53 protein-coding genes and 1 other annotated feature (1 of these 54 only partly in view) are annotated in these 57671 nt (G+C 39.8%); of the genes, 33 read left to right on the top strand and 20 right to left on the bottom strand.

The genetic code is table 11. The features are described 5' to 3' along the window. Positions 1-15: 15 nt before the first annotated feature. The 5 genes from G3R48_RS03875 (at position 16) to G3R48_RS03855 (ending at position 8650) form a co-directional block, all read left to right on the top strand. Positions 16-1494 (top strand): tryptophan halogenase family protein, encoded by a 1479-nt coding sequence (locus tag G3R48_RS03875; protein WP_153663264.1) that lies wholly within the window; start codon positions 16-18, stop codon positions 1492-1494. A gap of 12 nt (positions 1495-1506) precedes the next feature. After that, positions 1507-3684 carry an alpha-amylase family protein gene (locus G3R48_RS03870; RefSeq protein ID WP_153663263.1) on the top strand — a complete coding sequence of 726 codons (2178 nt, stop codon included), beginning with the start codon at positions 1507-1509 and terminating at the stop codon, positions 3682-3684. Between the two features lie 368 nt (positions 3685-4052). Further along, the gene (locus tag G3R48_RS03865) at positions 4053-5606 is read left to right on the top strand and encodes an MFS transporter (RefSeq protein WP_153663262.1); all 1554 of its coding nucleotides are present in this window, start codon (positions 4053-4055) and stop codon (positions 5604-5606) included. A 45-nt stretch (positions 5607-5651) separates the two neighbouring features. Next, positions 5652-8126 carry a glycoside hydrolase family 15 protein gene (locus G3R48_RS03860; RefSeq protein ID WP_153663261.1) on the top strand — a complete coding sequence of 825 codons (2475 nt, stop codon included), beginning with the start codon at positions 5652-5654 and terminating at the stop codon, positions 8124-8126. A gap of 152 nt (positions 8127-8278) precedes the next feature. After that, on the top strand, positions 8279-8650 hold the full coding sequence (locus G3R48_RS03855) for a DUF805 domain-containing protein (RefSeq protein WP_153663260.1): 372 nt from the start codon (positions 8279-8281) through the stop codon (positions 8648-8650). 179 nt (positions 8651-8829) lie between these two features. Here the strand turns inward: G3R48_RS03855 and G3R48_RS03850 are convergent, their stop codons facing one another. The 3 genes from G3R48_RS03850 to G3R48_RS03840 all read right to left on the bottom strand — a co-directional run bounded on the left by G3R48_RS03850 (position 8830) and on the right by G3R48_RS03840 (position 11843). Beyond that, on the bottom strand, positions 8830-9765 hold the full coding sequence (locus G3R48_RS03850) for a DUF808 domain-containing protein (protein WP_153663259.1): 936 nt from the start codon (positions 9763-9765) through the stop codon (positions 8830-8832). Positions 9766-10049: 284 nt separating this feature from the next. Further along, on the bottom strand, positions 10050-11075 hold the full coding sequence (locus G3R48_RS03845; protein WP_153663258.1) for a LacI family DNA-binding transcriptional regulator: 1026 nt from the start codon (positions 11073-11075) through the stop codon (positions 10050-10052). Between the two features lie 72 nt (positions 11076-11147). Beyond that, on the bottom strand, positions 11148-11843 hold the full coding sequence (locus G3R48_RS03840) for a DUF3334 family protein (protein ID WP_153663257.1): 696 nt from the start codon (positions 11841-11843) through the stop codon (positions 11148-11150). A 276-nt stretch (positions 11844-12119) separates the two neighbouring features. Here G3R48_RS03840 and G3R48_RS03835 point away from each other — a divergent pair, with 276 nt between their 5' ends. The 13 genes from G3R48_RS03835 to G3R48_RS03775 all read left to right on the top strand — a co-directional run bounded on the left by G3R48_RS03835 (position 12120) and on the right by G3R48_RS03775 (position 24315). After that, a complete protein-coding gene (locus G3R48_RS03835) occupies positions 12120-13733 on the top strand; it encodes a methyl-accepting chemotaxis protein (protein ID WP_153663256.1) in 1614 nt (537 codons plus the stop codon). 141 nt (positions 13734-13874) lie between these two features. Continuing rightward, the gene (locus G3R48_RS03830) at positions 13875-14132 is read left to right on the top strand and encodes an HPr family phosphocarrier protein (RefSeq protein WP_153663255.1); all 258 of its coding nucleotides are present in this window, start codon (positions 13875-13877) and stop codon (positions 14130-14132) included. 46 nt (positions 14133-14178) lie between these two features. Further along, positions 14179-15909 (top strand): phosphoenolpyruvate--protein phosphotransferase, encoded by a 1731-nt coding sequence (gene ptsP / locus G3R48_RS03825; RefSeq protein ID WP_153663890.1) that lies wholly within the window; start codon positions 14179-14181, stop codon positions 15907-15909. Positions 15910-15987: 78 nt separating this feature from the next. Continuing rightward, positions 15988-16497, top strand: coding sequence for a PTS glucose transporter subunit IIA (crr, locus tag G3R48_RS03820; RefSeq protein ID WP_153663254.1), 510 nt, complete (start codon positions 15988-15990; stop codon positions 16495-16497). Positions 16498-16819: 322 nt separating this feature from the next. Next, positions 16820-17164, top strand: a complete 345-nt coding sequence (locus G3R48_RS03815; RefSeq protein WP_153663252.1) for an ArsC family reductase — start codon at positions 16820-16822, stop codon at positions 17162-17164. Beyond that, complete coding sequence (gene dapE / locus G3R48_RS03810) at positions 17161-18300, top strand: succinyl-diaminopimelate desuccinylase (RefSeq protein WP_153663250.1); 1140 nt, start codon at positions 17161-17163, stop codon at positions 18298-18300. Before G3R48_RS03815 ends, dapE begins: the two co-directional genes overlap by 4 nt. Next, positions 18291-18992 carry a M15 family metallopeptidase gene (locus tag G3R48_RS03805; RefSeq protein WP_323741260.1) on the top strand — a complete coding sequence of 234 codons (702 nt, stop codon included), beginning with the start codon at positions 18291-18293 and terminating at the stop codon, positions 18990-18992. The genes dapE and G3R48_RS03805 overlap by 10 nt, the downstream gene beginning before the upstream one ends. Before the next feature lie 118 nt (positions 18993-19110). After that, a complete protein-coding gene (locus G3R48_RS03800; protein WP_153663248.1) occupies positions 19111-19938 on the top strand; it encodes an alpha/beta fold hydrolase in 828 nt (275 codons plus the stop codon). Between the two features lie 144 nt (positions 19939-20082). Then, complete coding sequence (gene can, locus G3R48_RS03795) at positions 20083-20694, top strand: carbonate dehydratase (protein ID WP_153663246.1); 612 nt, start codon at positions 20083-20085, stop codon at positions 20692-20694. A 174-nt stretch (positions 20695-20868) separates the two neighbouring features. Beyond that, positions 20869-22053, top strand: coding sequence for an 8-amino-3,8-dideoxy-alpha-D-manno-octulosonate transaminase KdnA (kdnA, locus tag G3R48_RS03790; RefSeq protein WP_153663244.1), 1185 nt, complete (start codon positions 20869-20871; stop codon positions 22051-22053). Between the two features lie 80 nt (positions 22054-22133). Continuing rightward, positions 22134-23204: a 3-deoxy-alpha-D-manno-octulosonate 8-oxidase KdnB gene (gene kdnB, locus G3R48_RS03785; RefSeq protein WP_153663242.1), complete on the top strand. Its 1071-nt coding sequence runs from the start codon at positions 22134-22136 to the stop codon at positions 23202-23204. 105 nt (positions 23205-23309) lie between these two features. Beyond that, the gene (kdsB, locus tag G3R48_RS03780; protein ID WP_153663240.1) at positions 23310-24047 is read left to right on the top strand and encodes an 8-amino-3,8-dideoxy-manno-octulosonate cytidylyltransferase KdsB; all 738 of its coding nucleotides are present in this window, start codon (positions 23310-23312) and stop codon (positions 24045-24047) included. A gap of 49 nt (positions 24048-24096) precedes the next feature. Further along, on the top strand, positions 24097-24315 hold the full coding sequence (locus tag G3R48_RS03775) for a DUF2897 family protein (protein ID WP_153663238.1): 219 nt from the start codon (positions 24097-24099) through the stop codon (positions 24313-24315). 162 nt (positions 24316-24477) lie between these two features. Here G3R48_RS03775 and G3R48_RS03770 read toward each other — a convergent pair whose 3' ends face one another. Beyond that, a complete protein-coding gene (locus tag G3R48_RS03770) occupies positions 24478-25557 on the bottom strand; it encodes an AI-2E family transporter (RefSeq protein ID WP_153663236.1) in 1080 nt (359 codons plus the stop codon). 31 nt (positions 25558-25588) lie between these two features. Continuing rightward, the gene (locus G3R48_RS03765; RefSeq protein WP_153663234.1) at positions 25589-25804 is read right to left on the bottom strand and encodes a sulfurtransferase TusA family protein; all 216 of its coding nucleotides are present in this window, start codon (positions 25802-25804) and stop codon (positions 25589-25591) included. Between the two features lie 168 nt (positions 25805-25972). On the opposite strand from G3R48_RS03765, the gene bepA reads away from it, so the two are divergent. From bepA to G3R48_RS03750, 3 genes are all read left to right on the top strand, one after another. Further along, entirely contained in the window at positions 25973-27400 is a 1428-nt protein-coding gene (gene bepA, locus G3R48_RS03760; RefSeq protein WP_323741261.1) for a beta-barrel assembly-enhancing protease, read from the top strand. A gap of 97 nt (positions 27401-27497) precedes the next feature. Then, positions 27498-27848 carry an arsenate reductase (glutaredoxin) gene (gene arsC, locus G3R48_RS03755; RefSeq protein ID WP_153663232.1) on the top strand — a complete coding sequence of 117 codons (351 nt, stop codon included), beginning with the start codon at positions 27498-27500 and terminating at the stop codon, positions 27846-27848. A 50-nt stretch (positions 27849-27898) separates the two neighbouring features. Further along, positions 27899-28273: a DUF2069 domain-containing protein gene (locus G3R48_RS03750; RefSeq protein WP_153663883.1), complete on the top strand. Its 375-nt coding sequence runs from the start codon at positions 27899-27901 to the stop codon at positions 28271-28273. Positions 28274-28349: 76 nt separating this feature from the next. On the opposite strand, the gene hda is transcribed toward G3R48_RS03750, so the two are convergent. Both hda and G3R48_RS03740 read right to left on the bottom strand, forming a co-directional pair. Next, positions 28350-29060: a DnaA inactivator Hda gene (gene hda, locus G3R48_RS03745; RefSeq protein ID WP_212593204.1), complete on the bottom strand. Its 711-nt coding sequence runs from the start codon at positions 29058-29060 to the stop codon at positions 28350-28352. A 67-nt stretch (positions 29061-29127) separates the two neighbouring features. Further along, the gene (locus tag G3R48_RS03740) at positions 29128-30228 is read right to left on the bottom strand and encodes a DUF2066 domain-containing protein (RefSeq protein WP_153663228.1); all 1101 of its coding nucleotides are present in this window, start codon (positions 30226-30228) and stop codon (positions 29128-29130) included. Between the two features lie 148 nt (positions 30229-30376). On the opposite strand from G3R48_RS03740, the gene G3R48_RS03735 reads away from it, so the two are divergent. Beyond that, positions 30377-31600: a uracil-xanthine permease family protein gene (locus G3R48_RS03735; protein WP_153663226.1), complete on the top strand. Its 1224-nt coding sequence runs from the start codon at positions 30377-30379 to the stop codon at positions 31598-31600. 186 nt (positions 31601-31786) lie between these two features. Here the strand turns inward: G3R48_RS03735 and grxD are convergent, their stop codons facing one another. Continuing rightward, entirely contained in the window at positions 31787-32128 is a 342-nt protein-coding gene (grxD, locus tag G3R48_RS03730) for a Grx4 family monothiol glutaredoxin (RefSeq protein WP_153663224.1), read from the bottom strand. Positions 32129-32371: 243 nt separating this feature from the next. Here grxD and sodB point away from each other — a divergent pair, with 243 nt between their 5' ends. From sodB to G3R48_RS03710, 4 genes are all read left to right on the top strand, one after another. Beyond that, the gene (gene sodB / locus G3R48_RS03725; RefSeq protein ID WP_153663222.1) at positions 32372-32956 is read left to right on the top strand and encodes a superoxide dismutase [Fe]; all 585 of its coding nucleotides are present in this window, start codon (positions 32372-32374) and stop codon (positions 32954-32956) included. 290 nt (positions 32957-33246) lie between these two features. Beyond that, on the top strand, positions 33247-35181 hold the full coding sequence (locus G3R48_RS03720; RefSeq protein ID WP_153663221.1) for a PrkA family serine protein kinase: 1935 nt from the start codon (positions 33247-33249) through the stop codon (positions 35179-35181). Between the two features lie 43 nt (positions 35182-35224). Next, positions 35225-36493, top strand: coding sequence for a YeaH/YhbH family protein (locus tag G3R48_RS03715; RefSeq protein ID WP_153663219.1), 1269 nt, complete (start codon positions 35225-35227; stop codon positions 36491-36493). Positions 36494-36502: 9 nt separating this feature from the next. Beyond that, on the top strand, positions 36503-38059 hold the full coding sequence (locus tag G3R48_RS03710) for a SpoVR family protein (protein WP_153663217.1): 1557 nt from the start codon (positions 36503-36505) through the stop codon (positions 38057-38059). Between the two features lie 61 nt (positions 38060-38120). Here the strand turns inward: G3R48_RS03710 and fadR are convergent, their stop codons facing one another. Further along, positions 38121-38840: a fatty acid metabolism transcriptional regulator FadR gene (gene fadR, locus G3R48_RS03705; RefSeq protein ID WP_153663215.1), complete on the bottom strand. Its 720-nt coding sequence runs from the start codon at positions 38838-38840 to the stop codon at positions 38121-38123. Positions 38841-39330: 490 nt separating this feature from the next. Between fadR and nhaB the strand changes: the two genes are divergently transcribed. After that, positions 39331-40917, top strand: coding sequence for a sodium/proton antiporter NhaB (gene nhaB, locus G3R48_RS03700; protein ID WP_153663213.1), 1587 nt, complete (start codon positions 39331-39333; stop codon positions 40915-40917). 81 nt (positions 40918-40998) lie between these two features. Further along, the gene (gene dsbB, locus G3R48_RS03695; protein WP_153663211.1) at positions 40999-41547 is read left to right on the top strand and encodes a disulfide bond formation protein DsbB; all 549 of its coding nucleotides are present in this window, start codon (positions 40999-41001) and stop codon (positions 41545-41547) included. A 94-nt stretch (positions 41548-41641) separates the two neighbouring features. Here the strand turns inward: dsbB and G3R48_RS03690 are convergent, their stop codons facing one another. Beyond that, entirely contained in the window at positions 41642-42082 is a 441-nt protein-coding gene (locus tag G3R48_RS03690; protein ID WP_153663209.1) for a YcgN family cysteine cluster protein, read from the bottom strand. Between the two features lie 11 nt (positions 42083-42093). Further along, a complete protein-coding gene (locus tag G3R48_RS03685) occupies positions 42094-42411 on the bottom strand; it encodes a YcgL domain-containing protein (RefSeq protein ID WP_153663208.1) in 318 nt (105 codons plus the stop codon). Between the two features lie 119 nt (positions 42412-42530). On the opposite strand from G3R48_RS03685, the gene minC reads away from it, so the two are divergent. The 4 genes from minC to G3R48_RS03665 all read left to right on the top strand — a co-directional run bounded on the left by minC (position 42531) and on the right by G3R48_RS03665 (position 45551). Continuing rightward, entirely contained in the window at positions 42531-43196 is a 666-nt protein-coding gene (gene minC, locus G3R48_RS03680; protein ID WP_153663207.1) for a septum site-determining protein MinC, read from the top strand. 22 nt (positions 43197-43218) lie between these two features. Further along, positions 43219-44028 (top strand): septum site-determining protein MinD, encoded by an 810-nt coding sequence (gene minD / locus G3R48_RS03675; protein WP_153663206.1) that lies wholly within the window; start codon positions 43219-43221, stop codon positions 44026-44028. 2 nt (positions 44029-44030) lie between these two features. Next, positions 44031-44291, top strand: a complete 261-nt coding sequence (minE, locus tag G3R48_RS03670; RefSeq protein ID WP_153663205.1) for a cell division topological specificity factor MinE — start codon at positions 44031-44033, stop codon at positions 44289-44291. Between the two features lie 414 nt (positions 44292-44705). Next, complete coding sequence (locus G3R48_RS03665) at positions 44706-45551, top strand: enoyl-CoA hydratase/isomerase family protein (protein WP_153663881.1); 846 nt, start codon at positions 44706-44708, stop codon at positions 45549-45551. A gap of 234 nt (positions 45552-45785) precedes the next feature. Here the strand turns inward: G3R48_RS03665 and rnd are convergent, their stop codons facing one another. The 9 genes from rnd to G3R48_RS03620 all read right to left on the bottom strand — a co-directional run bounded on the left by rnd (position 45786) and on the right by G3R48_RS03620 (position 56175). Next, entirely contained in the window at positions 45786-46901 is a 1116-nt protein-coding gene (rnd, locus tag G3R48_RS03660) for a ribonuclease D (RefSeq protein ID WP_212593203.1), read from the bottom strand. Between the two features lie 45 nt (positions 46902-46946). Further along, on the bottom strand, positions 46947-48620 hold the full coding sequence (fadD, locus tag G3R48_RS03655) for a long-chain-fatty-acid--CoA ligase FadD (RefSeq protein WP_212593202.1): 1674 nt from the start codon (positions 48618-48620) through the stop codon (positions 46947-46949). A 193-nt stretch (positions 48621-48813) separates the two neighbouring features. Beyond that, a complete protein-coding gene (locus G3R48_RS03650) occupies positions 48814-49704 on the bottom strand; it encodes an alpha/beta hydrolase (protein ID WP_153663879.1) in 891 nt (296 codons plus the stop codon). Between the two features lie 19 nt (positions 49705-49723). Further along, entirely contained in the window at positions 49724-50572 is an 849-nt protein-coding gene (locus G3R48_RS03645; protein WP_153663204.1) for a class I SAM-dependent methyltransferase, read from the bottom strand. Positions 50573-50575: 3 nt separating this feature from the next. Beyond that, positions 50576-51259 carry a M50 family metallopeptidase gene (locus tag G3R48_RS03640; protein WP_153663201.1) on the bottom strand — a complete coding sequence of 228 codons (684 nt, stop codon included), beginning with the start codon at positions 51257-51259 and terminating at the stop codon, positions 50576-50578. Then, positions 51252-51629 (bottom strand): hypothetical protein, encoded by a 378-nt coding sequence (locus G3R48_RS03635; protein ID WP_153663199.1) that lies wholly within the window; start codon positions 51627-51629, stop codon positions 51252-51254. The genes G3R48_RS03640 and G3R48_RS03635 overlap by 8 nt, the downstream gene beginning before the upstream one ends. A 70-nt stretch (positions 51630-51699) precedes the next feature. Beyond that, a complete protein-coding gene (gene tsaB, locus G3R48_RS03630) occupies positions 51700-52389 on the bottom strand; it encodes a tRNA (adenosine(37)-N6)-threonylcarbamoyltransferase complex dimerization subunit type 1 TsaB (RefSeq protein WP_228497368.1) in 690 nt (229 codons plus the stop codon). A 108-nt stretch (positions 52390-52497) separates the two neighbouring features. Next, positions 52498-54447, bottom strand: coding sequence for a DNA repair helicase YoaA (gene yoaA, locus G3R48_RS03625; protein WP_485114633.1), 1950 nt, complete (start codon positions 54445-54447; stop codon positions 52498-52500). 177 nt (positions 54448-54624) lie between these two features. Then, positions 54625-56175 carry a methyl-accepting chemotaxis protein gene (locus G3R48_RS03620; protein WP_194823864.1) on the bottom strand — a complete coding sequence of 517 codons (1551 nt, stop codon included), beginning with the start codon at positions 56173-56175 and terminating at the stop codon, positions 54625-54627. 518 nt (positions 56176-56693) lie between these two features. Then, positions 56694-56809 (top strand) — a sequence feature (His leader region). A gap of 47 nt (positions 56810-56856) precedes the next feature. Here G3R48_RS03620 and hisG point away from each other — a divergent pair. Then, positions 56857-57671: the 5' portion of an ATP phosphoribosyltransferase gene (gene hisG / locus G3R48_RS03615; RefSeq protein WP_153663193.1), read on the top strand. It continues 85 nt past the right edge of the window; the window shows 815 of its 900 coding nt (coding positions 1-815); its start codon is at positions 56857-56859; its stop codon lies beyond the right edge, outside the window.

Here is a 57671-nt window from a genome sequence, read left to right as displayed (position 1 = left end):
AGTAAAAGGATGATAATGAATAACAACATCAATAATATCGTTATCGTAGGCGGTGGCACCTCAGGTTGGATGACGGCGGCACTGCTTAGTAAAATGTATTCTCAGACTCTCAACATTAGCTTAATTGAATCTGCCGATATCAGCACTATTGGTGTAGGCGAAGCAACTATTCCTCCCCTTAAAATATTTAATGATGTACTAGGTGTGGATGAAAAATCGTTTATAGCCCAAACCCATGCCAGCATTAAACTTGGAATCGAATTTAGCCATTGGGGCAAAGAGTCACAGTGCTACATGCACGCCTTTGGTACGTTAGGTAAAAACATAGGTTACACTTCCTTTCATCATTATTGGTTAGCAAGTAAACCTGAAACAGCCTCATCGTTATGGGACTTTTCATTCAATTACCAAGCCGCTAGTGCAGGCAAATTTGCTAATGTCACCCGCATTCATAACGAACAACTTGCAGGCTTAACCCATGCTTATCACTTTGATGCAGGGCGATATGCACAATTGTTGCAGCAACTGTGTAGCAATGCAGGCATTACCCACATTCAAGACACTGTTAATGATGTTGTTTTAGATGAACAAGGTAATATCGCACGCTTACATTTAAACGCGAGCCCACCGATTGAAGGTGATTTATTTATTGATTTTTCCGGCCAAACTGGGCTGCTAATTGATAAAGCATTGGGGGTGGAATTTGACAGTTATCAAAAGTGGTTAAAATGCGACCGCGCCTGGGCAGTGGCCAGTGAAGCAAGTCACCCCATTATTCCTTTTACTCGCGCCATCGCACATGAATTTGGTTGGCAGTGGCGCATACCTTTGCAGCACCGCACAGGTAATGGCTTGGTTTATTCATCGCAGTTTATTGACGATGACAGCGCAAAACAGCGGTTATTATCTAATTTAGATACCAAAGCGATCACTCAACCGAGATTGCTCAAATTTACGCCCGGCAGACGAGTAAAGCAGTGGCATAAAAATTGTGTCGCCATTGGGTTATCCAGCGGTTTTTTAGAACCGCTTGAATCAACCAGTTTACATTTAGTGCAAACTGCCATTATTCGGCTGACCAAATTATTGCCTCATCGCCGAATTACTCCTGCGCTAGTTGATGAATATAACCGACAATCTCAACGTGAATTTGAACAAATTCGTGACTTTATCATTTTGCATTACGCCCTCAATCAACGACAAAGCGGCGATTTATGGCAGCAATGCAGGCAAATGTCGTTGCCGGAATCGTTAAGACAAAAAATCGATCTCTTCGCGCAATCAGGCAACCTGTTTCGCCAACAAGATGAACTGTTTACCGAAGAAGCTTGGCTGCAAGTCATGATAGGTCAAGGGCTGATGCCAAGCGATCATAACCCGTTAGCTAACAATATGACGGCGATACAACGTGATGAGTTTTTAAGTAACTTAAAAGCTATTTACCAACATTATTGTGCTCAATTACCGCCTCATGAGCAATTTTTACAACGTTAATAAGGACACATCATGCGTCAGGTCAATATTTTCTCTGCAACGGCAACTTTCCCCCAACACCGACCTAGCAATGGTCTACTCGCGGTGAGTTTCATCCTTGCTTTAGGTGCCAGTGTCTCCCCCGCTTTTGCTGTTATTGACACGCCAAAAGCAAATACTGTCAGTCCCATTACCAGCATTGATAAATCCGCCATGGCACACAAGGCCTTGGTGTATCAGGTATTTACCCGACTCTACGGCAACACCAACACCAATAACATGGCTTGGGGCAATATAGCGCAAAATGGCGTGGGCAAATTTAGCGATTTTAGCGTCACTGCCCTACAAGACATTCAATCACTTGGGGTCACTCATATCTGGTATACCGGCGTACCACATCATGCGCTGATTAATGACTATAGTGCCTATGGGATTAGCAATGATGATCCTGATGTCGTAAAAGGCCGCGCTGGCTCCCCTTATGCGGTCAAAGACTATTACAACGTTAATCCAGACTTAGCAGATAATCCCGCTGAGCGCCTAGCCGAATTTGAAGCACTTATTGCCCGTACCCACCAGCAAGGAATGAAAGTCATCATTGATATTGTGCCTAATCATGTAGCGCGCCGTTATCAATCACTTTCTGCGCCACAAGGCGTCAGCGACTTTGGCGCAGCAGATGACACTTCTGTTGAATACGCTAAAAATAACAACTTTTATTATATTCAAGGCAGTCAGTTTAGCGTGCCTCAGCTACCCGCTAATCAAGCTGTATTGGGTGGTCAACCCCATCCATTAGCAGACGGGAAATTTGTTGAAACACCCGCAAAATGGACTGGTAATGGTTCACGATTAGCACAGCCTCATGCCAATGACTGGTATGAAACCGTAAAAATTAATTACGGAGTTAAGCCTGATGGTAGCGCTGATTTCCCACAGCTGCCAGCAAGTTATGCCACTAAAACCGCCGCCGAACATTTTGCTTTTTGGCAGCAACAATCAACTGAGTCGATTCCTGACTCTTGGGTAAAGTTCAAGCAAATCACCCAATATTGGCTTGATAAAGGCGTTGATGGGTTTCGTTATGACATGGCTGAAATGGTGCCGGTTGCATTTTGGAGCTATTTAAATAGTCACATTAAACACACTAACCCAAAAGCATTTTTATTAGCTGAAGTTTATAACCCTGATTTATATCGTGATTATATTCATCTTGGCAAAATGGATTACTTGTACGACAAAGTGGATTTATATGACACCTTAAAAGATATCATGCACGACAAGCGTTCTAGCGCTGAGATAGCCTTGGTGCAAAGTAAAGTACAAGATATTGAAGCTCACATGCTGCACTTTTTAGAAAACCACGACGAACAACGTATTGCCAGTGCCGACTTTGCAGAAAATCCATTTAATGCTCTCCCTGCAATGGTGCTGTCAACCACATTAAGTCGTGCGCCAACCTTACTTTATTTTGGCCAAGATGTAGGAGAAGCTGGCGCAGAACATGCTGGATTTGGCCAACCGACTCGTACCAGTATTTTTGACTATATTGGCGTGCCAGCGCATCAGCGCTGGATGAATAACGGTAAGTTTGATGGTGGTCAATCGACACAGAGCGAAAAGCAACTTAGGCACTATTATCAAACCCTGTTAAATTTAAGCCACAGTGCAGCGGCTTTATCGGGTCATTATGTTGAACTAGATAGCTTACAGCGCAGCTTAAACACCAAAGGTTATAACGACAAAGCATTTGTATTTAGCCGCTTTAATCCGCAACAACAATTGGTTATCGCCACTAATTTTTCATACACAGAACCAGCCCGCTACACCGTCACGATACCTCACTCGCTCATTGCCAAGTGGCCGCATATGACAACGCGCCCGTTAACATTAACCAATCTACTTGCATCAACCATAAAGCCACATTTGGGGCAAGCAAACCATGAGGCTTTGCCTTTGCAACAGGCCAGTGAAATGCAAATCAAGCAAGCGTCGTTAACGTCTAAAAATAACACCAGCCAATCTAACTGGACAATTGAATTTGAACCGACACAACAAGGCGTTGTCGGTAAAATAAAGCTGCAATTAGCGCCATTAGAGTCAGTGATATTAGCGTTACCTTCAACCGATGGCATGCAAACAACAATGCAGCTAAAAACAGCATCTGAGCTGATAAGCACTCCTGTTCAGCAAGTGGATAATGCCAGATAAAGCCATTGAGGGTATTCATGGTTAAATACACACTCACTTACTGTTATGATTTTGCTAATAAAACGTTGCTGGGAATTTATGAATACGTATGTACACAGTTGCACCTATTTGGGTGGCAACGCTAGTATAAATCTTGCTGATTCACTGTGTGCTCACACAGCGAAAAGGGCTAGGTCGTTTCTGACGTTAAGTCAGTTTTAAAGTGCCTTATGTTTTTGTTTGTTGGGTATTGCCACCTAATAAATAATCTAAATAGGTCTTTGGCGAATACTTGTCTTAGGGAGATGTGTATTCGCCATTTTTTTATCTAGCAGTGACGCTAGTTACCGCCTAACACTGTTAATTAGGCATCATTTTAAAGGATTACTATGTCTGCTAATAACAATAATAAATCACTGTCTAGCACTCATACTCCCACTGAACAACCTCCATTACACTTTTGGCAGATATTCAATATGTGTTTTGGTTTTTTAGGGATTCAGTTTGGCTTTGCACTGCAAAATGCCAATGTCAGCCGCATCTTCCAAACCTTAGGCGCGCAGATAGAAGATATTCCGATTTTATGGATAGCTGCGCCATTAACGGGATTAATCGTACAACCGATTATTGGTTATTTAAGTGACAACACTTGGAACCGTCTTGGCCGCCGCAGACCATATTTTTTAATTGGTGCAATCTGTACTACCCTCGCCTTATTTGTCATGCCCCATTCGCCTACATTATGGATTGCCGCCGGCATGCTGTGGATTATGGATGCTTCAATCAATATCGCCATGGAGCCATTTAGAGCCTTTGTTGGCGATAATCTACCTAAGAGCCAGCGCACTCAAGGCTATGCGATGCAGAGCTTTTTCATCGGTATTGGCGCGGTTGTCGCCTCGGCTTTACCGTATATTTTGACCAACATGTTTGATGTCGCAAATACTGCCGATGCTGGCGAAATTGCTGACTCGGTTCGTTACTCATTTTATTTTGGTGCAGTGGTATTATTTTTAGCGGTGTTTTGGACCATTATTTCATCTAAAGAATACTCACCTGAAGAGTTAGCTTCATTTCACTCGGCTCAAAGCCAGTCAGGGCTAACGCAAGAGGCAAACCTGCGCAGCTCAGCGCAATATCGTAAAGGGGCTATCAGCTGGATAACTGTTGGCACAGTATTTACCGCTTTCATTGCTGTACAAGATTTAGACCCACAACTGTATATTTTAAGTTTAGGTATTTTAGCCTTTGGACCACTGCAATTATTTTGCGCTATCAAGCTCAATACCAGTCAGGGCGATAATCAGTCAATGGGCATGACATTTAACGTGGTAAACGATTTATTCCATATGCCCAGAGCAATGAAGCAATTAGCCATTGTGCAATTTTTCGCTTGGTTTGCTTTGTTTTCTATGTGGATTTACACCACATCGGCAGTAACTTCACACCACTATGACAGCAACGATGTGCTCAGCCAAGCCTACAATGATGGCGCTGATTGGGTTGGCATATTGTTCGCTTCTTACAATGGTTTTGCCGCCATTGCCGCGATGATTATTCCACTATTAGCTAAAACCGTAGGGATTAAATTTACTCATACCATCAATATGTTTTTAGGCGGTATAGGTTTAATCAGTTTCTATTTTATCACTGACCCAACTCACTTATGGATCCCAATGATTGGTGTGGGTTTTGCCTGGGCATCGATCTTATCCGTCCCCTACGCCATGCTTTCAGGCGTTATTCCGGCGCATAAAATGGGCGTTTACATGGGCATATTTAACTTCTTTATTGTTATTCCACAATTGCTTGCTGCCAGCATATTAGGGTTACTGTTACGCGTTTTCTTTGACAGCCAGCCCATTTATGCAGTCGTACTTGGCGGTATTTTTATGATGGTTTCAGGCATTGCAGTCCATTTTGTACAAAACGAAAAAAAATAATAATTCAAGTAATACACCACTATTTCAGTAAATTCGGGGAGCATTATGTTGCACACAAACGTCTTAAATAAGCCTAAAAAGTTGGCATCAACAATCGCAATCGTCCTGTTAGGGTTAAACCTAAGTGCTTGCAGCAATGACCCAGAAAATCTAACATCAGCACTTACACGTGCACAACCCGCAACTGCCGCTGTCGCATCAGCACCCGGTGCACCGGGAATCGAGCCTACATGGGCTTTTTCAGGTAAAACCGGCATCGGCACATCGTATGTACCTTATGTTAACGGCCAGTATGTTGCCTCTGAACATCAAGCGGTTAGCAAAGTCTGGTTCAGCGTCGCGCAAGGTATTCTTACCGAAACCATGTATGGCTTGATTCACAACGCGCAATTAAAAGAATTACAATTTATTATCACTGGGAAAGATTTTGTCGACACTGAGAAAAAAGACACCATCACCACGATTGAGTATTTACATCAAGATGATCAAGGCAGACCACTGTCATTAGCCTATAAAATTATTAACCGCGACACAGAGGGTAAGTACCAAATAGAGAAGCACATTTTTACCGACCCTAACCGCCATTCATTAATGATGAAAGTCATCTTTACCGCTTACGAAGAAGGAATTACCCCGCACCTTTATGCTAATCCACACATTGATAATAGCGGCGCGAACGATATTGCTTTTGTTGAAGGAAACGCGTTAATTGCTCATACAGCTGAGCAAGATTCATCCTTTATGACCATTACTTCAGACACACAATTTGTGAAAGCACAAGCAGGCTTTGTTGGCCGCTCTGACGGCTTAGTTGATTTACAAGATAACGGTCAACTTGATAATTTATACCAAACCACCAGCCTTGATAGAAAAACCGTCGGCAACGTTGCGTTAACGGCGCAGCTGCCTTCATTAACCGTTAATCAACCGCTAACCATTAATGTCGCTATCGGCTTTGGTGACAATCAGCAACAAAGTATGGCCGCGGCAACTCAATCATTACTAACCGGTTATGATGCCGTGCTTAGTGCCTATTTAGGTAATGATAAACAGTTAGGTTGGCAAGATTATTTAGCCAGTTTAACACCGCTTAATGATATGGCGGTGAACACTGCTGATAACGGCCAATTACTGTATGCCAGTGCATTGGTGTTAAAAGCACAAGAAGATAAAACCCATGCGGGAGCATTAATCGCTTCACTGTCAAACCCTTGGGGCGACACCGTTTCTGCGAAGGTGGGCAGTACAGGTTATAAGGCGGTATGGCCAAGAGATTTTTATCAGTGTGCAATGGCATTTTTAGCCATGGGTGATACCCAAACTCCTAAAGTGGCCTTTGAATATCTAAAAAAAGTGCAAGTTAGCCAGCAAACACCAGATTACCAAGGTACTAACGGCTGGTTTTTACAAAAAACCCATGTTGACGGTCAAATTGAATGGGTCGGTGTCCAACTCGATCAAACAGCAATGCCGATTATGCTTGGTTGGAAACTTTGGCAAGCCGGGGTATTTACCGATGCAGAAATCAGCACCTGGTATCATCAAATGCTGAAACCTGCGGCAGATTTCTTGGTTAACGGTGGTAAGGTTAAACTTGATTGGAATGACGTCACTATTACCCCGCCCCATACTCAGCAAGAACGCTGGGAAGAACAAGCCGGCTATTCTCCATCTACCATAGCTTCTGTAATCGCAGGATTAGTAGCAGCAAGTGATTTAGCAAAACTTGCTGGCGATGACCAACAACAATATTTAGCCATTGCTACAAAACTAAAACAGCAGTTAGCAGCAACGACGATCACCACCCAAGGAGGCCTTAATAGCGCCATTGATAACCAAGCTTATTATTTACGTATTAGCCCTAACGGTAACCCTAATACCAATACTCCTTTGCTTGATAACAATGGTAAACCAGGGATTGATCAACGCCAGATCCTCGACGCAGGCTTTTTAGAGCTCGTCCGTTACGGGGTCACACCGGCAACAGACTCAGTCATAAAAAATAGTGTCAAACTCATTGATAATACTGACCTTGAACATAATTTACGGGTTAAATATGAGTTTGTAGCCAAAGATGGCAGCACCGTGCCAGGGTATAGACGTTATGGCAATGACGGTTACGGTGAAGATACGCAAACAGGCAACAGTTACGCTGAAAATGGCAGTAATACAATTGATCAACGTGGTCGTGTTTGGCCATTTTTTACAGGCGAACGAGGCCATTATGAACTGGCATTGGCTAAAGCAACCAACCAACTTAACCAACAAAGCAAACAACAATTAATTTCGACCTATGTACAAGGAATGGAAACCTTTGCTAACGCCGGTTTAATGCTCCCTGAGCAAGCTTGGGATGGTGTTGGTCACCCAACGCGCTACCAGTATAAATTAGGCGACGGCACTAATTCAGCAACACCACTGGCATGGACTCATGCTGAGTATGTGAAATTAGTTCGCTCAATGACTGATGAACAAGTTTGGGATTTTTATCCCATTGTTGCAGATAAACTTAAAGATTAACGGCATGTAACGGCTGATCAATTACTGACAACAGCTTAGAATAATATCCGTTAATGTTTTATCAACAGTTAGACTGTTTAAAAAGCGATTATTGTTTAAGTTGTAAAAAGTTGATACAAATAGGTTTTACATAACATCAAGGAATTCATTCGATGGACTGGTATATAAAAGTTCTCAAGCAATATTTTGATTTTAGTGGCCGTGCTCGCCGTAAAGAGTTTTGGATGTTTTTATTAATCAGTACGATTATTTCTATAATATTAAGCTTGATTGATAAAGGAGTTGGTACATTTAATGACGCGACCGGTTATGGCATCATTAGCGGTATTTACTCGTTATTAGTGTTGATACCATCGATTGCGGTGAGTGTTAGACGCCTGCATGATACCAATCATTCTGGCTGGTGGTGTTTATTGGTATTAATTCCACTTCTGGGATTATTTATTTTAGCCATTGTATTTTGCTTTGACAGTAAAGAAGATAACGAATACGGGCCAAATCCAAAGTTATTAGCTCAATCGTAGGCTCAAAGCATATTTAACAGCGACTGATTAAATTAGCATAAAAAAGGTATCGATATCGATACCTTTTTTATTGCCTTACATTGCATTAGCTCAAATCACTGGCAGCTTAAGCATCCATCTTACTTTTGTATTTAGTTGTTAAACTGTTAGCAGTTACCTAAGAATGATGCATAAACAATTTATGCACTGGCCGTTATTTTCTTAACACTATTTATGACAGCTAATACCGCAAATCCGATTAACACGCCACAGCAGCCATTAAGTATAAATGGCATTCCCCACGCGATCTCTGGGCCGACAAATTCAATGGTCACCACTGATGATTCAATATCACTAAAAATCAGACTAAAGTAATCAAAACCATGGGTAATAATACCGCCGCCAACGGTAAACATTGCAATAGTGCCTGCCACGGTAAGCGTCTTCATCAAATTTGGCGCCGCGGTTATCAACATTAACCCCAGCTTTCGAATACGTAGCTTTATCTGCCCTTGCCCTTTTAGCTTTGACAGGTACAAACCGACATCATCAATTTTCACAATACAAGCCACCAAACCATACACGCCCGCAGTCATGGTGATAGCGATGACAGTTAATGTCAGTAATTGATCTATTAATGATGCTTTAGCGACAACTCCTAATCCAATAGCGATGATCTCCGCCGATAACACAAAGTCAGTACGAATGGCGCCTTTGATTTTTTCTTGCTCACAAAAGGGTTTCCTATCCTTTAGCAGATTTGCAGGTTGTTGATGATTATCTGCACCTTGGTTAACACGTAATTGATACCAATGAAGCAGCTTTTCACTGCCCTCAAAGCACAGAAACAGTCCACCACACATCAATAAAGGCGTAATAAGCCACGGCGCAACAGCACTAATGATGAGTGCGATGGGCACCAATATCGCTTTGTTTTTTAACGAACCTAAAGCGACTGCCCACACAACAGGTAATTCACGTGCAGCAGCAACGCCTGAAACTTGTTGGGCATTTAACGCAAGGTCATCACCTAAAACACCGACGGTTTTTCTTGCTGCAACTTTACTCATCGCCGCAACATCATCTAGCACAGCGGTTATATCATCTAACAGCATTAATAAACTGGCACCTGCCATAATAAAATCCTAAATCACCTAATTTAAAACGAAAATTCATTATCTTTATCTGAATCTCTGAACATGAGCCCAGCATTTTCGGGGCCCCACTTTAGACGCGCACTTTTGCTAACTCTCACTTAGTTAAAACAACGCACTCGCTGATTGCATAAGTTGACCATTAAGATGGTGTTAGCATTTGAAGTCGTCACTTTGTAAAATACAAATTGACCACCAGTAACGAAAAAAGCACAAATAATGGCATTTGTGCTTTTAAACAAGGCTTAGATTGTTGATTTTTTAACTTACTCTACACGGCAAGATTGCCTAACCACAATAGTAGTGGGAATAAGCAGCGGTTTTACTTCTTGTCCGCGAATAAGCTTTAATAAACTCTCAACAATTTTTTCACCCGCGAGTTTGGTGTTTTGCTTTACCGTTGTAAGTGCTGGATGGGCATAACTGGCAACAGGAATATCATCATAACCAATCACGCCAATGTCGTCTGGCACTTTAATGCCACGCTTATTTAACGCATTAATAGCACCAATAGCGATTAAGTCGCTGGCAGCAAAAATAGCATCAAACGACTGACCACTATCTAGCAGGGCATTGGCCGCTTCAAAACCTGATTTCTCAGTGCTAATTGCCGCAAATTGTTTTTTGTTGCTTAGCGTTAACCCGGCTTTGTTAAGTTCATCGATATGGCCTAAATAGCGATCGCGAAATTCAGGACTATGGCTAGAGCTATCACCCAAAAAAGCAATATCTTGATAGCCACAATTAATTAAATGTTCTGTGGCAATCTGACCGCCTTGGTGATTGTCACAACCAATAGATAACACTGCTTTATCGTTATGCTCAGCCCCCCAAATAACAAAGTGGGTATTTTGCGCTAACAATTTATCGAGTTTATGGGCGTAATCAACATAATCACCATACCCAAGCAGGATTATCCCGTCCGCTTTATTACTGTCTTCGTAATCGGCATGCCAGTCACTGGACAATTGTTGGAAAGACACGAGTAAATCATAACCTTGCTGAGCAGTTGCCCGCGTAATAGACCCAAGCATTGATAAGAAAAAGGGATTTATCATTGACTCGTCATTGGTTGGGTCTTCACAAATGAGCAGCGCTAAAGTATGACTATGTTGGGCACGTAAATTACTGGCGTTTTTATCCACCTTATAATTTAACTCTTTCGCGATAACTTGTATTTTTTCACGCGTTTCTTGGCTCACTAACGGGCTATTTCGCAATGCTCTTGACACCGTAGACTGGGAAACACCAGCCCGATAGGCAATATCTATCGATGTTGCTTTAGAAGCCATATCATCTTCAACCTTATTATTATTAAAATTTTAGTTAAATCATGCTATTCAAAGTAAACGTTGGTGATGAAATTATAAACCTAACTCGCTCAGTAAGTCGTCAGCATCATCTGTTGTAGCCGCTTTTACTGCCGCTGGTTTCGTGCTTTTTTGTTCAGATAAATTACTGTGAGCTTCAAATAATGAATCGGGATCGAACTCTTCATCTTGTTCAAATTCTGAAGACAAAATGAATTCGGTTCTGTCCATGGCAAATTCTAAATAGAAAATATGATTATTTTGCGTTTTAAACGATACCCGTCGCGCGACACCGTCATCAAGATTGGTATCAACCGATATCGTTAACTCTTTATTAATGGTTAACATTTTCGGTTGTGACTGACTAATAGAGGTTTGCAACTCTTTAGATATTTTGCTGATAAAGTCACCCAGAATTTGGTTCATGAGTTCGCCCATCACATTACTGACATCCTCAGAAGTGTGTGAGAAAGCTAATTCAGATTCAGGCATTCCCATGTTCAGCATGTATTTACGATAGATTTCGATGGCAGCTTCTGCTGAGAAGTTGATAACAACTAAACCAGAAAACCCACCATCAAAAATAGAAAAACAGCCTAAATCAGGCTTTAAACGGGTGCGAGAAATGCTTTGAACCATACCCGCATGGGAAATATGTGTACCACTGGTACTTGATAAAACGCCTGCAACTGAATGGCATAACTTTAATAAAATATCATCATTGTTCACTACATTTGATGGGGTAACCATATTGTTTCACCTTCTATGTTCAATCTATTTATCTTGCGGGGAAAACGATTAAAAATCAAAACAAAAACAACTTGCTAGACCATTAATTAACCAAACAAGTGCATTTGCAAATTAACTGTTTGATTTAGCGATTCAGATTGTATTTGTAATGTTACTTTTTGCAGGTTTATGCACTAAATCTTAGCTTACCTAAGCTCAATGTGAAGTGAGTCATATATTCATGTTCATTTATCATGTTTAATGCCACTTTATATATAAAAAGTAGTAGAGGTTTTAATGACCCGTTTTTTACGCCAATTCAGTATTTTACAACGATTAATCATCATGCTTATGCTAGCAGCACTTGGCACGCTCTGTTTTGCGAGTTTTTCTGTGAACGAACAGTACAATTCGCTAGTAAAACAAGAGTACAGGCAATTAAACACACAATTTGAAAACATAGATGCTGCTTGGAAGACACATTTAAAGACAACGAATGCCCCAAATGGCACCTTAAAACAATTTGCCGCGTTTACTGACAAACTCGTCAACCAATTCCCTTTAACGGTCATTGTCGTTAATCAAAATAATACGGTGTTATTAGATTCTTCCGATCCTAAAAATCACAATCGTTCAGTTTCTAGCCTTAATGGCAATTTTACCGGCCAACCCTACCAACAAATCGTCAATGCAGCCGCAACGGGTAAAACCGTCCAATTACAATTACAAGCTGCCAATAGCCAGCAAACCAGCTATTTCGCTTTCGCGAAAAAGAACCATTTAGGTCTAACGGTTATCATCCAATCACCCGTTGCGGTCGTCAATGACCATTTACTCCCTATTATTGGACGTTTTTTAGTTATCATGTTAATGATTTCTATTCCTATTTTCTTATTCTTCATCGTCTTAAATATCTCAATTACTGCCCCATTGAATGCAGCCACTAAAGCGATGCGTGATATAGCTAAAGGTGAAGGCGATCTTACCCAGCGGCTTAATACTTGTGGTAAGGATGAAGTGGCGCAAATGTCCGTTGAGTTTAATGACTTTGTTGCCAAATTATCTGATGTGGTCTCTACGCTGCAGCCATTAGGGCAAAACTTACAAGAAGATGCACGCGCATTATTAAAAAGATCAGATGAAACCCGCATCTCAGCCACTAGTGTGAATAACGAAATTCAAAGTGTCGCCACCGCCATGACTGAAATGGTAAGCACCGCACAAGAAATGGCATCCAATACCCTGCATGCATCTGAAACAGCCAATAGTGTCAAGCTGACCACGCAGCAAAGTCAGCAGCAAATGGTCAACACTGCAAAACAAAGTGAATTATTAGTCAATGAGTTACAACAAGCGGCGCAAGTCACCCAAACATTAAGTCTTTCGTCCAATGAAATTGGTCGTATCCTTGATGTCATTATGGGCATTGCTGAACAAACTAATTTACTTGCATTAAATGCAGCTATTGAAGCAGCAAGAGCAGGTACACATGGGCGCGGGTTTGCTGTCGTTGCCGATGAAGTGCGTGCCCTTGCAACACGTACCCAACAATCGACTGATGAAATTAATAAAATTATTACTCAAATTCAGTATGGTATAGAACAAGTGATGTCCAGTAATAGCACCACTCAAAATCAATCAGTGCAATTACAAAAACAAACGGTTGAATCAAGTGATGCCATGGAAAGCATTTTATCTTTGATTGACCAAATTAGTGCCATGAACGGCCAATTAGCAGCAGCGACTGAGCAACAAACAATTGTGTCTGAAGAGATAAACGTGAATATCACTACGATTACCGATTTAACTCAAGCACAGGTTCATGTAAATGACTCAAACCATGACGCAGCTCAATCGCTGCAAACCATGAGTGATGACATCAGTAAAAACCTCAGTCAATTTAAAGTCTAGCCAACAATATAATAAGAAATATTCTCTGGATGTCGTCTATGTTCATCACGCTAAAAATTGTTTAGTGTGGTGAACATTCCCCCTATTAGCCGTGCCTTTTTTACGTTATATTATTTCCTCTAATTAACTGAGTAGTCTTTGATGTACCAAAAAACAGTAACCATTACCGCCCCTCATGGCATGCACACTCGTCCTGCCGCGGTGCTTGTTAAACAAGCTAAATTGTTTAATTGCGATGTCATTGTTGAATGTAACGGCAAACAAGCCAGTGCCAAAAGTTTGTTTAAATTACAAACGCTAGGCCTTTATCATGGCGTGACTGTTACCGTTAGTGCTTGTGGGGAACAAGCGCAATTGGCAGTGGATGAAATTGGCTCACTTCTGGCTACATTAAGTTAAAAAATATTGTTCTGTTGTTTTAACAGTTAACACTGAAGGGTAAATGATGTCAGTTGATGGGATAGTAGTTTCTTCAGGAATCGCGTTTGGTCAGGCTTTGACTATTCGTTCTAATTCTCATCCGCTAGATTTATCATTGATTCGTCTTGATGCCATAGAAGCAGAAAAAGATAAGTTACTGCGGGGCATAAATAACCTTATTGCGTATTTACTGCGCTGCCAACATCATCTCAATGAAAACGGTGACCATTACCAATTAATTGATGCTGATATCGCTTTATTAGAAGACAGTGAATTACACCAATTATTATATCGTCATATCACGCAATACCGCGTGTCAGCAAGCGTGGCTGTTAATCGAATTTTCCGCCAACAAGCGTTTGAAATTTCTGAAATAGACAACCCTTATATCGCCAATAGAAGTCACGATATTTTATGTTTATCAACCCGTCTTAATAATGCCCTTAATGGCCACTTGCAATGGGATTTATCTGCTTTAGAGCACGACACCATCTTATTGGCGGATGACCTCACTCCAGCGGAGTTTGCCATTTTACCACTTGAACATATTAAAGGGATTGTACTGGAGTCAGGAGGCTTGACGAGTCACACGGCTATTTTAGCTAGAAGTGCAGGCATTCCAGCTTTGCTCAATTGCCCATTTACAATCAATGAAGATGACATTGCAGATGGTACAGAGCTGATTATCGATGCCTTAAATGGCACATTATATATCGCGCCAAATGCCAAGTTGCAATCACACTTTCAATTACTTGCACAACAAGAGCAAACACGGCATCTCAAACTTAAACAATTTAAAGATGATAAATGCCAAACTCAAGACGGTCATGGGGTTAAGTTGTTAGCTAATATCGGCACGTTAAGTGATATATCTCGAATGAATGATGTCGGCGCGCAAGGTGTTGGATTATTTCGAACTGAATTCATTTTAATGCACGCCAATAGCGTACCCAGTGAACAGCAACAATACAAAATGTATTGCGAAGCCTTATTTGGGCTAAACGGCCTTCCTTTGACAATTCGCACCTTCGATATTGGGGCTGATAAAGACATTCCTTGGTTAAATCAACAGCATGAAGACAACCCTGCACTTGGATTGCGCGGCATTAGGTTCTCGCTCGCAAATCCACACATTTTTATTTCACAAGTAAAAGCCATCTTACGAGCCGCTTGTCACGGCACCGTAAAACTTATGTTTCCAATGGTGAGTCAAATAGAAGAACTTGAAGCGCTGCTGGTTTTAATAGAACAAGCAAAAAGCCAACTACTTGAGCAACAAAAAGCCATTGGTAATGTGAGCATTGGTATTGTGCTTGAAACCCCAGCAGCCATTCTTAACTTGCCAAGTATGTTGCCACTGGTCAACTTTGTTAGTATTGGTAGTAATGACTTAGCACAATACACGCTTGCAGCAGACCGAACTAATCCAACATTAGCTAACAATTATCCCGCAGTGTCACCCGCCATTTTACAGCTGATTAGCATGGCAGTTATGCATTGCAAACAAGCTGACAAAGAAATCAGTTTATGTGGAGAAATAGGTAGCAACCCAGAAGTATTACCGTTATTGGTTGGTTTAGGTATTGATAATATCAGTATTAACCCTGCTAATTTGTTAGCCGTTAAAGCCAATTTAGTCACAGGACACTATAAAGACTTTGTAGACCACGCGCAGCATGTGTCACAATTGTCACGAATAGAAGAAATATCTCAGGCAGTAAAGGCATACAAGCATCACGCTTTCGATGTACACTAATTGATATTCATTTTTAGCCTATGACATTTTTCAGCTAATTCGTATTCATAAATATAATAAAACCGAGGCCAAGTGAACATGGGATTTTTAAGCCGTATTCGTCGTTTGATGTCTGGACAGAAACCAACTTCTGGCGGCATTGATATTATTGCCCCAGTGTCAGGACAAATGGTAGAAATTGAGACGGTACCTGATGTTGTTTTTGCGGAAAAAATTGTGGGCGACGGTATTGCCATTGACCCAACGGGCAAACAAATATTAGCCCCAATTGATGGCACCATAGGTAAGATATTTGAAACTAATCACGCCTTTAGTATTGAATCACCGCAAGGATTAGAGCTATTTGTTCACTTTGGTGTAGGTACGGTTGAGTTAAGAGGTAACGGTTTTACTCGTCTTGCAGAAGAAGGTCAGCATGTTAAAGCAGGTGACCCCATTTTAGAATTTGATCTTGAATTTCTGCGTGGTCAAGTTGACAGCTTATTAACCCCTGTCGTACTGGCCAATATGGAAGACATTGGCCGTTTAGACAAAAAACACGGTCAGATTACCGCGGGTAAAGATATTATCTTTACCATTCATATGTAACTCCCTTCCCTCTGTACCGATTTTTCGTGGCATATTCAATAGATAGAATATGCCACTAATTGCTTCACTTCTTTCATTTTTCCTCTTGTCGCTATTGTGGGCAAATGCAACAATACAGCGAAACGTTTATTTAGCTTAAGGCCGATACCCTATGCTATCAATGCGGGTTTATAAAGTGGGTTCATTTTCAACAATAACAAAACAATGCGCCACTGCGTTATTTAGTCCGTAAATCAGATAACTAACAATCTTATTGCTTACCTTTTCAGTTCATCACACATCAACTGATGCATTCAGCTGTTGTTTTACAGGGAGTCCCATTTTGATTTTATTTGGCATTAAAAACTGCGATACAGTAAGAAAAGCCCGTAAATGGTTAGAAAACAATAACTACGACATTACTTTTCATGACTTTCGTGAAGATGGCATCGATGAAGCCCAAATTCAAAAGTGGGTAGAATTAATTGGTTGGGAAGCCTTATTAAACAAACGCAGTACCAGCTTTCGCGCCTTAAGTGATGACAGTAAAGCCAATATAAATCAACAAACGGCCATCACACTGATGGCACAACAACCGACATTAATCAAACGCCCAGTGCTAAGTCATAATGGCCATATCATCACAGGTTTTAAAGCCGAAACTTATCAAGCGTGGTTAAACAAATGAAACTTGACACTGACGTTCTAGCCTTAGCCAAAGATTTCATTTCTCGTCCATCAATCACCCCACGAGATGAAGGTTGCCAAGCTCTTATGGCCCAACGTCTGAGCAACTGCGGCTTTGAAATAGAGTCGATGGTATTTGATGACACTACAAATATGTGGGCAAGACGTGGCAAAGGCGATCCCGTATTCTGTTTTGCCGGCCACACAGATGTAGTCCCGACCGGAGATATCAGCCATTGGCATACCCCTCCTTTTGTCCCAACGGTCATTGATGGTTATTTACATGGTCGCGGCGCAGCAGACATGAAAGGGTCACTCGCGGCAATGGTCGTTGCAACTGAACGTTTTGTTGCCAAACATCCGGATCATCAAGGCTCCATAGCGTTTTTAATCACCAGTGATGAAGAAGGTCCATTTATTAATGGCACCACTCGTGTCATTGATACATTAGAAGCACGAAACGAAAAAATCACTTGGTCGTTAGTCGGTGAGCCATCATCAACCTTAAAACTGGGTGATATTGTAAAAAATGGTCGCCGGGGCAGTTTAACCGGAAATTTAGTTGTTAGGGGCGTTCAAGGCCATGTAGCCTACCCGCACCTAGCTGACAATCCCATCCATAAAGCAGCACCAGCACTAACTGAATTAGCTAATATGCACTGGGATAATGGCAATGCCTTTTTTCCACCAACCAGTTTTCAAATAGCCAATATAAATGGCGGTACTGGGACCTCAAACGTTATCCCGGGTGATTTAAAAGTCATGTTTAACTTTCGTTATTCAACCGAGGTCACAGCCCAAGCCTTAATTGAACGTGTCGAGGCAATCTTAGATTCGCACCAATTAGATTATGCTATTGACTGGGTATTTAACGGACTTCCCTTTTTAACCGGTGGCGGACCATTATTAGAAGCCACCAAGCAAGCCATTGAAGAAGTGACCGGTTATGCCACAGATCCGCAAACAACTGGCGGCACATCAGATGGCCGGTTTATCGCACCAACAGGGGCTCAAGTCATTGAGCTTGGTCCGGTAAATGCCACCATTCATAAAGTTAATGAATCTGTTAAAGTTGATGACCTTGAGCTTTTAACTTTATGTTATGAAAGTATTTTGGAAAAATTATTGTGCAAATAGCCGAGCTTGGTAGTCATCATTTAGACCATTTATATGGGCTCAATGAACAACATCTGGTTGAATACCAGGATAGGCAATTAGAAGTCCGCACTGCCGAGGCATTTTTGCAGCTGCAACAATGTGCTTTACAAGCAGGGTTTGATTTACAAATATGTTCTGCTTACCGGGGCTTTGAGCGTCAGTGCGCAATATGGAATGCCAAAGCACAAGGCCGTAGACCGTTGCTTGATGCTCAATCAAAGCCTATTGATTTTGCTTTGTTATCGCCAGAACAAATTATGCAAAGTATTTTGATTTGGTCGGCTTTCCCTGGCAGCTCACGCCATCATTGGGGCACCGATATAGACGTATTTGATGCCAACAATATAAACCAGCAACAATTAAAGCTTGTCACTGATGAATACCTAATTGGTGGTCCTTGTTATGAAATGCATCGCTGGCTAATGGCTCACGCCCATGAATTTGGATTTTATTTTCCTTTTCAAGCCGGCTTAAGTGGCGTCAGTCCTGAACCTTGGCATCTTAGTTATTATCCTGTCGCGCAGGACTATCTGGAGCGATTTGATCACTTAAGACTTAAAAGCATTATTAACTGTGCCTCAGTTGACTTAAAACCCCAATTATTAGCCGTATTACCGCAATTAATTGACCAATATGTGTCTTTTGTAGCGCCGATACCTAAAACATCATAAAATTCAACTTAAACAACACACGTTAATACATGCCATAGCCTAAAAATATCAACGATTACGCCTAGGATATTGATGGTCACCGCGTGTTAAATATTAAACCTATTTCAAAGAGTCAGTCATGCAAACCTTTCAAACCTCTCATGCAAATCATGTGATCCCTTTTACAGATACTGGCAGTGGCCCAGCTCTGATTTTTTGCCATGGGCTTCTTAATGACCAAGGTGTATGGGAAAAACAAATCAGTGCGTTAGCCAGTCAATATCGTTGTATCAGTGTCGACTTATGGGGCCATGGTCAAAATCGTACCATTCCCAATACACACACTAAGCTAAGCCACACTGCGACCGATATACTGGCGTTATGTGATTGGCTTAACCTTGATAAGGTCAATGTAATTGGATTAGGGACAGGCGCGGCAATTGGTGTTGAAATGACATTAATGGCACCCAAACAGATAAATTCACTGACAATGATTAACAGCTTTGTCGGTTTTGAACCTCAAGTCAACTGCGCTAAATATCAACAATGGATAGATAGCGCCAAAGACACCACTGACTATCAAACGTTAATCGCACAAATTGCCCCACTATTTATTTCAAAACAAACGCAACAGCCCATTGATATTGACTTTGCTATCAAACAATTATCAATACCAACGGATCAGCAACACGCACAAGCATTACTTGAATTTTGTCGCCAAGGTATTTATCAACGTGATCTGTTAGAAGATGCTGAGCTGCTTACGCTGCCGACATTGATCATGGTGGGATTAGAAAACCAATTACGCACAGTCCTTGAAAGCTATTTAATGCATGACACCATCAGTGCAAGCTTATTTAAGCACATTCCCGATGCCGGACAATTAGCCACATTAGAAAACGACACATTTGTTAATAAAAGTTTAAGTGAGTTCCTATATAATGTCTGCCCGAGGCATAATGATTAAATTCGATTAGTCACCATGGCTTTACTTATTGCGAAAAAATACATTTTAACTTCAATTACCTAGTTCAACTATGAACTAGGTAACACGTACCCAACAATAAGTCTCAATAATTAAACAGAGACAACAACATAACACTAGGTGCATATGAAATTATTAAAACCGCTATTTGATAATAACCGTCGCTGGGCAAACCGTATCAGTGAAGAAGACCCTACATTCTTCGAACAGCTTGCAAAGCAACAGTCGCCAGAATATTTATGGATTGGCTGTTCTGATAGCCGCGTACCATCAAATCAAATTATTGATTTAATGCCTGGTGAAGTGTTTGTTCATCGTAATATTGCCAATATGGTTATCCATACTGATCTTAACTGTTTATCGGTATTGCAATATGCAGTGGATGTATTAAAAGTGAAGCACATAATGGTGGTAGGCCACTACGGCTGCGGTGGTGTGAAAGCATCAATGACCAACGAGCGATTTGGTTTAATTGATAATTGGTTAGGCCACTTAAAAGACATTTATCGCCTACACAAAAATGATTTAGATGCACTTGAAGACAAGGCACGTTTTGATAGCTTATGTGAGCTCAATGTGATTGAGCAAGTTGCGAACGTTACCTCAACCAGTATTGTTCAAGAAGCATGGGCAAGAGGTCAAGAATTATCAGTACACGGCTGGATATATTCAATTGAAAATGGCTTACTAACTGATTTAGATGTGACCACCGAAAGTCAACACGTAACCAATTGTTAACTTGGCGTTTAAATAATTAGCACGTGTTTATTTAAAGGCCTGCAAATAAGCAGGTCTTATTGTTTTAAAGCAAATATTTATCAAAATTAAGTCGCAGTTAGCCCATTAAGCTAGTTATAATTGCCCCGTTTATTAAACGCGAACTACGTTAAAATTTTTTAGGAGATAATTTCCATGCCAGGCTTTGAATTATTTGGTCCAGAAGAAAAGCAAGAAGTTGCTGACGTGATGGAAAACGGCTTTACTTTTCGTTATAACTTCGACCATATGCGCAACGATCGCTGGAAAACTCGCGAAATGGAACAACTGCTTTGCGAAAAAATGAACGCAAAACATGCGCATCTTGTTTCAAGCGGAACCGCCGCGCTACAAACTGCAATGGCTGCAGCAGGTATTGGCGCAGGTGACGAAGTTATCGTCCCTCCGTTTACTTTCGTTGCATCTGTTGAAGCTGTATTTATGGCAGGCGCTATTCCTATTTTTGCTGAAATTGACGAAACACTTTGTTTGTCTCCAGAAGGAATTGAAGCTGCTATAACACCACGCACTAAAGCCATTAACTTGGTTCATATGTGTGGCTCGATGGCTAAAATGGACGAAATTAAAGCTGTATGTAAAAAGCACAACTTAATCATTTTAGAAGATGCATGCCAAGCCATTGGTGCGACTTACAAAGGTCAAGCACTTGGTACCATTGGTGACGTAGGTTGCTACTCTTTTGACTCGGTTAAGACCATCACTTGTGGTGAAGGTGGCGCGATCATTACTAATAACAGTGACATTTATGAAAATGCTCATATGTTCTCAGATCACGGTCACGACCATGTTGGCAACGACCGCGGCGCTGAAGGTCACCCAAACATGGGGCTTAACTTTCGCATTTCAGAAATGAATTCAGCGATGGGATTAGCCCAGCTACGTAAACTTGATAAAATTATCGATATTCAACGTACGAATAAGAAAACCATCAAAGATGCAATGGCCGATATTACTGAAGTGTCTTTCAGAGAAATCCCCGATGAAGCCGGAGACTCTGCAGGTTTCTTAACCTTCTTCATGCCGACTGAAGCTCGCACTATTGAGATAAATAAAAAATTGGCTGAAAACGGCGTTGATGGTTGTTTCTATTGGTATATTAATAACTGGCATTACCTTAAAAACTGGAAACACATCCAAGAGCTTAAATCTCCTGCCGCGTTGCCAATTACCTTAATTGAAGATCGTCCAGATTACACCAAAGTGCAAACACCTCAGTCAGATGCCATTATGAGCCGCACAATTTCGATGCTAATTAAATTGTCATGGACTGAAGAAGAGATTGCGCAGCGTATTGCCAATATTAAGCGCGCATTCGCGTAACCAACCTAACTGACTATCCAGTATTCATGGCTGGATAGCCTTTACTTTTTACAGTAAAAATCTCAACGGAGAATGTTGTAATGAGTTTTAAAAACTTTAAATGTGTACCAAAAATGATTTTCGGACGCGGTTCTTTTGCCGAACTTGACGGTGTACTTGCACAAGAACGCCAGACAGAAAGTGATTTTGTTGTATTCCTAGTTGATGATGTTCATCAAAACAAACCACTGAGTGAACGTGTACCGAATAAACCACATGACTTAGTGATTTTTGTCAATGTTGATGAAGAACCAACAACGAAACAAGTTGATGATTTGACTGAACAAGTACAAGCATTCAATACAAATGTACCGGTCAGTGTTGTTGGTCTTGGTGGTGGTTCAACATTAGATTTAGCCAAAGCAGTTTCTTTAATGTTAACCAATGAAGGCGGCAGCGCTAAATACCAAGGCTGGGACTTAATTAACAATCCAGCAATTCATCATATTGGTATTCCAACCGTATCGGGTACAGGTGCTGAAGCATCGCGTACAGCAGTACTATGTGGCCCAGTGCGTAAGCTTGGTTTAAATTCTGATTACACGGTATTTAATCAAATTATTATGGACTCAGAGTTAATTGCTGGTGTGCCTACCGAGCAGTGGTTCTACACCGGAATGGATTGCTTTATTCATTGTGTAGAATCGCTAGAAGGGACCTATTTAAACGAATTTGCTAAAGCGTTCGCTGAAAAATCAATGGATCTTTGTCGTCAAGTCTTTCTTGATGATCACGCAGAAAAAGATGACAAGTTGATGATGGCCTCTTATATGGGCGGCATGAGCATCGCTTATAGCCAAGTTGGTGCATGTCATGCTGTTTCTTATGGCTTAGGATACGTACTGGGTTATCACCACGGTATTGGTAACTGCCTCGCCTTTAACGTGCTTGAAGAATTCTATCCTGAAGGCGTTGCTGAATTCCGTAAAATGATGGAAATTCACAACATCACCTTGCCACAGAATATCTGTAAAGATTTACCAGATGAAACCATTGCTAAAATGGTCGCTGTCACCAAGAGCATGGGCCCACTTTGGGACAATGTTTATGGCGAAGGCTGGGAAGAAAAAGTCACCGACGAAATGCTCACTAAGCTTTTCCGTCGTATATAATAGTAAAAGTTACCAATAAGTAACTTAACGCAAGTAACTGTTTTTACTTGCATATTAAGGGCTCTAATTGAGCCCTTTTATTTCGACATCTTGTAAAGGTTAATAATGAAAGTCATTCTATTGATTCCAGCTCGTTATGGTTCAAGTCGTTTTCCGGGAAAACCACTAGCACCGATCAACGGCAAACCCATGATCCAACATGTATTTGAACGTGCCTCATTAGCAAAAGGTCTAGACAGTATTTATGTTGCAACGGATGATGATCGCATTAAAGATGCGGTAGAGTCTTTTGGTGGAAAAGTGGTAATGACCGACCCTAATGCCGCCTCTGGTACGGATCGAATTAATGATGCAATTGACCAACTTGGTTTAGATGATGATGACCTAGTCATTAATTTACAAGGCGATCAACCTCTGATCGACCCTATTTCAATTGAACAAATTGTGACCCTATTTCATCGCCACCCAGGTGAATTTGAAATGGCAACATTAGGCTTTGAACTTGTCGATATAAAAGAAAGAGATGACCCATTGCACGTGAAAATGGTTTTTGACAATGACTTTAACGCCTTGTATTTCTCACGTTCTTGTATTCCATTTGGCCGCGATACCAATGATTACCCTGTGTATAAACATTTAGGTGTTTATGCTTACACTCGCAGATTTGTTAACGCCTTTGCCAAACTGCCTTTAGGTAAACTTGAAGATTTAGAGAAATTAGAACAACTGCGCGCACTAGAGCATGGTTATAAAATCAAAGTTGCTATCAGTGCCTTTGACTCACCAGAAGTTGATACACCTGAAGATATTCGCAAATGCGAATTACGCTTAGCGGTTGATTAATATCATTTAATTTCACCATGACACAGTTTTTATGTAAATTGAGGTATTGATGGAACTTGAAGGTATAGAGTTGTGGTTAATCATTATTTTGCTGATTGCTATCGTCATCAGTAATGTATCAATATTTAGCCGCTCAAATAAATTTAAATTACCTCAATTTGGTGAGCCAAAAAATCAAGATAAGCAACAAAAGAAGCCTCAACCAGATAAGCCATTGCCTGCTGAAAATGAACAAACAACGTCTGAAATAAGCAATAAAAACAAATAATAGGTCAGTATAAATAACCGAAAATAAACGGCTGATATGTTATTGATTCATAATAAAATGAATTGCTCTAAAACTCACAAGATCTAAAAAGGTGGCATTGAGCCACCTTTTTTATTTAAACCATCAAACAATAACGATTTAACCCTGCGATGATTTACACCATCATCCGCTGGTGACGCTTGTTTCTTGTCCTTGATTCACAGGCCAAGCATTGATTACTGCTTTAACAAGTGATGCAAGTGGAATAGCAAAGAATACTCCCCACACGCCCCATAACCCACCAAATACCAACACCGCAGCGATAATAATAACCGGATGCAAATCAACCGCATCAGAAAATAAAATAGGCACTAATAAGTTACCATCTAACGCTTGAATAATACCGTAGCCAAGTAATAAATAACCAAACTCAGGGCTAACACCCCATTGAAAAAAGGCCACTAATGCAATCGGCAAGGTAACTAACGTTGCGCCAACATAAGGGATTAATACCGATAACCCAGTTAATACCCCAAGTAGTGCTGAATACCGCAACCCCATCACCGCAAAGAAGATATAACTGACCACACCGATAATGACAATTTCTATCACCTTACCGCGAATGTAGTTAAAAATTTGTTGTTCCATTTCAGACCAAACACTTGAAGCTAAAGCACGATTTGACGGAAAGAAGCGTTTGCTGCCTTGAACCAGTATTTGTTTATCTTTTAGAAAGAAAAACACTAATAACGGCACCAAAATCGCGTACACCATTAACACTAATAGAGAAGCTGAAAACCCTAAAAGCTGCTTACCAAAATCGAATATATGCTGTGTGTCAAGCAATCGTTTTAGTTGAACAAATAACTGGTCAAGCTGCTCCGCACTCACAAATTGTGGATATTGGGCACTAAATTCTTGCAGTGCGAGCATGCCTTTATCAAGCATGTTGGGTAAGTCAGTTAATAAGCTAACGCCCTGCTTCCAAATGCTGGGCACCAACACTAATAAAATAATGAACATTGCGCTAAAAAAGACTAACAACACAATCGATGCACCTGCGGTTCGGTTTAAGCCAATGCGCGTCATTTGCTGTACAGGCCATTCTAATAAAAAGGCCAGAACCAGAGCGATCAACAATGGTGCCAGCAATGAGGCACCAAAATACAGCGTTAATCCCAAACCAACCAGGATAAGCAGCAAAGTGATCGCTTGTGGATCACTGAATCGAGTTTTGTACCAATTTCCTAAATACGAAAGCATTTAAACGCCTTATTTTAAAATTAAAATAATTTTACTTAGATATAATCAATGCCAATTGTGTCGCGGTATTTTCAGTAACAACTACCGTAAACCCCATATTTTTAACGAATACGGGAACATCTTGGCGTGATCCAGAGTCTGATAGATAAACAACGACATTATCGCCAATTTTCATTTTTTTGAGCAATAGCTTTACCTGAACCAAAGGATATGGACAACGGTAAGGAGTTAAATCAATAATTTTCATAATGATCTTGCTTTAAACAAACTAAGGCTATTATCCTAGCTTGCAAAACAAACCACAAGATAAGAACGTATTCTGTGATTGTGTTTTGTGTATTAACTTGTATTTCATGATGAATGAAGGTATCCATTGCAAACATTACCTTGTAGGGCTTTTTTAAAAAAATTATTAATCAGTGCATTGACTATTTTTAGCTTAGCTAATGTCGCTAGCAGTTTTGCTAACAATGATCTTCCCGATCTTGGCACTGCCGCAGTAAACACCTTTAGTTTAGAAAAAGAAATAAGCTATGGTGATGCTTATATGCGAGTGATTCGTTCCTCTGCCCCAATGTTAAATGACCCTGTTTTAAATCAATACCTTTCTGAGCTAGGTAACAAACTGGTCGCCCACGCCACCGGAGTAAAAACATCATTTTATTTCTTTTTATTGCAAAATGATGAAATTAACGCATTTGCTTTTTTCGGAGGTCATGTTGGCGTACATACCGGATTATTTTTAAATGCCGATACTGAAAGTGAACTTGCATCAGTACTTGCGCACGAAATTACCCACGTTACCCAACGCCACCTTGCACGAACCATTGAAGCACAAGAAAAAACCTCAACAGCAACCATCGCTGGCATGCTTGGCGCTATTCTATTAACGATTGCCGCGCCACAAGCAGGTATGGCTGCATTAGCGACAACACAAGCATTAGCTACACAAGCAAAAATTAATTACACGCGCCAACATGAGAAAGAAGCCGATCGCATCGGCATGCGTATTTTGGTTGATGCAGGATTTGACCCCAACGGGGCAGCAGATTTCTTCTCCACACTCGCAGCTCGCTATCGCTTTACCACTAAATTGCCACAAATGTTATTAACCCATCCCCTGCCAGAGTCACGTATCAGTGAAGCACGCAACCGCGCTGCGCAATACCCTAAACATTATGTGCCTGATAATTTAAATTATCATCTTGCTAAAGCCAGAATTGAAGTCCGCTTTTCTAGCATGAGTGACAACGCTGCGTTGTCTTTATTTGAAGAACAACTTAAAAGAAAAACTTACAAATTTAAAGATGCCGCCTTGTATGGTAAAGCATTGGCTTTATTTAGGTTAAAGCGCTTTGATGAGGCAAAGGTCATTATTGACGAACTCATCGCAAAAGATAACAACAACCTCTTTTATGTCGACACACTAAGTGACTTATATGATCAACAACAAGATTATAACAGTGCGATTGAGCTGCTAGCGTCGCGCTTAAGTTTAATGCCAACCTCAACAGTGATAAACATCAATCTTGCTCATATCTACATAGAAGCTAATCAACCACAAAAAGCAATACCCTTATTAGAAACGGTAATCTTTTTAGATAAAAACAACATGTTACCTTATCAACTTATGATTGACGCTTACCAAAAGCAAGGCAACAAAGCACTTTCTCATTACAGTCGGGCTGAAGTGATGGCATTAGCTGCCAATTATAAAGGTGCGATTGATCAACTTAATTATGCACACCGTTATACCGAGAATAACAGCCTGCAAACCGCAAGAATTAATGCCCGTATTAGGCAATTTAGGCTGGCTGAAAAAGCAATGGATTCTTTGAAATAGACTGACAATTCTAGTTAAAATTTTATACAATAATCTCTGTTAACGCGGTGTATTACCGCCTTTATTGCAGCAGTTTAAATACGGAAGAATAATAATAATGACAATAGCCACTATTTATCATAACCCTCGCTGTTCAAAAAGCCGTGAAACCCTCGCCCTTTTGCAGGCCAATAACGCAGAGGTTACTATCATCGAATACCTTAAAACCCCACCAACAACCGATGAAATTAAGCATATATTAACGTTATTAGAGCTTGAACCACGCCAAATGATGCGCACTAAAGAGCTTGAATACAAGCAACAAAACTTAGCTGACACCGCTTTAAACTCTCAAGCTCTCATTGCTGCAATGGTCGCAACACCAAAGTTAATTGAACGCCCTATTGTACTTGCCAATGGCAAGGCCATCATCGGGCGTCCGCCTGAAAATGTTATCAACATTTTGTAGGAAACAAAGTAATGAACAACCAAAACACGGCCGCAAACATTGAGACTAAACTGACCAGCCAAAGCTTATTTCAGTTATGTCGAATGGGTTACTTAGCCTTAACCGCATTACTTACAGGCTGGTTTGTCCAACAAGGGGTAAATGGCACATATACTTTACTATTCAGTCTATTGTGGGTGATTCCACTTTTACTACCACTTAAAGGGATTATTACTGGTAATCCATACACTTATGCTTGGGCAAGCTTCATCTTATGCTTGTATTTATTACATGCATTAACCTTGCTCTATGTCAGTGAAACAAACCTCATATTCGCCTTAATTGAAACACTGTTAATATGCTTATTGTTAGTGGGATTTCCGTTTTATGCCCGCAAGCGTGGACGAGAATTGGGATTAGGGTTAAAGAAAAAAGCGAAAGAATAATCTAATAAAACTCATCGTTGTCTATAAACGAAAAAAGCGCCTTTAGGCGCTTTTTTTAAAATTCATTTTAACAAGATTACAATCTAAGCATTTCTTTAATAAAAGGGATCGTCAATTTGCGTTGATGTACCATCGATGCTTTATCTAAGCGGTCAAGTACATCAAATAATGTGCGCAAATCTCTAGCCATTCTATTTAGCAAAAACTTGCCTACATCATCAGGTAATTGTAATCCTCGCATTGCTGCTCGGCGCTGCAATGCGACCAGCTTTTCCGCGTCTTCCATCGGTTGTAATTGATAGATTAAGCCCCATTGCATACGGCTAACTAAATCGGGTAATGCAAAACCCGCTTCTTGCGGCGAAGCACTGCCACTGACAATTAACTGACAATCTTCTTGTTCATTAATACGATTATATAAATGAAAAAGTGCTTCTTCCCAAACAGGATGACCGGCAATCGCATCAACATCATCGATGCAGATTAACTGCATTGACTCTAGCCCTTCAAAAAGAGCGGTTGAAATACTGGCATGAATGCCTAAAGGAATATAGAGCGTTCGACGTTCAAGATCGTTTGCTTGTGCACAAGCGGCATGGAGTAAATGAGTTCTGCCTGATTTTTCTGGACCAAACAAATACAAAGAGCCATCCAGTGTCCCGCGAGCACAAGATTTAAGCTTTTCAATCAACTCGTCATTACCAGATGCCGGATAATAACTGTCGAATGTTTCATCATCAGGTAAATAAACAGGTAAAGAGAGTTGTCTAGGTGGTTCTTGTGTCACTAAGAAGGGTCTCACGTTAATAATCAAGCGAGGAGCAGTATAACACAACTCCTCGCTGAAAATAGTGTTACCGGCTATGCCATCTGTAAGTCAGCGGTGCAGGAGCCGTAACTATGGGGTCAATGTAACTATCGTCTGTTGAGGGCAACAAGGCTGGAAGCATTTCAAAGCGGTTATTAATATTTAATAACCGTTTCAAATCGTCGACCTGATTAAACAGCTCAATTGAATAAGTGACAGTATTGTCTGCGATTTGATTTATAATGATGCTTTTAACCGCCGTTAATTCACCAAGATAGTGTTCAATATCAACGATATCCTTCATTGAAGATACGCCTTCTAGCTTCAATAATGTATTGAGATTGTCGCCTGACGAGGCAATAGCATAACGACTCACGAAGTAAGCTGACATTTGGTCAATGATTTGCTCAGCAGCTAAGTTTTCATCTAATGCACTGCCCTGATAATTCACCAGCGCTTGAATAAGCCCACTGTGATGATTTTTTTCATATAAGCTCATTTGATAACGTACTTCATCTGCCGCGTTATCCATATTAGCTACAACAAAATACTCCACATCATAACGCTCTGAAGCACGCTCAATCACTGTTGCAAATTTACCACGCACATCCGTCACGTTGACTTGCATTGAATCATCTAAATCCATTAACGGAAATAAAATGGGAATACCTTGATTGGTCGCATAATGAGTAATATGTTCTTTTGCCTCAAACTGGGCGGCATCTGCAACAATCTCATGGACACTCGCCTGAGGCATGGATAACCACAATAACGTTAATGGGCGCTGATTTCCCCAAACCGGTAATTGTGCTTGTCGCAAAACCTGTATCAATCGTTGGTGATCAAAAATCGCTTTTAAGTAAAGAGCATTATCTTGTTGGTAATAGACGTATTGCGTTAATAATCTATTGGGATTTTGCACATATTCTTTGATCAATGTGTCAGAAAGGACGCTTGCATCACCGGAATTTTTAATAAACGTGACTGACAACGCTTGTTTCAAAGCATGATTACGTTCTGTTTTGCCACGACTATCAACTTTAATATTCGCTTGGTCTAGATTTTGAATTTCAACAGCCGAGGCTGAGGTACACAAAAGCAGTGCACAAATAGCTAAAACTATGACATTGGGTATATTTTTTAACATTGGAGAAGATAAACCAACAAATTAAATTAGCCAAAGTGTACCATAAGAATGTTTAAGGAAGTAATGCTGTATCAGGCTAACCACCACTCATCGCTTTACAAACAACCTAATTGACTTTTAACACCGCCATCATTTTATGGAGACTAAAATGAACCGTTTGTTTATCCCGCTTCAAGGGGCTCAAATGCTCTTTGTTGCTTTCGGTGCACTTGTACTGATGCCATTAATCACCGGACTAGATACCAGTGTTGCTTTATTTACAGCTGGTATCGGTACACTATTGTTCCAACTTGTCACGAAACGACAAGTTCCAATTTTTCTTGCTTCATCATTCGCGTTTATTGCCCCAATTTTATACGGCGTACAAACATGGGGTATCCCTGCAACTATGGGCGGCTTAATGGCTGCTGGGTTTGTTTACGTCATCATGGGATTAATCGTGAAGGTTCGCGGCACAGATTTTATCCATAAATTACTCCCACCCGTTGTCGTTGGCCCCGTCATTATGATTATTGGGCTTGGTTTAGCCCCATTAGCCGTTAATATGGCTTTAGGTAAAACTGGTGATGGCAGTACGGTACTTGTTGAGTCGTCGACAGCATTAGTTATTTCGTTAAGTTCATTAATGACAACCATTATTGTGGCCGTTTTTGCTAAAGGTATTGCTAAATTAATGCCTATTTTAGCGGGGATTATTGTTGGCTACGTATTAAGCTTATTTTATGGCATTGTCGACTTCACTCAAGTGGCTCAAGCGCCTTGGATTTCAATACCTCACTTTGTTGCTCCTGAGTTTCATTGGCAAGCAATCTTATTTATCATCCCTGTGGCTATCGCCCCTGCTGTAGAACACATTGGTGATATCTTGGCTATTTCTAATGTCACCGGCAAAGATTATATCAAAAAACCCGGGTTACACCGGACATTAATGGGTGACGGTATTGCAACCATTGCCGCTTCAGCCGTCGGTGGACCACCAAACACCACATACAGCGAAGTCACAGGCGCAGTCACTCTTACTAAGGCCTTTGATCCACGTATTATGACATGGACTGCAATCACCGCGATTGTGCTTGCTTTTGTTGGTAAGCTTGGCGCTGTAATGCAAACCATTCCTGCACCTGTAATGGGTGGCATAATGTGTCTACTGTTTGGCTCGATTGCTGCGGTAGGTTTAAGCACATTAATTCGTCACCAAGTTGATTTAGCTCAACCACGTAACTTAAGTATTGTTGGCGTCACACTCGTATTTGGTATTGGCGGCATGGCATTTGGTATTGGCGAGTTTAGCTTAACAGGCATCAGCTTATGTGGGATTGTGGCAATTTTACTTAATGCCGTTCTTCCAGCGGCTAAAACTGAAAAGGAATAATGTTAAGCGCACCATGAACAAATTAGATAAAATCTATTCGTGAATAAACACTGATAAGATTTTTAGATAATTTTCTACCCATTAGAAAACAAAAAAACCGATGTTAATCATCGGTTTTTTTATTCTTAAATCCACGAAAAATCACAAAATTTAAGTACAGATTATTTTAGGCCTCTGTAAAAAAGCTTATTCGCCTGCTTCTTCAGTACGGAACTTATCAGCAGTTGCTTTAATCATTGGTTGCAGCTCGCCCTTTTGAAACATTTCAGTCACGATATCACAGCCACCAATCAATTCACCTTCAATCCATAATTGCGGGAATGTTGGCCAATTAGCAAATTTAGGCAACTCAGCACGGATATCTGGGTGTTGAAGAATATCAACAAACGCAAATTGCTCGCCACAGTTAATCATCACTTGTGCCACTTGTGACGAAAAACCACAACTTGGTAATTTTGGAGAGCCTTTCATATATACAATGATTGGGTTTTCGGTAATTTGTTGCTTAATTTTATCAACAGTTTCCATTTTATTTCCTAACAACATTGATGTGAGAATAGCGCTATTGTACGACACCTTGTTTGATAACAAAAACCCCAATTTTCACATGGTTATTATATCTCCCTATCCTCATTGATTTTATCGATAGGGACTATCAAATATTTTCATTAAACAATGATTCACTTCACATAAATATTCAGTACAATACCTCTAGAGCAATGATACCAATATTAGGTATAAAAACGATAACCTGAATCCATGGAGAGACCAATGGCTTTCGAATTACCAGCACTACCTTACGAAAAGAACGCACTAGAACCTCATATTTCTCAAGAAACAATCGAGTTTCACTACGGTAAGCACCACAATACTTACGTAGTTAAATTAAATGGTTTAGTTGAAGGAACTGAATTTGCCGGTAAAAGCTTAGAAGAAGTGGTTAAAACTTCAACTGGCGGTGTATTTAACAATGCAGCTCAAATTTGGAACCACACTTTCTACTGGAATTGTTTAGCGCCCAATGCTGGTGGCGAACCTACAGGTCCAGTTGCAGACGCTATTGTTGCTGCATTTGGTTCATTTGAAGCTTTCCAAACTAAATTTACTGACTCTGCAGTCAACAACTTTGGTAGCGCGTGGACTTGGCTGGTTAAGAAAGCTGATGGCACTGTAGAAATTGTTAATACAAGCAATGCAGCTACGCCACTGACTGATGAATCAGTGACGCCGTTAATGACTGTTGATGTATGGGAACATGCTTATTACATTGATTACCGCAATGTACGCCCTAACTATTTAGCCGCGTTCTGGCAACTGGTTAATTGGGACTTTGTAAACCAAAACTACGCAGCATAAGTTGCCGTGAATAGACAAAGGAGCCTTACGGCTCCTTTTTTGTTTTGTGTCAGCCATGATTAATTTAATCATCGCGCTTTTTATTCTGCAATTGCTACTATTGCAATTGCTATTGTTTGTCCTTGTTTTTATTGCATTTACTTTCAAACTTACCTAGCAAGAAGGTTAAAACCACCTAAACTTAAATTCAATGGCTATGACATTGTTCAATTTAGTTTGACCTTGATAAGCATTTTTCAATGAACACCTCAGCCATTAATGATGTTTTAATACGTTTTAAGGGGGCTAGTATGGGTATTTTCGAGCATTATCAACAACGTTATCAGCAAAAACTAGAAGAAGAGTATTCGTTAGAAGAGTTTTTAAGCATTTGTCAGCAAGACAAAAGTGCCTATGTATCTGCCGCAGAAAGACTATTACTTGCCATTGGTGAGCCACAAGTGACTGACACGTCAAAAGATCCAATTCTAAGTCGTATTTTTTCTAATCGATTAATTTCTCGTTACCCTGCTTTTATCGAGTTTTATGGTATGGAGGAAGCCATTGAACAAATTGTGTCTTATTTAAAACATTCAGCACAGGGCTTAGAAGAGTCGAAACAAATTTTATATCTGCTGGGACCTGTAGGTGGCGGCAAGTCGTCATTGGCTGAAAAGCTCAAAAGTTTAATGCAAAAAATTCCTATTTACGTATTAAGTGCAGATGGTGTGAGAAGCCCTGTAAATGATCACCCTTTTAGTTTGTTTGATGTTGATGAAGACAGCCAGCTTTTACATGATGAATATGGTATTCCTGAACGCTATTTAAAAACAATAATGTCACCGTGGGCCGTAAAACGTTTACACGAATATGGCGGTGATATTTCTAAATTTAAAGTAGTTAAACTTTATCCTTCCATTCTTGATCAAGTTGCCATCGCTAAGACTGAGCCTGGTGATGAAAATAACCAAGATATTTCAGCTTTGGTCGGTAAGGTTGATATTCGACAACTTGAACATTTTTCACAAGATGATGCTGATGCCTATGCCTATTCAGGTGCGCTTTGCCGTGCTCACCAAGGCTTGATGGAATTTGTAGAAATGTTCAAGGCACCAATTAAAGTGTTACACCCATTATTAACCGCCACACAAGAAGGGAATTACAATGCTACCGAGGGATTATCAGCCCTGCCTTATAATGGCATTATTTTAGCGCACTCTAATGAGTCAGAATGGGCCACTTTTAGAAATAACAAAAACAATGAAGCATTTTTAGACCGTGTCTATATTGTGAAAGTACCTTATTGTTTACGTGTTTCTGAAGAAATTGAAATTTATAAAAAATTATTGACTAATTCAGAACTCGCTAAGGCACCCTGTACCCCAAGTACCTTGGAAATTCTGGCGCAATTTGCAGTGTTATCACGCTTGAAGTTACCTGATAACTCATCGATATTTTCTAAAATGCGGGTCTATAACGGCGAAAGTTTGAAAGATACCGATCCCAAAGCAAAATCTTACCAAGAATACCGAGATTACGCGGGCGTTGATGAAGGCATGCAAGGTTTATCCACTCGATTTGCCTTTAAAATTTTATCACGCGTATTTAACTTCGATAATTCTGAAATTGCAGCCAACCCTGTGCATTTATTCTACGTGCTTGAAAAACAAATTGAACAACATCAATTCCCAAGTGATGTCAGTGAACGTTACCTTGAATTTATTAAAGGCTACCTCATTCCTAAATATGTTGAGTTCATTGGCAAGGAAATCCAAACTGCCTATCTTGAGTCCTATTCAGAATATGGACAAAATATTTTTGATCGCTATGTCACCTATGCAGACTTTTGGATTCAAGACCAAGAATACCGGGACCCAGAAACGGGTCAACTATTTGACAGAGGCGCATTAAATGCCGAGTTGGAAAAAATTGAGAAACCTGCAGGTATAAGCAATCCGAAAGATTTCAGGAACGAAATAGTCAACTTTGTCCTTCGTGCACGCGCAAATCATGAAGGTAACAACCCACAGTGGACTAGTTATGAAAAACTCCGCACTGTGATAGAAAAGAAGATGTTCTCTAACACCGAAGACCTGTTACCTGTCATTTCTTTCAATGCTAAAACGTCAACCGATGATCAACGAAAACATGACGATTTTGTCAACCGAATGATGGAAAAAGGCTATACCCAAAAACAAGTTCGCTTGTTATCAGAGTGGTATTTACGGGTGCGTAAATCATCGTAAAACAAACGTTTTACTTTGTAATCCATCAGTTTAGGAGGTGCTCATGGCCAATTTCATTGATAGAAGGCTTAATGCAAAAGGCAAAAGCACAGTTAACCGCCAGCGCTTTATAGCACGGCATAAAAAGCAGATTAAAAAGGCGGTTAGTGACGCAGTGACGCAACGAAGCGTCACTGACATTGACACCGGTGAGAAGATCACAATTCCCACTCGTGACATCAGCGAACCCACCTTTCATCAAGGGAAAGGAGGTATTAGAGATCAAGTTCACCCTGGTAACGATCAATTTAATCGCGGTGATAAAATTGAACGCCCGAAAGGGGGAAATGGCAACGGCAGTGGTCAAGGTGAAGCATCGGACTCAGGAGAAAGCGAAGATGACTTCGTGTTTCAAATTTCCAATGATGAATATCTTGAGCTTTTATTTGAAGATTTAGCGCTGCCAAATTTACAAAAAACTCAACTTAATAAATTGGTTGAGTACCAAACGTATCGTGCTGGCTACACTAATGATGGGGTACCAGCTAATATTAATATTGTCCGCTCACTTCGCTCCTCACTAGGCAGACGAATAGCGATGAGTGCCAAAAAGAAGAAACAACTGAAGATTTTACAATTGCAACTTGATGCATTGCTCAAAAACCCAGGGGCATCAACCGATGAAATACAAACGCTACAAGAGCAAATTAACGCCCTTAGAACTAAACTTGCCAAAGTACCGTTTATTGATACCTTTGATTTACGGTTTAACAATTACGCACGTAAAGAGATACCAACAAGTCAAGCGGTAATGTTTTGCTTAATGGATGTCTCAGGTTCGATGGATCAAGCGACTAAGGAGATTGCCAAACGTTTTTACATCTTGCTGTATTTGTTTTTAACTCGTACCTATAAGAACCTCGAAGTGGTGTTTATTCGCCACCACACCCAAGCAAAAGAAGTCGACGAACAAGAGTTTTTTTACTCTCAAGAAACCGGTGGTACGATTGTATCAAGTGCATTAAAACTTATGCATGACATCCAGCAGCAACGTTACCCTGAAAATCAATGGAACATATACGCAGCACAAGCATCTGATGGGGATAATTGGTCAGACGATTCCCCACACTGTAAAGAATTGCTTAATAAACACATTCTGCCACTAGTGCGTTATTACAGTTATATAGAAATAACTAAGCGCCCCCACCAAACTCTTTGGGCTGCTTATCAGACCCTTCAAGAAGAATTTGACAATATTGCAGTACAGCATATTCGAGATGCCGATGATATTTACCCGGTATTTAAGGCGTTATTTCAAAAACAAACGGCATAAGGAGGCGCTATGACACAAGCTAAATCAGCACCACTTTCAGATGGGCCAGACTGGACGTTTGAGTTACTGCAGCAGTACATGACTGAAATTGAAAAAGTAGCCAATTTTTACAGACTGGATACTTACCCCAACCAGATAGAAGTGATTACTGCTGAGCAAATGATCGATGCCTACGCAGGGATTGGCATGCCTATTGGTTATACTCACTGGTCGTTTGGTAAACGTTTCATTGCCACTGAACAAGGTTATAAACGCGGGCAAATGGGATTAGCTTATGAGATTGTCATTAACTCTGATCCCTGCATTGCTTACCTAATGGAAGAAAACAGTATTACCATGCAAGCATTGGTGATGGCACATGCAAGCTTTGGCCATAACAGTTTCTTTAAAAACAATTACCTATTTAAAACATGGACAGATGCTAGCTCAATCATAGATTACTTAGTTTTCGCCAAAAACTACATTCATCAATGCGAGCTAAAATATGGTGTGGAAGCAGTTGAACTCACACTTGATTCTTGCCATGCATTAATGAGCTATGGTGTTGACCGATATAAACGCCCCAGTGAAATATCATTCAAAGAAGAGCAAATGCGCCAAAAAGATCGTGAATCTTACTTACAAAGCCAAGTTAATGATTTATGGCGTACCGTTCCGAAAAATGACACCAAACCTAATATTGGACAAGAACAACCGTTCCCATTAGAGTCCCAAGAAAATATCTTATATTTTATAGAAAAAAACTCACCGCTATTGGCACCCTGGCAGCGCGAGCTAGTGAGAATAGTCCGTAAAATGGCGCAATATTTTTATCCTCAAAAACAAACTCAAGTGATGAATGAAGGCTGGGCAACTTTTTGGCATTACACTATCTTGAACCACCTATATGATCACGGTAAAGTCACCGATAAGTTCATGCTAGAATTTTTACAAAACCATACGGCAGTCGTCGTACAGCCAGCTTATAATAGTCCTTACTACAATGGAATTAATCCCTATGCGCTCGGTTTTCAAATGTTTGTTGATATTAGACGTATTTGTGAGCACCCAACACAAGAAGACAAACATTGGTTTCCTGATATAGCAGGAAGTGACTGGTTAACTACCCTCCACTTTGCCATGGAAAACTTTAAGGATGAAAGCTTCATCAGTCAGTATTTATCTCCCAAAGTTATCAGAGATTTTAAGCTTTTTAGTGTGATTGATGATGACAAACGCACGCATCTAGGTGTGTCTGCCATTCATGATGAGCAAGGATATCAAGATATTAGAGATAAACTGTCACTGCAGTACAATTTATCCAATATTGAACCAAACATTCAAGTCACTAGAGTTGATGTCAATGGAGATCGTTCTTTAACATTAAAATATACACCGCATAACCGCATACCTTTAGCAGACAGTAAAGACGAAGTTGTCAAACATTTACACCGTTTGTGGGGCTTTAAAGTCTCTCTTGTACAAGTTAGCGACAGTGGTAATGTGTCAGTGTTAGCAGCTTGTCCACTTGAAAAAGAACAACCTACAACTAGCCAGCACGTCAGTTCAGCATCTATTGTTATTTAACAAAAAAAGCCAATCAAATGATTGGCTTTTTACATTACTTATCTGAACTAACTGATAGAGATTAGTTTTTGTCCTGAGCAATATCAGCAGGCATATCTGCGCGTAGTTTTTCCCACATAATGCCGCTTTCAATTCCATTAGTTCGCATAATAGCAGGCAGCTGTTGATAGTCACCTGACTTAATCAAGGCCTCTAATTGAACATAATAGTTAAAGGATAATTCACGGGCTTCAACATTTGAAAAGTAGTAACGTCCGACTCGGCTATATAACCCTTTAAAGCCATTAAGAATTAATACATATAAAGGATTTCCTGAAGCAAACGCTAAAGTGTGATGCAACTTATAATCGAAATCTGCATAGGCCTCAGCATCGTGTTCTAACGTATGTATCGAAGCGAGTATGTCTGCCACTTTGTCAGGGTTGTTTCTAAACGCGGCACGGAAATAAATAGTACTCACATTAGCACGCGCTGACATTAATTGGTCAACTAGCGTAGGAAAACCATCAGGGTTTAAATCAGCAATGGTTTCAAGAATATTTAAACCGGAGGTTTCCCAAAAATTATTAACTTGAGTCGGTTTGCCATGTTGGATTTTCAACCAACCATCACGTGCTAAACGCTGCAAAACTTCACGTAAAGTCGTTCTAGTTACTCCAATAAGCTCTGATAGTTCACGCTCCGCGGGTAAAATAGATCCAGGTGGAAATTTATTTTCCCAAATAGAGCGCACAATATATTTTTCAGCAAAACTTGCAGGCCCTTTGGCATTGATGATCATCAGCCTATACTTCCTATTACGACATAATTGCAATGATGATACCAGAGACAAAGAAAATAAAAACCATTGTTTGAATTAGATGTCGCAATTGATGTAACAAACCATAAATTAGCCAGAAGTAAACTAAAACTGCCCGCAAGTAAACAAATTTGTAGCCATAAACGATTGTTAAGTCATAGTGGTTATTTGTTTATTTCAATAGGGATAAAATGTAATCAATTAACTTGATTTTATAACAAAATTTTTAGCTCGCCCGCACGTTGAAATATTACAATTAAGTTTGATTTAAGCTAAACTACGACAAAAATATCCGTGTACATCTAAAAGCGTGTGTTTTTGACAAAAAAGCACGGCAAAAGCATTAAAATCACCTTCAAATAGGCATTGAAATTCTACCTGTTTAAGGTAACAAATAATGCATTGTTAGTTTTAAAGTTAATGACATATTGATGATGTACAAGAACTTACATTTAACTGTTGGAGAGGCACTATGCCTGCAAGTACGGGTCAAGCGTTTTTCAGTAACTTTTTGGGAAATTCTCCAAAATGGTACAAATTAGCAATTTTAGCATTTCTAGTTATTAACCCTATTTTATTCTTTCTTGTCAGCCCATTCGTTGCAGGCTGGGTATTAGTCATTGAGTTTATATTTACTCTTGGCATGGCGCTAAAATGTTATCCGCTTCAACCAGGTGGGATATTGGCAATTCAAGCCGTCATCATTGGTATGACATCCCCAAATCAAGTATTACATGAAATAGAAGCCAATTTAGAAGTATTACTGCTGTTAATCTTTATGGTTGCTGGCATTTACTTTATGAAACAGCTTTTATTGTTTGTTTTCACCAAAATGATCACTAAAGTACGCTCTAAAATTGTCGTCTCATTGATGTTTTGTGTTGCCTCTGCTTTCTTATCGGCATTTTTAGATGCACTAACCGTTATAGCGGTAATCATTGCTGTCGCTGTTGGCTTTTACTCTATTTACCATAAGGTTGCATCAGGTAAAGGTTTCAGTTCAAATCATGACCATACTAACGAATCTAACGGACAGTTAGATGATGATGAGCTAGAGGCATTCCGTGCATTTTTACGTAACCTATTAATGCATTCTGGTGTGGGCACCGCCTTAGGTGGCGTATGTACCATGGTAGGTGAACCACAAAACTTGATTATTGCAGCACAAGCACACTGGAACTTTGCAGAGTTTTTCGTGCGGATGTCTCCAGTGACGATTCCAGTGCTATTTTCAGGGATTTTGACCTGTTTTTTAGTCGAAAAATTCAAAGTTTTTGGTTATGGTGCGCAATTGCCAGAAGCTGTACATAAGATTTTAAGTGACTATTCAGCATACGAAGATGCTAACCGTACTAAACAAGATAAACTCAAATTAGTCATTCAAGCATTAGTGGGTGTCTGGCTAATAGCTGGTCTTGCATTGCACTTAGCTTCGGTAGGTTTAATTGGACTATCAGTTATCATCTTAACGACCGCCTTTAATGGTGTCACAGATGAACACGCGTTAGGTAAAGCATTTGAAGAAGCACTGCCTTTCACTGCATTACTTGCCGTTTTCTTTGCTATTGTTGGTGTGATTATTGATCAACATTTATTCGCTCCCGTTATTCAGTGGGCGTTATCATACGAAGGGAATATGCAGTTAGTGATTTTCTATATTGCCAACGGCTTATTATCGATGGTAAGTGATAATGTATTTGTGGGTACAGTTTATATTAATGAAGTGAAATCTGCTTTACTCAATGGTCAAATCACCCGTGACCAATTTGACTTACTTGCCGTTGCAATTAACACAGGTACTAACTTACCTTCAGTGGCAACACCCAATGGACAAGCAGCATTTCTATTCTTGTTAACTTCAGCACTCGCTCCCCTCATCCGTCTTTCTTACGGACGCATGGTGATAATGGCGCTGCCTTATACCATCGTTCTTTCCCTCGTTGGTGTGATGGCTATTGAGACTGGATTTTTATCAGACATGACTCAAGAAATGTATAATCAAAAAATAATTATCCATCATTCAGCGAAAGAAATATCAGGCACTTTACCCGCACATTAAAGTGGCTTCTCATTTAATATTGACTTAGATATAATCAAAATACCCTCAATATGGGGGTGTTTTGATATTAAGGGATTAATTTTGCACCTACTCACTCGTTTCAGTCAATCACGTTTATCTTGGTCGCTATTGCTCTTATCTGGCCTTTTACTTGAGCTTTCTGCGTTATTTTTTCAATACGGTATGAAACTCGAACCTTGTATTATGTGTATTTATATAAGAGTTGCGGTTATTGGCATAATGTTAGCGGGCTTAGTCGGTAGCATTGCACCTAAATTTTGGGCAATAAGGTTTATCGCTATGACAGCTTGGCTAGTGTCGAGTGTGTGGGGACTTAAATTGGCATTGGAGCTTAATCAGCTTCAAGTCAACCCTTCTCCATTTGCTAGCTGTTCTTTCTTTGCTGAATTTCCCGACTTTATGCCATTAGATAAATGGCTACCGGTATTTTTTGAGCCGCGCGGAATGTGTAGTGACATCCCTTGGACTTTTTTGAATTACACCATGACACAGTGGGTCATATTAGTTTTTGGCATCTACATACTGTTGTTTTTAATCATGCTAGCTCCAACGTTAAAACCCACACCGACTCAATCTAAAATGTCTAATACAAACATCAATAGAAATTAAAGAATAAAACTTTAGTTATACATTTTTTTCTAATCAGTGATTTGATTGCATTAAAAAAGGCGCATCAGCGCCTTTTTTACGAATTGATCAAAAGTTAGTCTTTATCTACCAATGGCCACAACACAATATGATCTTCTAACCACTTCACTTTTTTTTCATTTTTTACTTTTTTACGAACTGACATTCCTGCTTTATGCATCGCATCTTTAGAACCAGTGATTAACGGATGCCAACTTGCAAGTCCCCTACCTTCATATAGGCGCTTATAACTGCAGCTATCAGGTAACCACGTTAAACTGGCAATATTATCCACAGTTATAGCCGTGCATTGAGGAACAAACTCGAATCTTTGCGGGTACTTTTCGCAGCGACAAGATTGATGATTAAGCAAATGGCAAGCCACATTTGTGTAATAAAGTTGCTCAGTTTCATCGTCGATAATTTTATTTAAACAGCACTTACCGCAACCATCGCAAAGTTGTTCCCATTGCTCTTGAGTCATGTCTATAAGTGGTGTGTCTTTCCAAAATGTCATGATTGAATATCTTAATGCTTGTTACGAGAAAATACGGCATCAGCATCAAATTTATCTGACAAGCCAAGCTCTAGTCTGTGTTGCGCTAATAAGTTTTCTTTAGGCGGTGACAATTGCAAATAAAAACCTTTATCAGAGATTTCAGCTTTCACTTTAATGATATCCGCGAGCGCAAGTTTTGCCGTTTTATTTAACGGTAATAGCATGACCAATTGTGGCGCACCAAACATTTTCATTAATGCTTCAGGTACAGCTTCAAAATCGTCACGTTTTTCAACGTAAAGGTAAGTATCTGGCTTTAGGGTACTTTTATATACTGCACAAATCATTTCTGTATCACTTTTCCAATGGTTCTAGCTTGATAGTCAACTTCGCTCATTATAACATGTAGCAAGTTAAATTTATTTGAAAATCCTTTTTAAAGCTGGAATGAGAGAGTGAATACGGGATGTCCAAACCGAATGTAGAATTAAAAGCCACCTCTTTTACCTTATCAGTACTTTATATCAATCATCCAAGTATTGACGTTGTTTCTCAAGAGTTGGATAAAAAGCTGGCTCAAGCTCCTCAATTTTTCCTAGGCGCCCCACTTATCCTTAATCTTTCGGCAATAAACCAATCTGAAATTGATATTGCAGAATTAAAGCAGTGCCTAAGCGATAAACAGTTAATCATTGTAGGAATAACCGACGCGAATGACGCACTTGCAAAACAGGCAAAAAACTGTGGTTTAGCCGTCGTTAAGTCTGGTAAACAAGCCCCTCAACCACAATTACCTAAACGAGACACTAAAATAGTTAAGCAAAATGTTCGTTCAGGGCAACAAATTTATGCTAAAGATAGTGATTTAGTTGTATTTGGCGCTGTAGGGAATGGCGCTGAGGTAATTGCAGATGGTAGCATTCATATATATGGTGCGTTAAGAGGAAAGGCCATGGCGGGTGCCGGTGGTGATAACAATAGTATTATCATCGCCAGTCAACTTCAGGCTGAATTGGTTTCCATCGCTGGTCAATATTGGCTTGCAGAACATTTACAACAATATCAAATTGAAAAAAGAGGCTGTGTTCGGTTATCCGGTGACACACTCTTAGTTGAATCATTGCCAGAATAATGGCAAACAAAAGGACAAACAAATGACACAGATAATTGTTGTCACATCAGGAAAAGGCGGTGTTGGCAAAACAACATCCAGTGCGGCAATTGCTACCGGTCTTGCACTACAAGGTCATAAAACCGTTGTTATCGATTTTGACATCGGCTTACGAAACCTGGATTTAATTATGGGTTGTGAAAGACGTGTAGTGTATGACTTTGTTAACGTGATTAACGGTGAAGCAAACCTAAACCAAGCTTTAATAAAAGATAAACGATGTAGCAATCTTTATGTACTACCTGCTTCGCAAACCCGTGACAAAGACGCATTAACAAAAGAAGGTGTCGGTAAGGTACTTGATGACCTTGCTAAAGACTTTGAGTATATCATTTGTGATTCACCTGCAGGTATTGAACAAGGCGCAATGATGGCACTGTATTTTGCCGATGTCGCTATTGTGACGACTAATCCTGAAGTAAGTTCAGTTCGCGATTCAGATCGCATTTTAGGTATGCTCCAAAGCCGCTCACGTCGCGCGGAACAAAACCTTGAGCCAATCAAGGAGTTTTTACTGTTAACTCGCTACTCACCTGCCCGTGCGAAAACCGGTGAAATGTTATCAGTTGAAGATGTTGAAGAAATTTTGGCCATTAAACTACTTGGTGTAATACCTGAATCACAAGCAGTATTAAAAGCGTCAAACTCTGGTGTGCCTGTTATTGTTGACCAAGAGAGTGATGCTGGTTTAGCTTATAGTGACACCGTTGAACGTTTATTAGGTAAAGATGTCCCTTTACGTTTTATTGAAGAAGAAAAGAAAGGATTCCTTAAAAGGATTTTTGGTAGCTAGTTATGTCATTACTTGATTATTTTAGAAGCAATAAAAAACCAAACACAGCATCAATGGCTAAAGAGCGCTTGCAAATTATTGTCGCTCATCAACGTGGTGAACGTGATGCACCAGATTATTTTCCTCAAATGAAACAAGAGATTATTGAAGTAATCAGAAAATATGTGCATATTTCTGAAGACCAAGTTTCTGTTCAACTTGATCAAAATGACAATAATTTATCCGTTTTAGAATTAAACGTAACGTTACCAGACGGTAAGTGAGTCAATGTTAGTGCCGCTTACAAAATAGCCTAACACGCTTTTTATTACGCCCAGTAAAATACTGGGCGTTTATTTATTTGCTACATCTCAGCATCTCAGCATCTCAGCATCTCAGCATCTCAGCATCTCAGCATCTCAGCATCTCAGCATCTCAGCATCTCAGCATCTCAGCATCTCAGCATCTCAGGCTTAAAGTTAATGCCCTATTTTTTTACTGTCAAAATTCATTAATAAACTACACTTTATCGATAGTTAGGCACAACTAACTGCACTTTTTTGTTTTAACCCCCCCCTGATTATCAGTCGGCCGTAGGTTGACTAAGATAAATATCAACACGTTTTAAAATACACCATTGATATGTTTTAAAAATGGAATTTAAGCTTACTTTACCCATAAAAACTTGGAGACATCGCATGAAATATGAGAACTTTCAAACTTTTAAGGCTAAAAAACAAAATGGTATTCTTACAATAACCTTCGACTTTGGGCCGGTAAATGTTCAAGGCCAGGAAATGCTAGCAGACTTAAATAGCTTAGCGATGCGATTAGAAAGAGACAGAGAAACTAAAGTTGTCGTATTTCAATCAGCAAACCCAGAAATTTGGGTATGTCATTATGACACCGAATTATTAAAAGACATGTCTACAGAAGCGGTTTCGCGAGATGATGTTGAATTGTTAGATTTGCAATCTGTGTGTCAAAGGATCAGTAAAGTTCCCCAGGCAACCATTGCAAAACTAGAAGGTTTTGCTCGTGGCGGTGGGCACGAATTGGCCCTAGCTCTAGATATGCGCTTTGCTGCAAGAGGAAAGTTTACATTCATGCAAATGGAAGTTGGTATGGGCATATTACCTTGCGGAGGTGGTGCATCGCGAATGGCGCGTCAAACTGGACTGGGTCGAGCCTTGGAAATCATACTAAGCGCAAGAGACTTTGATGCCGATGAAGCAGAAGCTTATGGCACAATTAATAAGGCATTAGATGCTGACAAAATTGGCGAATACGTTGATACATTAGCGCAGCGTATTGCTAAATTCCCTGCTGAATCAATTAACGCATGTAAACAAGCCGTTTATGAATCAATCGATAAACCCATAGAGGAAGCATTAAAAGCAGAAGCTTATTGGTTATATCAAGCCACCAGTAAAACACCAGCAATTAAACGTTTTACAATTGCGGATGACCAGGGGTTAGAACATGACATCGAAAATCAGCGAAATTGGAATACCTTGGTAATGAAGGTACAGGATATTGAATAATCAATGTTTCATTCGTCCCATTAATAACCAATATGAATTTAAACAAAAGCTTATTTTTAAGGGAAAAAACACTATTAGAATAAGTTCATCACCGAGTGGCTGAATAGCTAAAAGTATGTTTAGTGATTACCAGCAAATCTCAGGGCGGCAGAAGATAATATTACCTCCTCTGCCGCACTGTTTTTATATATGTATAACTGAATTGATCGACATTACAAACTCATCTAGCACTATTTAACCATTAAAATGTACACCATCGATGGCGCCATTTATCACTTGCGCTCGCCATCCTGTTTTTAATAAGGGTAACTGACCTTGCTTATTATTAAATAGCCACACCATGAATTCATGGATTAACCGTTTTGAGCCGATAAATTCCATCGGCACTTGCTGCTCTTCACTGACGCCAGTGAGTAATGTTTTGACATTTTTAAACGCGGCTTTATATCCAGATTTAAGCGCAATAACATCTAAAGGTTCTGGCAACTGCGTGTAGTCAACGTGTTCAATTAAACGAACAATTTCTTTACCGTGATAGCGTTTTTCATGTTCAGTTAAATCAACTAAATTATTCAGCGCAGCTAAATTGGTAGGTTGTTTTTTTGCCAATGCGATTAATGCATGATCTTTAAGAACAAAACCAAGTGCTAAGTTGCGACTAACCGCTTTTTCTAAACGCCATTTAGCCAATACTTTTAAGCAAGCTAATTGCTTAGGCAACAATTGATACGCATTTTTAACTTTAAGGTAGGCTTCATCGGCATTAGCAGGGCTTAGGCGACCTTCCGTTATCCTTTCACCCTCTTCAAGTAGCCAAGATAATCGCTTTGACTCTTGTAATTTTTCCACCAGTTGCGGGTATAAATTATAAAGATAAGATACATCGTTAGCAGCATAATTTAACTGTGCGTCACTTAGTGGCCGTTTCATCCAGTCAGTGCGAGATTCGCCTTTATCAATTTCAACATCAAGGCAGGCCTGCACCAACTTGGCATAACCTAAGCCGTGGCCCATATTACATAAACTTGCAGCAATCTGACTGTCAAATAATGGCGCTGGCTGGCATTGTCCATAATGAGCGAATACTTCTAAGTCTTCACTGCATGAGTGCAATAATTTAGTAATTTGAGGGTTTGACAATAACTGCCAAAACGGCGATAAGTCATGAATGGCAACAGGATCGATTAATGCCAACGTCACACCATCATAGGCTTGAATTAAGCCTAAATTGGCATAATAAGTACGGGTACGTACAAACTCAGTGTCCAAGACTAATAATTTGGCCTGCTGGTATTGCTCAACTAATTTAATTAAATCAGAATCATTGTCTATATAATCAAACGGTATCACTTAACACTCCATACAAAAAAGCCGGCATATTCGCCGGCTTTATATTTACGCTTTTTTCACTTCATCTCGAAGTTCTCTGCGTAAAATTTTACCCACATTGGTTTTGGGCAGCTCGTCTCTGAATTCTATCAGCTTTGGTACTTTATATCCTGTTAAATGATGTCTACAGTGCTTGATAAGATCGCGTTCGGTTAAAGATTTATCTTTTGCAACAACAAATATTTTAACCAACTCTCCACTGACGTCATGTGGAACACCAACGGCAGCAACTTCAATGACCTTTGGATGTAATGCCACCACTTCTTCCACTTCATTGGGGAACACATTAAATCCTGAAACTAAAATCATATCTTTCTTACGGTCGACGATATAAAAGAAGCCTTTCTCATCCATGTAACCAATATCACCAGTTGCTAACCAACCATCTTTATCGATAATGCTGTTAGTTTCTTCAGGACGTTGCCAATAACCACGCATTATCTGAGGGCCTTTAGCGAAAAGCTCACCCGTTTCACCTTGAGGTAGAACTTCTCCTTCTTCATTTCTCACTTGGATAAGTGTTGAAGGTGCGGGAAAACCAATCGAGCCGTTATAACCATCTAAATTATATGGGCAGCACGTCACCAAAGGTGAGGCTTCAGTCAATCCATAACCTTCTAATAGACGTGTTTTAGTTGTCGATTGCCATTTATCTGCTACGGCTTTTTGAACAGCCATGCCACCACCAATAGAAAACTTCAAATTTGAAAAGTCGAGTGCTTTGAAGTCTTCGTTATTGATAAGGGCATTAAATAACGTGTTCACTCCTGTAATGGCTGTGAATGGATATTTTTTTAACTCGCCAACAAACGCTGGAATATCACGCGGATTAGTAATTAATAGGTTCTGACTGCCTTTATGTAAGAACAATAGACAATTCACGGTCAACGCAAATACATGATAAAGAGGCAATGCCGTCACAACAATTTCTTTACCATCATTAAGAGCCGGTGAATAAGCACCATTGGCCTGCAGTACGTTAGCCACAATATTACCATGGGTCAGCATGGCCCCTTTAGACACACCTGTTGTTCCACCGGTATATTGTAAAAAAGCCAGATCCTCATTGGTGATTTCAGGCTTAATGTATTGAAGACGGCGGCCTTTAGACAATGACTCTCTAAACGATCTTGCATGTGGCAAGTGGTATTTAGGCACCATTTTTTTAATATATTTAACAACAAAGTTAACTAAGGTTCTTTTTGGTGCACTTAATTGATCGCCAAGGCCGGTAATAATCACTGATTGAACTGGTGTTTGTTCAACCACTTCTTCAAGTGTTCGAGCAAAGTTAGATACCACCACAATCGCTTTGGCACCTGAATCAACCAATTGGTGTTTTAATTCTCGCGGGGTATAAAGAGGATTAACATTTACCACGACCATCCCTGCACGTAATACACCAAATAACGCAATGGGATATTGCAGTAAATTAGGCATCATTAACGCAACACGATCCCCTTTTTCTAAACCTAACTCGTTTTGAAGGTAAGCTGCAAAAGCGCGACTTCTCTCCTCCAATTTACGGTAGGTCATTTTGGCACCCATGTTAATAAAAGCAGGTGTATCAGCATATTTACTGACAGATTGCTCAAACATGTCAACTAAAGAAGTCAATTGCTCAGGGTTGATATCTGCTGGCACGTTAGCAGGTAAGTTATGAATCCAAGGCTGGTCCACGGGAATCTCCTAAATAAACTCTACAACATGAAATGTTGATAGAAAAGGACAATAACAACTCGATTAGAATGATTATTAGTTCGAATTATGTCCGTAAATAAGTGTTTTTGTTTGCTATATTGTAATCATACAAGCGTTTGAATTGCGCCCATAATCACATAATTGAAACAAAAAAAACAGTATTTTGTAATAACTAGGCTTGATTTAGTGTAAAAGCTCGAATTTGTATCGCTACCTGTTGAGCATGACTCATATGAAGATGATGATCACCTGGTAACATCGCAACAGTTAAATCCGTAAACCAAGCCTCAGTCTTCGGTAGCAAGGATTTTAGCTGCTTATAACCCTGCTCTCCTAATACTAATAAACTGGGCGTACCAGTTGAGTTCATTAACTGTTCAACTTGTTCAAAACTCATTCTATTTAACGAATCTAACTTTAAACGAGGGTCACTACGCCAATAATATTGGTCACCATCGCGATAAAGATTTCGTTTAGTTATTAACTCACACCAATTAAGCTCAAGGCCAGTTAGTTTATTTCGGGCTAAACACGCCGTCATTAAATTAATTGTACGTCTCGCACCAATGGTTTTTTGATTAAACAATAAATGTTGCTCAAGGGATTTTTTTAAACGGGTGCGAATATGGGTTTCTGATTCAAATAACGGCGAAATAGCTTCAATTAAAATGAGTTGCTTAAGCGAGTTCGGGAACGTCGCATTATAACAACAAGCAATGATCCCTCCCATAGAGTGTCCGATAACGGTTATGTCTTTATGATATTGCGATAAATGGGTAATAATACTGTGCAAATCATAAATATAATCAACCCAATGTAACGGGTAATGGCCAAAGCGATGAGCAGACAGCCCATGTCCGGGTAAGTCGATGCAAATTATCTGATAATCTTCAAGTAAACCAAGCTTTTCTAATTCGCGATTTAATGGAATAAAACTATTTAGGTTGTCTAACCAACCATGAATACAAAGTAAAATAGGCTTGTTGCCATCGCCAAGGCGAACGGCAGCAAGCTCAATTTGAGTTAGAGGCAAAGTCAACGCTTCCACCTTCGCCTCCAACATATTAAAAGACATCACTAAATTACTTTTTTACAAACTTAAGTGTCATGCGATCGCTTTCACCAATGGCTTGATATTTAGCTTTATCAACATCATCCATTGCTAAACGTGGAGGCAGTGTCCAAACTCCTTTAGGGTAATCTTTCGTGTCTTTAGGGTTGGCATTAATTTCAGACGATTCAGCTAACACAAAGCCAACTTTTTCTGCAAGTTTAATGACCATTGCCGGATCCATATAACCACTTTTAGCTGGCATTCCTGGATTTGCACGATGTTCAACAACACCAAATACTCCCCCCGTTTTTAAGACCGCATAAGCGCCTTTGAATACTGGCTCTAAATTACCACTCATTTCCCAGTTATGTAAGTTTCTAAACGTCAGCACGACATCAGCGCTGTTATCTTTACCTAATTGCGTTTTTACAGGTGGATTAAGTGTTGCAAAACCCACTTTTTTTAACTGGGCGGGATTATCTTCAACCCACTTTTCAAATTTTTTACCCGCTTTTGCATAATAGCGTGTACGACCGTTGTCTTCTGTGGGTTTAGTTTCAAAGTTAGCCGCTATGTATTGCCCTTTTTTAGCTAGGTATGGTGCTAAGATTTCAGCATACCAGCCACCACCTGGCCAAAGTTCAATCACGGTTTTTTCTGGTGTGACACCAAAAAATGACAACGTTTCACCTGGGTGACGAAAACCATCACGTTGACTATTCGCTTTTTTGCGAAAATCACTCTTTAGTGCCTGTTGCAATGCTGAGTTCACTGCTACATTGGCATGCTGTTCAACTTGAGTCGCAGCAATACTTGTTGCACTAAAGCCCGCGCAGCTTAATCCTAATATTGCGCCGACAAGACCTTTAAGCTTCATGTTTTATTCCCCTTTTACATTGACTTTCATCCAACTAAACCAAAGCATCATGACACTGATCGCTAACCAAATACACACCCAAATCCATGCAGGGATCCAAGTAAGAGAAGCTAACATTGCTGCATCACCTTGTCCGTTTAATCCAAATAACACCATAGGACTTGCCATGGCATTGAGCATAATCATAATGCCTAATGTACGCAGTAAGCTATTTAAAAATCGACTTTTTTTAACTTTTAACGGTAACAAAAACAGTACAGCTAAAAAAAGTAGAATAACTATCGTCAATAAGTCTCTAGCCCAAAACACCAGTGCACCAAGCACCGTGGCTGCCAGTAAGGACAAAGTAAACTTGATCCCTTGTTGCCATGTGGCTAACAAGAAAATTAAATATCCCCATAATGCTGCCCCTAAATAGCCACTAAACGAAATAATAATCGCAACGCCACCATGGCTAGTACACAAGCCCGCGCCATTAGGAAACAGTTGAATAGAACTGACAAAACCACCGGTTAATATTGTGGCTATTCCATGGGATATTTCGTGAAAAAAGCTTTCAAACCATTTAAATGGAATACTGATGACAGGCAATTTAGTGATTAAAAAAGCAATAAATAACTCAATAACAAAACGGCTCCTTGAAGGAACCGCTGAAGTATGTTGAGAATGAGGAATAGAATTAGGCATAAATATCAATACCAACTAATTGTTGAACTTCATCACGTTTGGCTGAATGCTGGGTGGACAAGTATTGGGCAATAGCGCCTCTATTAACAGCCGGTTGTTCATCGTAACCTAAAGCTGACTGCTCATGAGAAGGTTGCATCAAGTTATCGAGCTGACTTTTGAGTGAGTGGGTTAACTCAGTCGATACCATAGGTGACTGCTCTTTCGCAGTCACCTCACCTTCAATGATGCTTCTGCTTATTGCATCATTAACTTGACTCAATTGACTTTTATTAACCCCAGACACACCTCTATTGCCTGCAACCGCTTGGCTTAGGTTAATCTGTTCACTAAATGAACGAGGTTGAATGACGTTATTGGGTATCTGCATTATTAATTAACTGTATTTCGATTGTCTATTGTAAAATTGATCATTAAACGAGTTACGGGCTTAACAAGCACTATTCTCGCCCAGGCAGCTTCTTCCAAGTCACTGTATCTCTTAAGTATACTGGTGCAAGTTCATCAACATTGGTGTGTTGGTTATCATTAAAACCAGCTTGCGCCAGCGCAATCATCGCACTTGCATCAGGGTATTTTACCGTATTCGATAGGGTAATTTTATTAACAAGTGTCAATAATTGCGGATAAGCATCAAAACCAGTGCCGCAAGCAATAATATTAGCGCCTTGATTAAATTGTAGTGAAACATCATCAGGAGAGCTAACGTGTTCTTCACCAATGAGTGTTGCTATACCAGCCACATTTTTATACTGAGCCCAATAAACTTCATTCATTCTTGCGTCAATACTACAAAAGATATCGGTGGCTTCATGGGTATTAATTGCCATTTGCGCCATTGTCGCAAGGGTCGAAATACCAATAACAGGAATGTCTTGGCCTAATGCTAAACCTTGAGTCATGCTAGTACAAATTCGAATGCCTGTGAAACTGCCAGGACCTCTGCCATAAGCAATTAATTGAACATCTGCAATTGTTATCTCTGCATCTTGTAACACTTCATCAACCATGGGTAATAATCGCTGACTGTGCTCTCTAGGAGCATCAGCTATGCGGGTATAAATTTGATTGGCAGAAATTAATGCAGCAGAGCAAGACTCAGTGCATGTATCTAATGCAAGAATGTTCATAAAAAGGCGTAACCACATTAAAAATAAATAAGGTCGCTATCATAACCGATAGCGCTGACAGACAAAAGAAACCAAACTCAGTAATTCAACAAAGTAATGATACTGTGTCTACTTAATGGTTTTTAAAAAAGCCAATGCGGTATCTAAATCTCGCGTCCGATGCATCGGTGGTAATGATTGTAAAAATGCTTCGCCATAAGGGCGATTAACAATTCGGTTATCACACAATATCAGTACCCCTAAATCTTTTTCATCGCGTATGAGACGCCCAACGCCTTGTTTTAATGCAATCACCGCTTGTGGCAGTGAAATGTTGGCAAAAGGATCTTGTTGTTGCTGGGCTATATTACTCGCCCTGGCTTTATACAAGGTGTTATCAGGACTAATAAAGGGTAATTTATCAATAATCACGCAGCTTAATAACTTTCCCCTCACATCTACGCCTTCCCAAAAACTGTTAGTGCCAAGCAAAACAGCATTGCCTAATTGGCGATATTTACTCAGTAAGCTTTGTTTACTTGCTTGTCCTTGCACCAACATTGGATATTTGATTTTGCCGACTAACGCATTGGCAACCAATTTGAGCATTTGGTGGCTAGTAAACAATATAAATGTTCGTCCTTGAGCGGCATTCACCGCTTTTGCACATACTTCAACAAATTGCTGTAAATAGTACGAGATATTATCTGCATCATCTTGAATATGACGTTGGCGTTGCCCTAGATGTCTTGGCACACATAACATGGCTTGATTTGGGTAATCAAATGGGCTATCGAGAATGATTTTGTCGGCACTCTTAAGCCCCATTTCTTGGGTAAAGTGCAGTAATTGCCGCTGAACCTGCAAGGTTGCGGAAGTAAAAATCCAACTTGTTGGCTGACAAAACAAAGCTTCACATTGCTTAGCAATATTAATGGGTGCCACACGTAACATCACATGTTTTGCTGTGGTATCAACGCTATAAGCAGCATTAGGATCATTACACTCGAAAAATAATCGCAAGCGTTCGCAAATTGCCGCCAACGTTTCAAAACATGCATCTAACGCTTCAACACGCCCAAGATGTGCCGTTAATATACGCTGTAAGCTTGTTAACTCATCAATTAAATCCCAACCCGCGACTGCAAGCGCTTTATTCGCTAATACGTGACGATAATTGTCAATATTGTGAGTTATCAACCCCTGTTGCCATTGGGATAATTTTTGTAAACAGCGAAAACTTACTTGTTCAATTTGAATGGAATCTCTAACCTGTTGTTTATGTATTTCTATCAAGCCATTCAAGCACTTATCCAGTTCACGCGTGGTTATATTATCGCCAAAATAGTTAATGCAAATATCAGGCAATAAATGCGCCTCATCAAATATAACAATATCAGGGTCAGGCAATAATTCAGCAAAGCCAGTATCTTTTAACAAGCGGTCAGCAAAAAACAAATGGTGATTAACCACAATAATTTTCGCTTCAATGGCTTTAATACGCGCTTTGCGGGTAAAACAACTGTCATAAAACTCACAGCGCTTACCTGTGCAGCTTTCTTTGGTACTCACCACTTGATTAATAACGCGAGAAAATTCAGAAACCGTGGTTAGATTCCCTATATCACCATCTTTACTTAATATGGCCCACTGGTTTATTTTAAGTAAATCATCAAGATACTGTGCTTCATAACGACTGGCATCCTCCATAACACTTTGCAAGCGTAATTGACACAGGTAATTATTACGCCCTTTTAATAACGCCACACGGGGACTGACACCTAACACTGACAATACTTGCGGTAAATCTTTTATAAATAGCTGCTCTTGCAGATTCTTACTGCCAGTACTAATAATAACTTGCTTACCGCTTAAGATAGCCGGAACGAGATAAGCATAGGTTTTCCCTACCCCAGTCCCTGCTTCCAATACTAATGTTGATTTATGAACAATGGCTTTCGCAACGGCGACAGCCATGTCTAATTGAGGTTGTCTGACCCGATAATGGTCAAAATACAGAGAAAGAGCCCCTGCAGGCTCAAAAGCTGCGTGGGTATGGGATATTAAAGACAAGTGCAGCCTTTCCTTTATCAATCGTCAAAATACACATTCACCAGCATTAAAAACAAAACAACATATGAACGTTGGAGCGTTCATATGTTGTGATATTAATCGTTAACTTTTTAAAGTAACGTGTTGTTAGCGTGCAAGATTATCTTGATAGTTTAATCTAAAAATGGTGCACCTTATATACGATTAAGTTCTAAATCTTTGGTTAATGCTCGCTAAGCTTTCAGAAACACCTGCTAATGTTTGCGTTGCTTCATTGGCATCTTTCGCATTTTGGTTAGTTTCGTAAGCTCGATTGCTTACTTCAGTCACTGACTGGTTAATTTCATTAGCGACCGCATTTTGTTCTTCCGCTGCTGTCGCAATTTGTGTATTCATATCCTGGATTTGTTCAACCGAGCTCATGATTGAGTCAAGTGAGTTACGCGTTTCAATTGCCATTTCAACCGCGTTATTTGCTTCTGATTGACTTTCTTCCATTAAGTTTACCGATTTAACCACTTCATCTTGTAAGCGGTTAATAGTGACGTTAATTGACTCAATACTGACTTGTGTGCGACTTGCAAGAGAGCGAACTTCATCAGCAACAACAGCAAAGCCTCGACCTTGTTCACCGGCACGCGCTGCCTCAATTGCGGCATTTAATGCAAGTAAGTTTGTTTGTTCAGCCACGTCACGAATAACATTAAGAATTTCTCCCATGTTTTCGGTTTCGCTTTTTAGATTATTAATCGTGCCAGCGACATTGTGAACATCAGTACCTAATTTTTGAATGCAAACCGATGTATTTGAGGCCATTTCAACCCCATTTTTTGCAAATTTATAAGTTTCATTAGCGGCATCTGATGCTTGTTGGGCATTTTGTGAAATACCTTCTACTGTTGCGACCATTTCATTCATTGCAGTAGCCGTCATTTCCATTTGCTCAACCTGAATATCAGAACTCGCTCTCGTTTCATCAACAGATTTTTCAAGCGAATCAGAAATATTTCTAACGCCAATAGACTGCTCGTTAATATCGGCAATGATTTCCCTTAAACTCACTACCATGTTAAGAATAGCAGCGTAAATACCTGAATGCTTTTCTCTATCGGCTGTATTAATTTGTAAATCACCATTTGCTACGCGCTCAATTATCTTTTGGATATCTAGAGGCTCGCCACCTACTGCGGGATAAACAGCTTTAATTAAGCTAAAGACAATCGCAAGCGAAATTAAAATAGACACAACAATAACAGCCACAATATTCATGTCACTAGATTGCGTTTGTGCATCGACAGAGGCAAGTTCAAGCTCAAATAATTGATCCATGTTTGCGCTCAGTTTTTTTGCCAGGTTAATGACTTCTTGCGTATTAGCTTGCGAAGTATCACTACTTTTTTTAGACATCTCAACATGAGCCTTGGATTGATAATTCATCAATAGATTTTTTGATTCCTTAACAACAACTAACTCGTCTCCTTCAGCAAAGTCATTTTGCCATTCCGATAAATCATTTGTTAACGAGGCTACTTGTTGATCAAACTGAACCAATAATTGCTCATTTTTAGTAATCATGAAATCTGCTTGGGACAGTCTAATTTGATAAATTTTATCTTTAAACTTAGCGACATTACTCATTTGGGTACTGGTTTGCGAAATGTCTTTTAACCCCATATAGCCAATGCCACCGGTCATAATGGTGAGTAACAAAAGCAGAGAACAGGCAAAAAGCAGTTTTTGTTTGATTGTAAACATATGTATTACACCTTCCATAAATTGTGACTCAATAATATTTGCAAGCTTGAAGTAAATGTTAATAAAAAGATTATAATTCAATAAAAAATTGCCACACAAATAATGAACAGTTTTTAATAAAAGTGTAAATAACCCTAACGAACAACAACACCTCTAACACACTGTATTATATCGTAAAATAGGAAGCAAAGTTTTTTATTAAATACAATTGGATGTAAATTTAATGTTTAATCGGCAACCAATTTGTAACTAATCACTCAAAAAAATAAACCCCAAAAGCTTACTTAGCTAACACAACAACAGGGTTCAATGACGGCTTTAGCTTACATTTGACTGTTATTTTATGAAAACGTATTAATTTACAACCCTGAACATTTGGGTTCATATATACAAATATTGTTGTGAATGACTATTGCAAACAAAATTAAATAAGAGTAATTTAAATGAACATCAGCAATTGATAATCAATTTTATTCAATTATTAAAGAGTATTTTATGAACATCCGAACAGTGACTTTTCATCACCATCATCATACGCAGTAGCCTTCGGATGCTTAACTGCCGAAGGTTTTTGTCCTTTCGGTGGTGATACCTATCATTAAACCCCTGAAAGGAATTTCAGGGGTTTTTTTATACCTGAATTATCATTAATTAGTATTATCAATTTATAGGAATTTCAATATGAGTGAGTCAAACCGTTTACGTATCGCGATACAAAAATCTGGTCGATTATCAAAAGAGTCGCAAAAACTCCTTAAAGGTTGCGGGGTAAAATTCACCGTGAACGAACAACGCCTAATCGCCCCGTCAGACAATATGCCAATTGACTTATTACGTGTCCGTGACGATGACATTCCTGGATTAATTATGGATGGCGTTGTCGATTTGGGCATTATTGGTGAAAACGTACTTGAAGAAGAGCAGATAGAACGTCAAGACACTGGCAAACCGGCACAATATAAAAAATTGCGCGAGTTAGATTTTGGTGGTTGTCGTTTATCGCTTGCGGTACCAAACGAATTTAAATATGACAATGCTAACTCTCTTGAAGGCTTACGTATTGCGACTTCTTATCCGAATTTATTACGCCGTTATATGAAACAGCAAAACATTAATTATAGCGATTGTATGCTTAAAGGTTCTGTGGAAGTTGCACCCCGAGCAGGTTTAGCGGACGGTATATGTGATCTCGTTTCAACCGGCGCCACACTCGAAGCAAATGGCTTATATGAAACTGACGTTATCTACCGTTCTAAAGCCTGTTTAATTCAGTCAACTACCGAGCAATCCCCTTCAAAACAAGCGTTAATTAATAAACTCATTTCTAGAATGAATGGCGTGATCACAGCCCGCGAAAGTAAATATATTTTATTACACGCGCCAACCGAAACGTTAGACCAAATTGTGGCGTTACTGCCTGGAGCTGAAAACCCAACAGTTTTGCCGCTAAATGATGATACTAACCGCGTTGCCATTCACGCGGTATCAAGTGAAGA

Source organism: Shewanella intestini, from assembly GCF_018221465.1.
Classification (GTDB): Bacteria; Pseudomonadota; Gammaproteobacteria; order Enterobacterales; family Shewanellaceae; genus Shewanella; species Shewanella intestini.
Note: the sequence above shows the minus strand (reverse complement) of the source record. Positions and strands in the feature narration are given on the sequence as shown.

What these genes read in the sequence shown, in the direction of transcription:
- G3R48_RS03620 (WP_194823864.1), bottom strand. Translation starts at nt 56,175, where the DNA reads ATGTTTACAATCAAACAAAAACTGCTTTTTGCCTGTTCTCTGCTTTTG.
- tsaB (WP_228497368.1), bottom strand. Translation starts at nt 52,389, where the DNA reads ATGAACATTCTTGCATTAGATACATGCACTGAGTCTTGCTCTGCTGCA.
- G3R48_RS03685 (WP_153663208.1), bottom strand. Translation starts at nt 42,411, where the DNA reads ATGATTTGTGCAGTATATAAAAGTACCCTAAAGCCAGATACTTACCTT.
- ptsP (WP_153663890.1), top strand. Translation starts at nt 14,179, where the DNA reads ATGTCAGTTGATGGGATAGTAGTTTCTTCAGGAATCGCGTTTGGTCAG.
- minD (WP_153663206.1), top strand. Translation starts at nt 43,219, where the DNA reads ATGACACAGATAATTGTTGTCACATCAGGAAAAGGCGGTGTTGGCAAA.
- arsC (WP_153663232.1), top strand. Translation starts at nt 27,498, where the DNA reads ATGACAATAGCCACTATTTATCATAACCCTCGCTGTTCAAAAAGCCGT.
- G3R48_RS03740 (WP_153663228.1), bottom strand. Translation starts at nt 30,228, where the DNA reads ATGTTAAAAAATATACCCAATGTCATAGTTTTAGCTATTTGTGCACTG.
- G3R48_RS03800 (WP_153663248.1), top strand. Translation starts at nt 19,111, where the DNA reads ATGCAAACCTTTCAAACCTCTCATGCAAATCATGTGATCCCTTTTACA.
- G3R48_RS03690 (WP_153663209.1), bottom strand. Translation starts at nt 42,082, where the DNA reads ATGACATTTTGGAAAGACACACCACTTATAGACATGACTCAAGAGCAA.
- G3R48_RS03735 (WP_153663226.1), top strand. Translation starts at nt 30,377, where the DNA reads ATGAACCGTTTGTTTATCCCGCTTCAAGGGGCTCAAATGCTCTTTGTT.
- G3R48_RS03830 (WP_153663255.1), top strand. Translation starts at nt 13,875, where the DNA reads ATGTACCAAAAAACAGTAACCATTACCGCCCCTCATGGCATGCACACT.
- G3R48_RS03845 (WP_153663258.1), bottom strand. Translation starts at nt 11,075, where the DNA reads ATGGCTTCTAAAGCAACATCGATAGATATTGCCTATCGGGCTGGTGTT.
- G3R48_RS03715 (WP_153663219.1), top strand. Translation starts at nt 35,225, where the DNA reads ATGGCCAATTTCATTGATAGAAGGCTTAATGCAAAAGGCAAAAGCACA.
- G3R48_RS03835 (WP_153663256.1), top strand. Translation starts at nt 12,120, where the DNA reads ATGACCCGTTTTTTACGCCAATTCAGTATTTTACAACGATTAATCATC.
- G3R48_RS03720 (WP_153663221.1), top strand. Translation starts at nt 33,247, where the DNA reads ATGGGTATTTTCGAGCATTATCAACAACGTTATCAGCAAAAACTAGAA.
- kdsB (WP_153663240.1), top strand. Translation starts at nt 23,310, where the DNA reads ATGAAAGTCATTCTATTGATTCCAGCTCGTTATGGTTCAAGTCGTTTT.
- G3R48_RS03840 (WP_153663257.1), bottom strand. Translation starts at nt 11,843, where the DNA reads ATGGTTACCCCATCAAATGTAGTGAACAATGATGATATTTTATTAAAG.
- minC (WP_153663207.1), top strand. Translation starts at nt 42,531, where the DNA reads ATGTCCAAACCGAATGTAGAATTAAAAGCCACCTCTTTTACCTTATCA.
- dapE (WP_153663250.1), top strand. Translation starts at nt 17,161, where the DNA reads ATGAAACTTGACACTGACGTTCTAGCCTTAGCCAAAGATTTCATTTCT.
- kdnB (WP_153663242.1), top strand. Translation starts at nt 22,134, where the DNA reads ATGAGTTTTAAAAACTTTAAATGTGTACCAAAAATGATTTTCGGACGC.
- G3R48_RS03775 (WP_153663238.1), top strand. Translation starts at nt 24,097, where the DNA reads ATGGAACTTGAAGGTATAGAGTTGTGGTTAATCATTATTTTGCTGATT.
- sodB (WP_153663222.1), top strand. Translation starts at nt 32,372, where the DNA reads ATGGCTTTCGAATTACCAGCACTACCTTACGAAAAGAACGCACTAGAA.
- nhaB (WP_153663213.1), top strand. Translation starts at nt 39,331, where the DNA reads ATGCCTGCAAGTACGGGTCAAGCGTTTTTCAGTAACTTTTTGGGAAAT.
- crr (WP_153663254.1), top strand. Translation starts at nt 15,988, where the DNA reads ATGGGATTTTTAAGCCGTATTCGTCGTTTGATGTCTGGACAGAAACCA.
- grxD (WP_153663224.1), bottom strand. Translation starts at nt 32,128, where the DNA reads ATGGAAACTGTTGATAAAATTAAGCAACAAATTACCGAAAACCCAATC.
- kdnA (WP_153663244.1), top strand. Translation starts at nt 20,869, where the DNA reads ATGCCAGGCTTTGAATTATTTGGTCCAGAAGAAAAGCAAGAAGTTGCT.
- G3R48_RS03635 (WP_153663199.1), bottom strand. Translation starts at nt 51,629, where the DNA reads ATGCAGATACCCAATAACGTCATTCAACCTCGTTCATTTAGTGAACAG.
- G3R48_RS03770 (WP_153663236.1), bottom strand. Translation starts at nt 25,557, where the DNA reads ATGCTTTCGTATTTAGGAAATTGGTACAAAACTCGATTCAGTGATCCA.
- G3R48_RS03865 (WP_153663262.1), top strand. Translation starts at nt 4,053, where the DNA reads ATGTCTGCTAATAACAATAATAAATCACTGTCTAGCACTCATACTCCC.
- minE (WP_153663205.1), top strand. Translation starts at nt 44,031, where the DNA reads ATGTCATTACTTGATTATTTTAGAAGCAATAAAAAACCAAACACAGCA.
- G3R48_RS03850 (WP_153663259.1), bottom strand. Translation starts at nt 9,765, where the DNA reads ATGGCAGGTGCCAGTTTATTAATGCTGTTAGATGATATAACCGCTGTG.
- fadR (WP_153663215.1), bottom strand. Translation starts at nt 38,840, where the DNA reads ATGATCATCAATGCCAAAGGGCCTGCAAGTTTTGCTGAAAAATATATT.
- G3R48_RS03870 (WP_153663263.1), top strand. Translation starts at nt 1,507, where the DNA reads ATGCGTCAGGTCAATATTTTCTCTGCAACGGCAACTTTCCCCCAACAC.
- G3R48_RS03875 (WP_153663264.1), top strand. Translation starts at nt 16, where the DNA reads ATGAATAACAACATCAATAATATCGTTATCGTAGGCGGTGGCACCTCA.
- can (WP_153663246.1), top strand. Translation starts at nt 20,083, where the DNA reads ATGAAATTATTAAAACCGCTATTTGATAATAACCGTCGCTGGGCAAAC.
- G3R48_RS03860 (WP_153663261.1), top strand. Translation starts at nt 5,652, where the DNA reads ATGTTGCACACAAACGTCTTAAATAAGCCTAAAAAGTTGGCATCAACA.
- G3R48_RS03640 (WP_153663201.1), bottom strand. Translation starts at nt 51,259, where the DNA reads ATGCCTAATTCTATTCCTCATTCTCAACATACTTCAGCGGTTCCTTCA.
- G3R48_RS03855 (WP_153663260.1), top strand. Translation starts at nt 8,279, where the DNA reads ATGGACTGGTATATAAAAGTTCTCAAGCAATATTTTGATTTTAGTGGC.
- G3R48_RS03665 (WP_153663881.1), top strand. Translation starts at nt 44,706, where the DNA reads ATGAAATATGAGAACTTTCAAACTTTTAAGGCTAAAAAACAAAATGGT.
- G3R48_RS03645 (WP_153663204.1), bottom strand. Translation starts at nt 50,572, where the DNA reads ATGAAGCTTAAAGGTCTTGTCGGCGCAATATTAGGATTAAGCTGCGCG.
- G3R48_RS03650 (WP_153663879.1), bottom strand. Translation starts at nt 49,704, where the DNA reads ATGTTGGAGGCGAAGGTGGAAGCGTTGACTTTGCCTCTAACTCAAATT.
- G3R48_RS03765 (WP_153663234.1), bottom strand. Translation starts at nt 25,804, where the DNA reads ATGAAAATTATTGATTTAACTCCTTACCGTTGTCCATATCCTTTGGTT.
- G3R48_RS03710 (WP_153663217.1), top strand. Translation starts at nt 36,503, where the DNA reads ATGACACAAGCTAAATCAGCACCACTTTCAGATGGGCCAGACTGGACG.